This window comes from Pseudomonas sp. MPR-R2A5, assembly GCF_058793055.1.
Genome location: NZ_JBXAFK010000039.1, coordinates 1 through 57,671 on the forward strand (window position 1 = coordinate 1; position 57,671 = coordinate 57,671).

Annotated in this window: 48 protein-coding genes (1 of these 48 running past the window's edge); 20 read left to right on the forward strand and 28 right to left on the reverse strand. The window is 60.9% G+C overall.

Annotated elements, in window-relative coordinates; all coding sequences use genetic code 11:
- Positions 1-91 precede the first annotated feature (91 nt).
- Both queF and copI read right to left on the reverse strand, forming a co-directional pair.
- The gene (gene queF, locus AC1Q6I_RS24335; protein WP_024074102.1) at positions 92-922 is read right to left on the reverse strand and encodes an NADPH-dependent 7-cyano-7-deazaguanine reductase QueF; all 831 of its coding nucleotides are present in this window, start codon (positions 920-922) and stop codon (positions 92-94) included.
- A 65-nt stretch (positions 923-987) separates the two neighbouring features.
- Positions 988-1,527 carry a copper-resistant cuproprotein CopI gene (gene copI / locus AC1Q6I_RS24340; protein WP_102624771.1) on the reverse strand — a complete coding sequence of 180 codons (540 nt, stop codon included), beginning with the start codon at positions 1,525-1,527 and terminating at the stop codon, positions 988-990.
- A gap of 156 nt (positions 1,528-1,683) precedes the next feature.
- Between copI and AC1Q6I_RS24345 the strand changes: the two genes are divergently transcribed.
- Both AC1Q6I_RS24345 and AC1Q6I_RS24350 read left to right on the forward strand, forming a co-directional pair.
- Positions 1,684-2,364 (forward strand): heavy metal response regulator transcription factor, encoded by a 681-nt coding sequence (locus tag AC1Q6I_RS24345; RefSeq protein WP_024074100.1) that lies wholly within the window; start codon positions 1,684-1,686, stop codon positions 2,362-2,364.
- Positions 2,361-3,716 carry a heavy metal sensor histidine kinase gene (locus AC1Q6I_RS24350; protein ID WP_041161121.1) on the forward strand — a complete coding sequence of 452 codons (1,356 nt, stop codon included), beginning with the start codon at positions 2,361-2,363 and terminating at the stop codon, positions 3,714-3,716. Before AC1Q6I_RS24345 ends, AC1Q6I_RS24350 begins: the two co-directional genes overlap by 4 nt.
- A 106-nt stretch (positions 3,717-3,822) precedes the next feature.
- On the opposite strand, the gene AC1Q6I_RS24355 is transcribed toward AC1Q6I_RS24350, so the two are convergent.
- From AC1Q6I_RS24355 to AC1Q6I_RS24365, 3 genes are read right to left on the reverse strand one after another with little or no spacing between them, the layout of a single operon-like run.
- Entirely contained in the window at positions 3,823-5,067 is a 1,245-nt protein-coding gene (locus AC1Q6I_RS24355; RefSeq protein ID WP_024074098.1) for a lipoprotein-releasing ABC transporter permease subunit, read from the reverse strand.
- Between the two features lie 60 nt (positions 5,068-5,127).
- On the reverse strand, positions 5,128-5,811 hold the full coding sequence (gene lolD / locus AC1Q6I_RS24360) for a lipoprotein-releasing ABC transporter ATP-binding protein LolD (RefSeq protein ID WP_024074097.1): 684 nt from the start codon (positions 5,809-5,811) through the stop codon (positions 5,128-5,130).
- 7 nt (positions 5,812-5,818) lie between these two features.
- Positions 5,819-7,069: a lipoprotein-releasing ABC transporter permease subunit gene (locus AC1Q6I_RS24365; RefSeq protein ID WP_024074096.1), complete on the reverse strand. Its 1,251-nt coding sequence runs from the start codon at positions 7,067-7,069 to the stop codon at positions 5,819-5,821.
- Positions 7,070-7,163: 94 nt separating this feature from the next.
- Here AC1Q6I_RS24365 and AC1Q6I_RS24370 point away from each other — a divergent pair, with 94 nt between their 5' ends.
- Both AC1Q6I_RS24370 and AC1Q6I_RS24375 read left to right on the forward strand, forming a co-directional pair.
- Entirely contained in the window at positions 7,164-7,748 is a 585-nt protein-coding gene (locus AC1Q6I_RS24370) for a PilZ domain-containing protein (protein WP_024074095.1), read from the forward strand.
- A gap of 43 nt (positions 7,749-7,791) precedes the next feature.
- On the forward strand, positions 7,792-8,514 hold the full coding sequence (locus AC1Q6I_RS24375) for a glycerophosphodiester phosphodiesterase (RefSeq protein ID WP_024074094.1): 723 nt from the start codon (positions 7,792-7,794) through the stop codon (positions 8,512-8,514).
- A gap of 42 nt (positions 8,515-8,556) precedes the next feature.
- On the opposite strand, the gene sthA is transcribed toward AC1Q6I_RS24375, so the two are convergent.
- Both sthA and AC1Q6I_RS24385 read right to left on the reverse strand, forming a co-directional pair.
- Positions 8,557-9,951 (reverse strand): Si-specific NAD(P)(+) transhydrogenase, encoded by a 1,395-nt coding sequence (sthA, locus tag AC1Q6I_RS24380; protein ID WP_024074093.1) that lies wholly within the window; start codon positions 9,949-9,951, stop codon positions 8,557-8,559.
- Between the two features lie 188 nt (positions 9,952-10,139).
- Complete coding sequence (locus AC1Q6I_RS24385; RefSeq protein ID WP_102624772.1) at positions 10,140-11,150, reverse strand: FAD:protein FMN transferase; 1,011 nt, start codon at positions 11,148-11,150, stop codon at positions 10,140-10,142.
- Positions 11,151-11,214: 64 nt separating this feature from the next.
- Here AC1Q6I_RS24385 and AC1Q6I_RS24390 point away from each other — a divergent pair, with 64 nt between their 5' ends.
- Entirely contained in the window at positions 11,215-11,757 is a 543-nt protein-coding gene (locus AC1Q6I_RS24390; RefSeq protein ID WP_024074091.1) for a chalcone isomerase family protein, read from the forward strand.
- 172 nt (positions 11,758-11,929) lie between these two features.
- On the forward strand, positions 11,930-13,228 hold the full coding sequence (locus tag AC1Q6I_RS24395) for an MFS transporter (protein WP_041161119.1): 1,299 nt from the start codon (positions 11,930-11,932) through the stop codon (positions 13,226-13,228).
- Between the two features lie 85 nt (positions 13,229-13,313).
- Here AC1Q6I_RS24395 and AC1Q6I_RS24400 read toward each other — a convergent pair whose 3' ends face one another.
- Positions 13,314-14,777 carry a glyceraldehyde-3-phosphate dehydrogenase gene (locus tag AC1Q6I_RS24400; RefSeq protein WP_102624773.1) on the reverse strand — a complete coding sequence of 488 codons (1,464 nt, stop codon included), beginning with the start codon at positions 14,775-14,777 and terminating at the stop codon, positions 13,314-13,316.
- 340 nt (positions 14,778-15,117) lie between these two features.
- Between AC1Q6I_RS24400 and mfd the strand changes: the two genes are divergently transcribed.
- Genes mfd through AC1Q6I_RS24415 form a run of 3 tightly spaced genes read left to right on the forward strand, consistent with a single transcriptional unit; the run spans position 15,118 to position 21,848 of the window.
- Entirely contained in the window at positions 15,118-18,567 is a 3,450-nt protein-coding gene (gene mfd, locus AC1Q6I_RS24405; protein ID WP_102624774.1) for a transcription-repair coupling factor, read from the forward strand.
- An 11-nt stretch (positions 18,568-18,578) separates the two neighbouring features.
- A complete protein-coding gene (locus tag AC1Q6I_RS24410; RefSeq protein WP_024074087.1) occupies positions 18,579-19,145 on the forward strand; it encodes a CsiV family protein in 567 nt (188 codons plus the stop codon).
- A 9-nt stretch (positions 19,146-19,154) separates the two neighbouring features.
- Positions 19,155-21,848, forward strand: coding sequence for a DEAD/DEAH box helicase (locus tag AC1Q6I_RS24415; RefSeq protein ID WP_024074086.1), 2,694 nt, complete (start codon positions 19,155-19,157; stop codon positions 21,846-21,848).
- A gap of 44 nt (positions 21,849-21,892) precedes the next feature.
- On the opposite strand, the gene nagZ is transcribed toward AC1Q6I_RS24415, so the two are convergent.
- Positions 21,893-22,903: a beta-N-acetylhexosaminidase gene (nagZ, locus tag AC1Q6I_RS24420; RefSeq protein ID WP_102624775.1), complete on the reverse strand. Its 1,011-nt coding sequence runs from the start codon at positions 22,901-22,903 to the stop codon at positions 21,893-21,895.
- 145 nt (positions 22,904-23,048) lie between these two features.
- Positions 23,049-23,756, reverse strand: coding sequence for a TetR/AcrR family transcriptional regulator (locus AC1Q6I_RS24425; protein ID WP_024074084.1), 708 nt, complete (start codon positions 23,754-23,756; stop codon positions 23,049-23,051).
- A 263-nt stretch (positions 23,757-24,019) separates the two neighbouring features.
- Here AC1Q6I_RS24425 and lexA point away from each other — a divergent pair, with 263 nt between their 5' ends.
- Positions 24,020-24,628: a transcriptional repressor LexA gene (lexA, locus tag AC1Q6I_RS24430; RefSeq protein ID WP_003172575.1), complete on the forward strand. Its 609-nt coding sequence runs from the start codon at positions 24,020-24,022 to the stop codon at positions 24,626-24,628.
- A gap of 10 nt (positions 24,629-24,638) precedes the next feature.
- Positions 24,639-25,112 carry an SOS-induced cell division inhibitor SulA gene (sulA, locus tag AC1Q6I_RS24435; protein ID WP_024074083.1) on the forward strand — a complete coding sequence of 158 codons (474 nt, stop codon included), beginning with the start codon at positions 24,639-24,641 and terminating at the stop codon, positions 25,110-25,112.
- A 290-nt stretch (positions 25,113-25,402) separates the two neighbouring features.
- Here the strand turns inward: sulA and AC1Q6I_RS24440 are convergent, their stop codons facing one another.
- The 7 genes from AC1Q6I_RS24440 to AC1Q6I_RS24470 form a co-directional block, all read right to left on the reverse strand.
- Positions 25,403-25,636, reverse strand: a complete 234-nt coding sequence (locus tag AC1Q6I_RS24440; RefSeq protein ID WP_010212068.1) for a hypothetical protein — start codon at positions 25,634-25,636, stop codon at positions 25,403-25,405.
- A gap of 118 nt (positions 25,637-25,754) precedes the next feature.
- The gene (locus AC1Q6I_RS24445; RefSeq protein WP_024074082.1) at positions 25,755-26,276 is read right to left on the reverse strand and encodes a DUF6586 family protein; all 522 of its coding nucleotides are present in this window, start codon (positions 26,274-26,276) and stop codon (positions 25,755-25,757) included.
- 205 nt (positions 26,277-26,481) lie between these two features.
- On the reverse strand, positions 26,482-29,103 hold the full coding sequence (gene topA, locus AC1Q6I_RS24450) for a type I DNA topoisomerase (RefSeq protein WP_024074081.1): 2,622 nt from the start codon (positions 29,101-29,103) through the stop codon (positions 26,482-26,484).
- A gap of 114 nt (positions 29,104-29,217) precedes the next feature.
- On the reverse strand, positions 29,218-29,454 hold the full coding sequence (locus AC1Q6I_RS24455) for a DUF1653 domain-containing protein (protein ID WP_010212074.1): 237 nt from the start codon (positions 29,452-29,454) through the stop codon (positions 29,218-29,220).
- Positions 29,455-29,551: 97 nt separating this feature from the next.
- Positions 29,552-30,727, reverse strand: coding sequence for an acetyl-CoA C-acyltransferase FadA (gene fadA, locus AC1Q6I_RS24460; RefSeq protein WP_024074080.1), 1,176 nt, complete (start codon positions 30,725-30,727; stop codon positions 29,552-29,554).
- Positions 30,728-30,756: 29 nt separating this feature from the next.
- The gene (gene fadB, locus AC1Q6I_RS24465; RefSeq protein WP_024074079.1) at positions 30,757-32,904 is read right to left on the reverse strand and encodes a fatty acid oxidation complex subunit alpha FadB; all 2,148 of its coding nucleotides are present in this window, start codon (positions 32,902-32,904) and stop codon (positions 30,757-30,759) included.
- Positions 32,905-33,398: 494 nt separating this feature from the next.
- Positions 33,399-33,836: a hypothetical protein gene (locus AC1Q6I_RS24470; RefSeq protein WP_024074078.1), complete on the reverse strand. Its 438-nt coding sequence runs from the start codon at positions 33,834-33,836 to the stop codon at positions 33,399-33,401.
- A 106-nt stretch (positions 33,837-33,942) separates the two neighbouring features.
- On the opposite strand from AC1Q6I_RS24470, the gene AC1Q6I_RS24475 reads away from it, so the two are divergent.
- Positions 33,943-34,383 carry a universal stress protein gene (locus AC1Q6I_RS24475; RefSeq protein ID WP_024074077.1) on the forward strand — a complete coding sequence of 147 codons (441 nt, stop codon included), beginning with the start codon at positions 33,943-33,945 and terminating at the stop codon, positions 34,381-34,383.
- A gap of 89 nt (positions 34,384-34,472) precedes the next feature.
- Here the strand turns inward: AC1Q6I_RS24475 and AC1Q6I_RS24480 are convergent, their stop codons facing one another.
- Positions 34,473-36,389 carry an ATP-binding cassette domain-containing protein gene (locus tag AC1Q6I_RS24480; RefSeq protein ID WP_024074076.1) on the reverse strand — a complete coding sequence of 639 codons (1,917 nt, stop codon included), beginning with the start codon at positions 36,387-36,389 and terminating at the stop codon, positions 34,473-34,475.
- Between the two features lie 213 nt (positions 36,390-36,602).
- On the opposite strand from AC1Q6I_RS24480, the gene AC1Q6I_RS24485 reads away from it, so the two are divergent.
- Positions 36,603-38,531 (forward strand): transglycosylase SLT domain-containing protein, encoded by a 1,929-nt coding sequence (locus AC1Q6I_RS24485; RefSeq protein WP_069075501.1) that lies wholly within the window; start codon positions 36,603-36,605, stop codon positions 38,529-38,531.
- A 280-nt stretch (positions 38,532-38,811) separates the two neighbouring features.
- On the opposite strand, the gene AC1Q6I_RS24490 is transcribed toward AC1Q6I_RS24485, so the two are convergent.
- A complete protein-coding gene (locus tag AC1Q6I_RS24490) occupies positions 38,812-40,599 on the reverse strand; it encodes an ABC transporter transmembrane domain-containing protein (RefSeq protein WP_173903814.1) in 1,788 nt (595 codons plus the stop codon).
- Positions 40,600-40,849: 250 nt separating this feature from the next.
- Here AC1Q6I_RS24490 and AC1Q6I_RS24495 point away from each other — a divergent pair, with 250 nt between their 5' ends.
- Entirely contained in the window at positions 40,850-41,023 is a 174-nt protein-coding gene (locus AC1Q6I_RS24495; RefSeq protein WP_041160865.1) for a PA1571 family protein, read from the forward strand.
- A 150-nt stretch (positions 41,024-41,173) separates the two neighbouring features.
- Here the strand turns inward: AC1Q6I_RS24495 and pdxB are convergent, their stop codons facing one another.
- Positions 41,174-42,316, reverse strand: coding sequence for a 4-phosphoerythronate dehydrogenase PdxB (gene pdxB, locus AC1Q6I_RS24500; protein ID WP_024074072.1), 1,143 nt, complete (start codon positions 42,314-42,316; stop codon positions 41,174-41,176).
- Between the two features lie 178 nt (positions 42,317-42,494).
- Here pdxB and AC1Q6I_RS24505 point away from each other — a divergent pair, with 178 nt between their 5' ends.
- Positions 42,495-43,892 (forward strand): MATE family efflux transporter, encoded by a 1,398-nt coding sequence (locus tag AC1Q6I_RS24505; RefSeq protein WP_024074071.1) that lies wholly within the window; start codon positions 42,495-42,497, stop codon positions 43,890-43,892.
- On the opposite strand, the gene tusA is transcribed toward AC1Q6I_RS24505, so the two are convergent.
- Together tusA and rlmM are read right to left on the reverse strand one after the other, a co-directional pair.
- Entirely contained in the window at positions 43,889-44,140 is a 252-nt protein-coding gene (tusA, locus tag AC1Q6I_RS24510) for a sulfurtransferase TusA (protein WP_024074070.1), read from the reverse strand. The genes AC1Q6I_RS24505 and tusA overlap by 4 nt on opposite strands.
- Positions 44,141-44,167: 27 nt before the next feature.
- Positions 44,168-45,244 (reverse strand): 23S rRNA (cytidine(2498)-2'-O)-methyltransferase RlmM, encoded by a 1,077-nt coding sequence (rlmM, locus tag AC1Q6I_RS24515; protein ID WP_102625651.1) that lies wholly within the window; start codon positions 45,242-45,244, stop codon positions 44,168-44,170.
- Between the two features lie 195 nt (positions 45,245-45,439).
- Between rlmM and acnA the strand changes: the two genes are divergently transcribed.
- Complete coding sequence (gene acnA, locus AC1Q6I_RS24520; protein ID WP_024074068.1) at positions 45,440-48,181, forward strand: aconitate hydratase AcnA; 2,742 nt, start codon at positions 45,440-45,442, stop codon at positions 48,179-48,181.
- A gap of 118 nt (positions 48,182-48,299) precedes the next feature.
- On the opposite strand, the gene AC1Q6I_RS24525 is transcribed toward acnA, so the two are convergent.
- Both AC1Q6I_RS24525 and cysK read right to left on the reverse strand, forming a co-directional pair.
- Positions 48,300-49,238 (reverse strand): aspartyl/asparaginyl beta-hydroxylase domain-containing protein, encoded by a 939-nt coding sequence (locus AC1Q6I_RS24525; protein WP_024074067.1) that lies wholly within the window; start codon positions 49,236-49,238, stop codon positions 48,300-48,302.
- Positions 49,239-49,701: 463 nt separating this feature from the next.
- Positions 49,702-50,676, reverse strand: coding sequence for a cysteine synthase A (gene cysK / locus AC1Q6I_RS24530; RefSeq protein WP_024074066.1), 975 nt, complete (start codon positions 50,674-50,676; stop codon positions 49,702-49,704).
- A gap of 126 nt (positions 50,677-50,802) precedes the next feature.
- Between cysK and AC1Q6I_RS24535 the strand changes: the two genes are divergently transcribed.
- The 3 genes from AC1Q6I_RS24535 to AC1Q6I_RS24545 all read left to right on the forward strand — a co-directional run bounded on the left by AC1Q6I_RS24535 (position 50,803) and on the right by AC1Q6I_RS24545 (position 54,020).
- Positions 50,803-51,879 carry a DUF748 domain-containing protein gene (locus AC1Q6I_RS24535; protein ID WP_024074065.1) on the forward strand — a complete coding sequence of 359 codons (1,077 nt, stop codon included), beginning with the start codon at positions 50,803-50,805 and terminating at the stop codon, positions 51,877-51,879.
- A gap of 117 nt (positions 51,880-51,996) precedes the next feature.
- Positions 51,997-52,842 carry an AAA family ATPase gene (locus AC1Q6I_RS24540; protein WP_003210690.1) on the forward strand — a complete coding sequence of 282 codons (846 nt, stop codon included), beginning with the start codon at positions 51,997-51,999 and terminating at the stop codon, positions 52,840-52,842.
- Positions 52,842-54,020: a vWA domain-containing protein gene (locus AC1Q6I_RS24545; RefSeq protein WP_024074064.1), complete on the forward strand. Its 1,179-nt coding sequence runs from the start codon at positions 52,842-52,844 to the stop codon at positions 54,018-54,020. Before AC1Q6I_RS24540 ends, AC1Q6I_RS24545 begins: the two co-directional genes overlap by 1 nt.
- A gap of 36 nt (positions 54,021-54,056) precedes the next feature.
- Here AC1Q6I_RS24545 and AC1Q6I_RS24550 read toward each other — a convergent pair whose 3' ends face one another.
- From AC1Q6I_RS24550 to AC1Q6I_RS24565, 4 genes are all read right to left on the reverse strand, one after another.
- Positions 54,057-54,596 carry a hypothetical protein gene (locus AC1Q6I_RS24550; protein ID WP_069075437.1) on the reverse strand — a complete coding sequence of 180 codons (540 nt, stop codon included), beginning with the start codon at positions 54,594-54,596 and terminating at the stop codon, positions 54,057-54,059.
- A 120-nt stretch (positions 54,597-54,716) separates the two neighbouring features.
- Positions 54,717-55,625, reverse strand: coding sequence for a 5-oxoprolinase subunit C family protein (locus AC1Q6I_RS24555; RefSeq protein ID WP_024074062.1), 909 nt, complete (start codon positions 55,623-55,625; stop codon positions 54,717-54,719).
- Complete coding sequence (locus tag AC1Q6I_RS24560) at positions 55,622-56,326, reverse strand: 5-oxoprolinase subunit B family protein (protein ID WP_024074061.1); 705 nt, start codon at positions 56,324-56,326, stop codon at positions 55,622-55,624. Before AC1Q6I_RS24560 ends, AC1Q6I_RS24555 begins: the two co-directional genes overlap by 4 nt.
- The gene (locus AC1Q6I_RS24565) at positions 56,323-57,063 is read right to left on the reverse strand and encodes a 5-oxoprolinase subunit PxpA (RefSeq protein ID WP_024074060.1); all 741 of its coding nucleotides are present in this window, start codon (positions 57,061-57,063) and stop codon (positions 56,323-56,325) included. Before AC1Q6I_RS24565 ends, AC1Q6I_RS24560 begins: the two co-directional genes overlap by 4 nt.
- A 174-nt stretch (positions 57,064-57,237) precedes the next feature.
- Here AC1Q6I_RS24565 and AC1Q6I_RS24570 point away from each other — a divergent pair, with 174 nt between their 5' ends.
- A protein-coding gene (locus tag AC1Q6I_RS24570) for a LysR family transcriptional regulator (RefSeq protein WP_024074059.1) crosses the window boundary here: on the forward strand, positions 57,238-57,671 show its beginning. It continues 481 nt past the right edge of the window; only the first 434 of its 915 coding nucleotides appear in the window; its start codon is at positions 57,238-57,240; the stop codon falls past the right edge of the window.

Here is a 57,671-nt window from a genome sequence, read left to right on the forward strand (position 1 = left end):
AACCAATTACATAGCCAGGTGCTTGCTGAAGTCAGGAGGGTTTAGAAATCAGCTACACCCTTAAATGCGAAGAGCCTGTTTACTGTGAAGGTTACTGGCGCGCCAGGCGCACGTTCTGGAACGCCACATCCTCAGTACTGCGGTACGGATTGATATCCAACCCACCCCGCCGCACATAGCGCGCATACACCGTCAGCTTCTCTGGCTTGAGCAAACGCTGCAGGTCGAGAAAGATCCGCTCCACGCACTGCTCATGGAAATCTGAGTGTTGGCGAAAGCTCACCAGGTATTCCAACAGGCTGGCGTGATCCAGCGCCGCCCCCCGATATTCCACCGCCACGCTGCCCCAATCGGGCTGGCTGGTGACCGGGCAGTTGGATTTGAGCAAGTGGCTGTGCACACTTTCCTCCACCACACGCGAATCGTCGCAACGCAGCAGTTCCGGGCGCGGGTGCTCGTAGTTGCTGACGCTGATATCCAGATCATCGATGCAAGTGCCCGGCAGGGCCACCACGCCTTCGGCTTCCACCTCGCCCAGGCTGCGGATGCGCACGCCCACCGGCTTGCCGGCTGCGGCGCTGAGATCGGTGCGCAACGTGGCTTCCAGGCTCTGCGTGTCGGCAAACGCGGTCTGGTTCAGCGAGTTGAGGTACAGCTTGAAGGACTTGGACTCGATGATATTCGGCGAGTCAGCCGGAATACTGAATTCACCGATGGCCACCACCGGCTTGCCCGAGGGCAGCAGCCAGGACAATTCGAAGCAGTTCCAGAAGTCCACGCCTTTGTACGGCAGGGTCTCGGCGCTCAGGCCCAGTTCGGCCCACTTGGCGGCGCGCGGAATCGGGAACAGCAACGAAGGGGTGTAGGTGGAGATGTATTCACTGGACTTGCCCAGCGGCGAATGTTCGGCAGCGGGATGCATGGCGGAAACCTGGCTAAATAAACCGCGCCAGTCTACCAGCCTTTGCCCCCGCCCTTAACAAGCGCTCATTCGACGTTGAGCTTGCCGACCATGCCCGCCTGGTAATGCCCGGGTATGTTGCAGGCGAACTCCAGGCCAGTGGCCTTGGTGAACGTCCAGGTCAGCTCGGCGGTTTTGCCGGGCTCGACCAGCACGCTGTTAGGGTCATCGTGCTTCATGCCCCCCATACCACTCATGCCGCCCATATCACCGTGCCCCATGGCGCCGTGATCCATCTTGCCCATACCGGTGGCATTCAGCATGCCGCTGGCCTGCATCTGTAGCATTTCCTTCTGGTGCTCGGCATGCATCGCGGCATCACCCAGGTTGAATTCGTGGAGCAACTGGCCCTTGTTGACCAGCACAAAGCGCACGGTCTCACCGGCCTTTACGTCCAACGACTTGGGCGAAAAGGAAATATCCTGCAATGTAACTTCCACGGTGCGCGTGGCCTTGTCGGCAGTCGCTGGCTGGCCAAATGCATAGGTGTGAGCCGTTTCAGCCGCCGCCCCGAAACTCAAGGCCAACAGGCAGCCCGCTAACAACAGGGGGTTACGCAATACCATCTCAATTCTCCAAAGGTGTGGGATCAGCCTGGATAGCACTCTAAGATGACCTCGCTGCCAGCCAGCTGACTGCTAGATTACAACTTTGTCAGGTTGCGCCCCTGCCCTGCCGAGCGCGGTATAAAGCCCGTCGTGACCCGCTGCCAAGAGCTGCCCATGAAACTGCTGATCGTCGAAGACCAACCCAAGACCGGCCAATACCTGCGCCAAGGCCTGGCCGAGGCCGGTTTTACCACCGAGTTGGTGGCCGACGGCACCAGCGGCCAGCACCTGGCACTGACGGGCGACTACGACCTGTTGATCCTCGATGTGATGCTGCCCGGTCGCGATGGCTGGCAGATCCTGCAGGCGGTACGCAGCGCCGGCCTGGATATCCCGGTGCTGTTCCTCACCGCCCGCGACACGGTGGAAGACCGGGTACACGGCCTGGAACTGGGCGCTGACGACTACCTGGTCAAGCCGTTCGCCTTCTCCGAACTGCTGGCGCGGGTGCGCAGCCTGTTACGCCGTGGCAGCAGCGCCCCCCAGGACACCGCACTGCAACTGGCCGACCTGCGCCTGGACCTGATCCGCCGCCGGGTTGAGCGAAGCGGCCAGCGCATCGACCTCACCGCCAAGGAATTCGCCCTGCTCGAACTGCTGCTGCGCCGTCAGGGCGAAGTGCTGCCCAAGTCGCTGATCGCTTCCCAGGTGTGGGACATGAACTTCGACAGCGACACCAACATCATCGAAGTCGCGATCCGCCGCCTGCGCCTGAAAATCGACGACAACTTCCCCACCAAGCTGATCCACACCGTGCGCGGCATGGGTTATGTACTGGAAGAACGATGCAGTTGATCAAGCGCCTGTCCCTGGCCAGTCGGCTGGCCCTGCTGTTTGCCGCCTGCACCGCCGTGGTGTCGTTGATTGCCGGGGTGCTGTTCAACCAGGCCAGCGAAGCGCACTTCGTCGAGCTGGACCAGCAACTGCTCGACAGCAAGTTGGTCGCGCTGCGCAGCACCTTGCAGGGCGTCGACTCCGTGCAGTCATTCGTACAACGCGAAGCGCAACTGCGCGCCGAACTCAACCGCCAACCCGACCTCGCCTTGCGTATCAGTGCCGCTGGCCAGCGCTGGTTTGACGGCGCGCCGAACATCCCCCTGCCCGAGAAGCCTGGCCTGTACAGCCTGCAAAACGCCGGAACCGACTACCGTGTGTACAACGCGCCACTGAGCCCAGGCCAACCCGACTCACCGCAACTGAGCCTGATGCTCGACATCACCCACCACCAGCACTTCCTGCAACGCATGCAACATTTGATCTGGCTCACCGTCAGCCTCTCGGCCCTGGCCACCGCACTGCTCGGCGCCTGGGCCGCGCGCAGTGGCTTGCGCCCCTTGCGGCGCATGAGTGAAGTGGCCGCCGGCGTGTCGGCCCACTCCCTGACCCAACGCCTGCCCCAGCAGCAGATGCCGGTGGAACTGGCGGAACTGGCCCAAGCCTTCAACGCCATGCTCGGCCGCCTGGACGATGCATTCCAACGCCTCTCGGCCTTCTCCGCCGACATTGCCCATGAACTGCGCACGCCCCTGTCGAACCTGTTGACCCAGACCCAAGTCATCCTGACCCAGCCGCGCCCGCTGGAGGACTACCGCGAAGCGCTGCACAGTAATCTGGAAGAGCTGCAATGGATGGCGCAGCTGGTGAATGACATGCTGTACCTGGCCAAGGCTGATCATGGGTTGCTGACGCCCAAGCGCGAGCCGTTGAGGTTGGCGGACGAAGTGGATGCGCTGCTGGAATTCTTCGTCTTGCTGGCGGAAGACGCGCAGGTCAGCCTGGTGCGCGAGGGAACGGCCCACACCACCGGCGATCGCGGCATGCTGCGCCGGGCATTGTCGAATCTGTTGGATAACGCGCTGCGCTTTACGCCAGCGGGCGGCGAGGTGCGGGTGCATCTGGAGGAAGGTGCACAAGGCGTGACGCTGACAGTGGAGAACAGCGGCGAAGGCATACCGGCGGACGTATTACCGCGGTTGTTCGACCGGTTCTACCGAGCGGACCCGGCGCGGCATGAAGGCAGCAGCGAACATGCGGGGCTGGGACTGGCGCTTACCCAGTCGATTGTGCGGGCGCATGGGGGGAGGATTTATTGTGAGTCTGAGGCGGGGTGGACAAGGTTTGTGATTGAGTTGCCTGCCGGAGATTGATGCACGCTGTACCGGCGCTATCGGGGGCAAGCCCCCTCCCACATTTTGATTTGTGAATACATTCAACCTGTGGGAGGGGGCTTGCCCCCGATAGCAGTCTTGAATATTACGAATACCTCAGGGCATGCGCCGGCTCAATCTTCGCCGCCCGATACGCCGGGTAAATCGTCGCCAAAAAGCTCAACACAAACCCTGCCGAGCAAATCAACAACACATCCCCACCTTGCAGTTCCGAAGGCAGGTTACTGACGAAATACACGTCTGAACTGAAGATATGCTGCCCGGTTACCCGCTCCAGCCAGCCCACCAGCTCACTGACGTTCAGTGCCGCAATCACCCCCAGCACGCCGCCGATCAAGGTACCCACGATCCCGATCACGGTACCCTGCACCATGAAGATCGCCATGATCTGCCCTGGCGTGGCGCCGATGGTGCGCAGGATCGCGATGTCCGCGCCCTTATCGTTCACCACCATGATCAGCGTGGCGATGATATTGAACGCGGCCACGGCAACGATCATCAGCAACAGCAGGCCGATCATGGTCTTTTCCATTTTCATCGCACTGAACAGGCTGCCCTGGGTGTGGGTCCAGTCGTCAGCCTTGTAGGCCGCGCCCAGGCTGCTGGCAATGTCCGCCGACACCTTGGGCGCTGCGTACAAGTCCTTCACCGCCAGGCGCACGCTCTGCACCTGGTTCGGCTGCCAATGCTGGATTTCCGCGGCGTCGGCCATATGGATCAAGGCCATGGAGCCATCCAGCTCGGCGCCGACCTTGAAGATGCCGACCACATTCAAACGCTGCATGCGCGGCGTGATGCCACCCGGCGCGCTGCTGATTTCCGGAACGATCAGGGTCAGCTTGTCACCCACGTTCAGGCGAAAACGCCGCGCGGTGATCTCCCCCACCACCACGCCAAACTCGCCGGGCTTCAGGTCTTCCAGTTTGCCCTTGACGATATGCTGGGCCACGATCGACACCTTGCCTTCCTGGGCCGGGTCGACGCCACTGATCTCGATCGGCTGCATCGCCCCCTTGTAGGAAAACATACCATCCATCTGTGTGAACGGTACGGCGGCAGTCACTTCGGGATTCTTCATCGCGGCGGCGGCCACCGGCTGCCAATCGTCGATCGGGTTCACGCCGACGATAGTCGCGTGGGGCACCATGCCGAGGATGCGCGAGCTCATTTCACGCTGGAAGCCATTCATCACCGACAACACCACGATCATCGCCAGCACGCCCAAGGCGAGGCCGATCATCGAGGTCATCGAGATAAACGAAACAAAACGGTTGCGGCGCTTGGCGCGGGTATAGCGCGTGCCGATGAAAATCGATAACGGTCTGAACATTCGCTTGCACCGCCTGAAAAAATGAAAAAGCCCGGCGCCCGGCGCCAGGCTTGAAACAGGTCAGATGGCGACCAGATGACCTTCCTGCAGGTGCAATACGCGGTCCATCTGCCGGGCCATGCTCATGTCATGGGTCACCACCAGGAACGCGGTGCGCATCTGGGTGCTCAGCTCCAGCATCAAGTCCTTGATGCCCTGGGCGGTGTGGGAGTCGAGGTTGCCGGTGGGCTCGTCGAGCATCACCAGGCCTGGGTTGTTCACCAGGGCACGGGCAATCGCCACACGCTGACGCTCGCCACCGGACAATTCGGCCGGTTTGTGCTCCAGGCGGTGGCCGAGGCCGACGCGCTCCAACAGGGCCTTGGCCCGCTGGCGTGCTTCCGGGATCGCGGTCTTGCCGATCAACAACGGCATGCACACGTTTTCCAGGGCGGTGAATTCCGGCAGCAGGTGGTGGAACTGGTACACAAAGCCCAGGGAGCGGTTGCGCAGTTGGCCACGGGCCTTTTCATTCAAGGCAGACAACTCTTCGCCGGCCAGCCATACGCTGCCCTGGGACGGCGTATCGAGGCCGCCCAACAGGTTAAGCAAGGTACTTTTGCCGGAACCGGAACTGCCGACGATTGCCACGCGCTCGCCGGGGTGCAGTTCAAGTTGCAGGTTGGACAGCACCACAACCGATTCCGGGCCTTCCTCGTAGGATTTGCCCAGGTTGCGGCAGCTCAGGATTGCTTTTTCACTCATGCCCGATTCACTCATAACGTAAGGCCTGTGCTGGCTGGGTACGTGCCGCGCGCCAGGCTGGATACAGGGTGGCAAGGAAACTCAGGACCAACGCGGCGCCGCCGACCATCAGCACGTCCGGGGCCTGAACCTGGGACGGCAAGTAGTCGATGAAGTAGACGTCAGCGTTGAGAAACTTGTGGCCGATCAGGGTTTCCAGACCGGCGATGGCGGCGCTGACATTCAGCGCGGCCAAGATCCCGACGACGGTACCGATCAAGGTGCCGACCACGCCGATCACCGTGCCCTGCACCATGAAGATCGCCATGATCTGCCCCGGCGTGGCGCCCAGCGTCCGCAAGATAGCGATATCGCCCTTCTTGTCGTTCACCACCATCACCAGGGTGGAGATGATGTTGAAGGCCGCAACGGCGACGATCAGCAGCAGCAACAGGCCGATCATGGCTTTTTCCATGCGGATGGCCTGGTACAGGTTGCCGTGGGTACGGGTCCAGTCGCGGGCGTAGTACTGGCTTTCGCCCAGGTGCTGGGCGATTTCCCAGGCGCCGCGCGGTGCGTCGAACAGGTCGTTGAACTTCAGGCGCAGGCCCTGCACCTGGTCTGGCTGCCAACGTTGCAGGCGAGCCAGGTCGGTGAGGTTGGTCAGGCCGAGATAACCGTCAATCTCGCCGGCGCCGACGTGGAAGGTACCCACCACGGTAAAGCGCTTCATGCGCGGGAACATGCCGGCGGGAGTCACGGTGACTTCCGGGGCGACGAAGGTCAGCTTGTCGCCAATGCCCACGCCCAGCTTGGCCGCGGCCTTGTCACCGATCACGATGCCAAAGCTGCCGGGCGACAAGTCGTCCAGTTTGCCCTGCAACATGAACTTGTCGATGATCGAGACCTTGCGTTCCTGGACCGGATCGATGCCATTGAGCAGGATCTTCTGCACCTTGCCGTCGTTGGTCAGCAGCCCCTGCATCTGGGTGAACGGCGCAACCGCCAGCACCTCGGGGTTCTGCTTGACCTTGTCGGCCAGGCTTTGCCAGTCGCTGATCGGTTCACCCGACTCGATGGTGGCGTGGGGCACCATGCCCAGCACGCGGGTACGCATCTCATGATCGAAGCCGTTCATCACCGACAGCACCACGATCATCACGACCACGCCGAGGGCGAGACCGATCATCGAGGTCAAGGAAATAAACGACACAAAATGATTGCGACGCTTTGCACGGGTATAACGCGTGCCGATAAATACGAAGAGAGGTCTGAACATGTCGGGGCTTGTTCGGAGGAAAAGAAGACGTCCCGGTGGCGGGGTCTGGTAAGCAGCTTTACACTCAGACCATTACCGTTACCTGGGGTTCGCCATGTCGACATTAGATGAAGAAGAGCGCCGCGAATACTACCGTATCGACGACATGATCGCACTTCAAATCAAAAGCCTGTCTGCCCCGGAAGCGGCGAGCAAGGAAGTGTTGCTGGATGCTTCCCCACTATTCAATCTGCTCAGTGAACTGCACCTGAGCGAATTCGAAGCCCAGCACCTGTTACGTCAGCTCAGTGATAAAGATCGTACCCTCGCGGCCTTCCTCAAAGTCCAGAACAAACGCCTGGACCTGCTTAGCCAAATCATGGCGCAAAGCTTGCGCGATGAAGTCGGCGCCCCACAGCCGGTGATCATTTCCGAAGGCGGGATCGACTTCCAGCACCCCACGCCCCTCGCCATCGGCGCTCACCTGGCAGTCAAGCTGGTGCTGATGCCCCAGGCACTCGGCCTGCTGCTGCGCGCGCGCGTTACCCATTGCGACCCCAAGGGCGACGGTTTTGACGTGGGCACGGAATTCGAGTCCATGACCGATGCCCAACGCCAATTGCTGGCGCGCTATATCCTGCAGAAACAGGCACAGGAACGCCGCCTGGCGCGGGAACAAAGCGACGCCAAAGACACCTGAATTCGTATGACCCTGCCAGAAAACCTGGCGTAAAGGAGCAACTGTGACCCTGATCTACGGCCACCGCGGAGCCAAAGGCGAAGCACCGGAAAATACCCTGACCAGCTTCCAGCAGTGCCTCAAGCACGGTGTACGCCGCTGCGAACTGGATTTGCACCTGTCCATGGACGGTGAGCTGATGGTCATCCACGACCCAACCCTCAAGCGCACCACCGACCGGCGTGGCAAAGTCGTCGAGTATTCGGCGGCAGACCTTACGAAGATGGACGCGCGCAAAGGCGGCCCCGGCTGGGTCAACCCGTGCCCGATCCCGCGCCTGGAGGAGCTATTTGAAAAGTGCGACTTCGATCACTGGCAACTGGAAGTCAAAAGTGCCTCGCGCACCCGCGCCGCGACCACCGTGCTGGCGATTCGAGAAATGGCCGTGCGTTTCGGCATCATGGACAAGGTCACCGTGACCTCAAGCTCGCGGGAAGTATTAAAAGCGGCGGTTGAACTCACCCCAGACCTGTCACGCGGGCTGGTGGCGGAGTACGCCTGGCTCGATCCTTTGAAGGTCGCGCAAAACTACGGCTGTGAGTTTCTGGCATTGAACTGGACGTTGTGCACCCCCGAGCGCCTGGAAAAAGCCCAGCGCCAGGGTTTGCACGTGTCCGTGTGGACAGTCAACGAACCTGCGCTGATGCGCAGGCTCGCCGACTTCGGCGTAGATAGCCTGATTACAGACTTTCCCGGTTTGGCCACTGCCACCCTCGAGAATTACTGAAATCGGTCTCCCCGGCCGGCTCAGGCCACCGGCCGGAGCCGCTCAAAAAAGCCGGTTGAGGCCATCGTAGGCCGCTACCCGATAGGCTTCGGCCATGGTCGGGTAGTTGAAGGTGGTGTTGACGAAATACTTGAGGGTATTTTGCTCGCCCGGCTGGTTCATGATGGCCTGGCCGATGTGCACGATCTCCGAAGCCTGGTAGCCGAAGCAATGCACGCCGAGGACTTCCAGGGTCTCGCGGTGAAACAGGATCTTCAGCATGCCTTGCGGCTCACCGGCGATCTGCGCACGCGCCATGCTCTTGAAGAACGCCTTGCCCACTTCGTAAGGCACCTTGGCCTTGGTCAGTTCGTGTTCGTTCTTGCCGATCGAGCTGATCTCCGGAATCGTGTAGATCCCGGTCGGTACGTCGTTCACATAGCGCCAGCTGCCGTTGTCGACGATGCTGCCAGCGGCCGAACGACCCTGGTCATGGGCGGCACTGGCCAGGCTCGGCCAGCCGATCACGTCACCGGCGCCATAGATGTTGGTCACACAGGTGCGGTAGTTTTCGTCCACCTCGATCTGGCCACGGCTGTTGACCTTGACCCCGATGTTTTCCATGCCCAGCTTGTCGGTGTTGCCGGTACGGCCGTTGCACCACAGCAAGGCGTCGGCCTTGATCTTCTTGCCGGACTTGAGGTGCAGGATCACCCCGTTGTCCAGGCCTTCGACCCGATCGTACTCTTCGTTATGGCGCACAGTGATGTTGTTGTTGCTGAAGTGGTAGCTCAACGCCTGGGAGATTTCCGAGTCGAGGAAGCTCAGCAACTGGTCACGGTTGTCGACCAGCTCGACCAGCACACCCAGGCCGCTGAAGATCGAGGCGTATTCACAGCCAATGACGCCGGCGCCATAGATGATCAGTTTGCGTGGGGTGTGGCCCAGGCTGAGGATGGTGTCGCTATCGTAGATACGTGGGTGGTGGAAATCGATATCCGCCGGGCGATACGGGCGCGAGCCGGTGGCAATGATGATGTGCTTGGCCACCAGTTTCTCGACCACGCCATTGGCGCAGACCACTTCGACGGTTTGCTCGTCGGCGAAGCTGCCGGTACCGAAGAACAGGTCGACGCGGTTACGGGCGTAGTAGCCGGTACGCGAGGCGACTTGCTTGGAGATGACTTTTTCAGCGCTTTTCAACACATCCGGGAACGAGAACCAGCGCGGCTCGCCAATGGCCCGGAACATCGGGTTGGTGTTGAACTGCATGATCTGGCGAACGGAGTGACGCAATGCCTTGGACGGGATGGTACCCAGGTGGGTGCAGTTACCGCCGACCTGGCGACGGCTATCGACCATCGCCACCTTGCGCCCTGCCTTCGCGGCGTTCATCGCCGCACCTTCTCCAGCCGGGCCGGAACCCAGTACCACCACGTCGTAGTTGTAGACAGCCATGCGTACTCCTCAGAACAGGCCAGGCGTACGGTTGGACGCCTGGCTAAATCATGCCGCGGCCAGCGGTCATGAAGGACAATTTGGCTCAAGTGTGTGAACCGGGGCACAGTCTATATAAGGCTCAACGCCGCGCACATTAACCCTTGGTCGCGTCGTAGGCCAGTTTTGCCTTTACTACACAGCACTCGTTACGGTTTCACCGCCGTCAACTGCTCGAATGCGTTGTTACTGCGTGTGACGAAGCCCTCCCCCTCGCGCATCACAAAAAATGCCGCCACCTGGTGCTGCTCAGCGTAGTCCCAGCCTTGCTGCGGCCCGAGGATCAGCAGCAGCGTGGACAGCCCGTCGGCCATCAGCGCCGATGGGTGCAACACGGTCACCGACGCCAGTTGATGAGTGATCGGTGCGCCGGTGCGCGCATCGAGGGTGTGGGAATAACGCCGACCATCCTGCTGGAAATAATTACGATAGTCACCCGATGTGGACACACCGAAGCCGTCAACGTTGATGATTTTTTCCGCGACCTGCAGGTCATCCCGTGGCTCTTCAAGCGCAATACGCCACGCCGAACCATCAGGTTTTCGCCCGGCCGCCTTGAGTTCGCCGGTGGCCTCGGCCAGGTAGCTGCGGATGCCCAGGGCAGCCAGACGCTCGGCAATGCGGTCCACCGCGTAGCCGGCGGCGATACTGTTGAAGTCAATTTCGACGGCGGCGTCCTTGCACAACTGCTGGCCATCGATACGCAGGTGTTGGTAGCCGACCTGCTCGCGGGCCTGGGCCAGGGTCGCGGCGTCGGGGACTTTGACCTGGCGAGCCTGGGGGCCGAAGCCCCACAGGTTGATCAGCGGCTCGACGGTCAGGTCAAAGGCACCGTCACTGGCCTGGGACAATTGCTCGCCGGTGCGCACCAGTTGCAGGATCGATGCGGGCATGGGCTGGCAACTGTGGGCCGGCAATTGATTGAAACGCTCGATATCGGAGTCACTGCGGTAGGTCGACATCTGCCGGTCGACGGTTTGCAGGATGCTTTCCACCTCGCGCTGGACCGCCTCCGGCCCCGGGGTAGCGGATGTCCTGACGTACTGGATTGAATACGTACTGCCCATGGTCGGGCCGCCAAAGTGCTCCAGCGTGTCGCCGCCACACCCTGCCAGCAGCACACACCCCCAAAAAATCGCCAGTTGCCTCAGGTTGTCCATAAAGCGCTTCGCCGTCCAAAATTGAATTAACCTGCAGGCAGTCACCCCTTCAGGACGGGCCATTATGCGGCATGTATTGATCTGTTTATTGTTGATGCTCACGGTCCCGGCCCAGGCCAATGAGGCAGATCGTCTCACCCTGGCAAACTTCCCCGCGCACTCCCCGACGCTGGTGCTGAAAAACCAGACGGTGCTGACGTATCTCTGGGCGGATGTCTACGCGGCCGCGCTGTATGCCCCGGCCAATGCAAGCGCCAAGCAGGCCTGGGACCAGCAACAGGACCTGCGCCTGGCGCTGTACTACTTCCGCGATATCGACCGCAACGATGTAATCAAGGCCGCCACGACCACCCTGACGCGCCAGCAGCCCCCAGACGCCCTCGCCCGCCTGAAGCCTGAGGTGGACAAGCTGCACGGCACCTTCCGCGATATCCGCAACGGTGACCGTTACGCGCTGGAGCTGCATCGAGGGCGTGGCTTGAGCCTGGAGATCAACGGCCAGGTGGTGTTCAGCAGTCGCAATGACGAGTTGGCCAAGGCCTACCTGGGCATATGGCTCGCACCAAACGGCCTGTCCGACAGTGTGCGCAACACCCTTCTCAATTGAACCCACACTGATCTCTTTCCAGCGCGACGCCTGCGGCAATTAGCCCGCTTGCCAACGGTTTCTGTTGCCTGTAGGGGCCGATACACATATTGTTACAAAACTGCTCAATATTACAGCCAGGACGAGTAGCGACCCAGGACTACCCATAAGAAAGCCAGATGAGTGAATGACCATGGCCACGACCACGGGCAAAGGCAAAGCGATCTTTCGCGTTGTCAGCGGTAACTTCCTTGAAATGTTCGACTTCATGGTCTACGGCTTCTACGCCACGGCCATCGCCAAGACCTTCTTCCCCACCGACAGCGCCTTCGCCTCGCTGATGCTGTCCCTGGCCACCTTCGGCGCCGGCTTCCTGATGCGCCCGTTGGGCGCCATCTTCCTCGGCGCCTACATCGACCGCCACGGCCGCAAGAAAGGCCTGGTGATCACCCTGGCGCTGATGGCCGCCGGTACCATCCTGATTGCCTGCGTCCCCGGGTATGCCACCCTGGGCGTCGCCGCACCCTTGGTGGTGTTGCTGGGCCGACTGCTGCAAGGTTTCTCGGCGGGTGTCGAGCTCGGCGGTGTGTCGGTGTACCTGGCGGAAATCGCCACGCCCGGCCGCAAGGGCTTTTTCGTCAGTTGGCAGTCCGCGAGCCAACAAGCGGCGGTGGTCTTCGCCGGCCTGTTGGGCGTCGGCCTGAACCACTGGCTCAGCCCGGAACAAATGGGTGACTGGGGCTGGCGCGTACCGTTCCTGATCGGCTGCCTGATTGTGCCGGTGATCTTTGTGATCCGCCGCTCGCTGGAAGAAACCCCTGAATTCCAGGCGCGTAAACACCGCCCCACCCTGCAGGAAATTGTGCGTTCGATTGGTCAGAACTTCGGCATCGTCATCGCCGGCATGGCGCTGGTGGTAATGACCACCGTGTCGTTTTACCTGATCACCGCCTACACCCCGACCTTCGGCAAGGCCGAACTGCACCTGTCAGACTTCGATGCATTGCTGGTGACGGTGTGCGTGGGCATCTCCAACTTTATCTGGCTGCCGGTGATGGGCGCGGTGTCCGACAAGATCGGGCGCAAACCGCTGCTGCTGGCGGCGACCATCCTGGCCATCCTCACGGCTTATCCAGCGCTGTCATGGCTGGTGGCCAACCCGAGCTTCAGCCATCTGCTGATTGTGCTGCTGTGGTTGTCGTTCCTGTATGGCTCGTACAACGGCGCCATGGTGGTGGCGCTGACCGAGATCATGCCGATCGAGGTGCGCACCACCGGATTCTCCCTGGCCTACAGCCTGGCAACGGCCACCTTTGGTGGGTTTACGCCGGCAGCCTGCACTTACTTGATCCACGTGCTGGATAACAAAGCGGCGCCGGGGATCTGGCTGAGTGGCGCGGCAGTGCTGGGGTTGATTGCGACCCTGGTGCTGTTCAAGGGCAATCGGCATGAACTGCGCACGGCGCAGGCTTCGGTGGCTGGCGGCGCCTGATCAAGAGGCCCAACCGGCTACCACAGAACCTGCAGACATGAAAAAGCCCCGAACCAGTCGGGGCTTTTTCATATTCTGCTGATGCTTAGCGCGGGAATGCCGGCGGGTTGACCCCAGCCATGTCTTCCATCACGCGAACCACCTGGCAGCTGTAGCCGAACTCGTTGTCGTACCACACGTACAGCACAACGCGGTTGTCCTGGCTGATGGTCGCTTCGGCGTCGACTACACCCGCGTGACGCGAGCCAACGAAGTCGGTCGATACCACTTCCTGCGAATTAACAAAGTCGATTTGCTTATGCAGATCGGAGTGCAGCGCCATGTAGCGCAGGTACTCGTTCATTTCTTCACGGGTAGCGGCCTTCTCAAGGTTCAGGTTGAGAATGGCCATCGACACGTTCGGCGTCGGCACACGGATCGCGTTACCGGTCAGCTTGCCAGCCAGCTCAGGCAGGGCCTTGGCAGCAGCGGTGGCAGCACCGGTCTCGGTGATCACCATGTTCAACGCGGCGCTACGACCACGGCGATTGCCCTTGTGGAAGTTGTCGATCAGGTTCTGGTCGTTGGTGTACGAGTGAACGGTTTCGACGTGGCCGTTAACGATGCCGAACTTGTCATTCACTGCCTTCAGCACCGGCACGATGGCGTTGGTGGTGCAGGAAGCGGCGGACACGATCTTGTCGTCAGCGGTGATTTCAGTGTGGTTGATGCCGTGAACGATGTTCTTGAGCTTGCCTTTGCCAGGCGCGGTCAACACGACACGGGCGATACCCGGGCAGGTCAGGTGCTGGCCCAGGCCCTCGGCATCACGCCAAACACCGGTGTTGTCCACCAGCAGGGCGTCCTTGATGCCGTACTGGGTGTAGTCCACCTCAGTCGGGTTCTTCGCGTAGATCACCTGGATCAGGTTACCGTTGGCGGTGATGGTGTTGTTTTCTTCGTCGATGACGATGGTGCCGTTGAACGGGCCGTGTACCGAATCGCGACGCAGCAGGCTGGCGCGCTTGGTCAGGTCGTTCTCGGCGCCTTTGCGCACCACGATGGCCCGCAGGCGCAGGCCGTCGCCGCCACCGGTTTTTTCGATCAGGATGCGCGCCAGCAGGCGGCCGATACGACCGAAGCCGTACAGCACCACGTCGGTGCCTTTGCGAGCCGAGGCGTTTTGCTGGCCAACCACGTCGGCCAATTCTTCGCGGACGAACTGCTCGGCGGTACGGCCATTGCCTTCGTTGCGGAATTTATAGGCCAGCTTGCCCAGATCCACCGAAGCCGCGCCGAGCTTGAGCTCGCTCATGGCCTTGAGCAGGGGGAATGTTTCGTGGACGGAGAGTTCGCTGTCGTCGGCAGAACGATGGCGAGCAAAGCGATGCGCCTTGAGAATCGCGATGACTGACTGGTTGATCAGGCTGCGGCCATAGATCGAGCTCACCACATTGTTATTGCGGTACAGCTGACCGATAAGCGGGATCATCGCTTCTGCGAGTGCTTCACGGTCGATCCATTCACCAAGACACTGGTCGGGCTTCTGAGTCACGGGAACCTTCCACATGTAGGGGCTGAAAAAAGGGGCTACATTATGCCGCCCGACCGCCCCCGGAGCAATGCGCCTCCTACAACAAAAAGCCCCATCCTGAAAAAGCCACCCCGCTGCAGCCCAGTAAATACGCGGGTTTCAGAAGGCCACCAGTGGAGCGAGTCAGGCGACTTGTCCGTAACCCTCCGAAAACCACGTACATTTTGGCACTACATATTGAGTCAAAACCCGGCATTGTTTGTCTTAGCCACCACATTTCCTACAAACCGTAATAGGCACAGTCAGCAACTGACAGGCGGCACCTTGGACCGTTACAATTACCGACTTTGTCGCAACGCTTGGAGCTCAACCTTCCGTGCCCGTTCTGCGTCTACCGCTACTCCCTGCCGCGGCAGGTAAACAGCACTGGGGCAACCTGCCCGGTGCCGCCCTGAGCCTGGCCATTGCCGAGGCTGCCAGCGCAGCCAAGCGCTTTACCCTGCTGCTCACCGCCGACAGCCAAAGCGCCGAACGGTTGGAGCAGGAGCTGAGCTTCTTCGCCCCCGATTTGCCGGTGCTGCATTTTCCTGACTGGGAAACCCTGCCCTACGATCTGTTCTCGCCGCACCAGGACATCATCTCCCAGCGCATCGCCAGCCTGTACCGCCTGCCGGAACTGGCCCACGGCGTGCTGGTGGTGCCGATCACCACCGCCCTGCACCGCCTGGCGCCGACCAAGTTCCTGCTGGGCAGCAGCCTGGTGCTGGATATCGGCCAGAAGCTCGATGTGGAACAGATGCGCACGCGCCTGGAAGCCAGCGGCTACCGCTGCGTCGACACGGTGTACGAACACGGTGAGTTCGCGGTACGCGGTGCGCTGATCGACCTGTTCCCGATGGGCAGCAAGTTGCCGTACCGCATCGACCTGTTCGATGACGAAATCGAGACCCTGCGCACCTTCGACCCAGAGAACCAGCGCTCCATTGATAAAGTCGAGTCGATCAAGCTGCTGCCGGCACGGGAATTCCCGCTGCAAAAGGACGCGGTGACCCGCTTCAAGGCGCGCTTTCGTGAACGCTTCGACGTCGACTTCCGTCGCTGCCCGATCTTCCAGGACCTGAGCAGCGGGATTACCCCGGCCGGTATCGAGTACTACCTGCCGCTGTTCTTCGACGAAACATCCACCCTCTTCGATTACCTGCCTCAGGACACTCAGGTGTTCTCGCTGCCAGGCATCGAGCAAGCGGCGGAAAACTTCTGGAACGATGTGCGCAACCGCTATGAAGAACGCCGCGTCGATCCATCCCGTCCTTTATTACCGCCCGCCGAGCTGTTCCTGCCGGTGGAAGACTGCTTCGCCCGCCTGAAAAACTGGCCGCGCGTGGTCGCCAGCCAACAGGACGTGGAGCCCGGCGTCGGCCGCGAGCGCTTCCCCGCGCACGTGCTGCCGGACCTGGCGATCCAGGCCAAGGCCAACCAGCCCCTGGAAGCACTGTCCAACTTCCTTGGCGACTTCTCTGGCCGCGTGCTGTTTACCGCCGAATCCGCCGGCCGTCGCGAAGTCCTGCTTGAACTGCTCGAACGCCTGAAGCTGCGTCCGAAAACCGTCGACAGCTGGCCGGACTTCGTCGCCAGCAAGGACCGCCTGGCGATCACTATCGCGCCACTGGATGAAGGTTTGCTGCTGGACGATCCGGCCCTGGCGCTGATCGCCGAAAGCCCCCTGTTCGGCCAGCGCGTGATGCAACGTCGCCGTCGCGAAAAACGCGCCGACGCCAACAACGACGCGGTAATCAAGAACCTCACCGAGCTGCGCGAAGGCGCGCCGGTGGTGCATATCGACCACGGTGTCGGTCGCTACCTGGGCCTGCAGACCCTGGAAATCGACAACCAGGCCGCCGAATTCCTCACCATGGAGTACGCCGAAGGCGCCAAGCTCTATGTACCGGTGGCCAACCTGCACCTGATCGCGCGCTACACCGGCAGCGACGACGCCCTGGCGCCATTGCACCGCCTGGGCTCCGAAACCTGGCAGAAAGCCAAGCGCAAGGCCGCCGAACAGGTGCGCGACGTCGCCGCTGAGTTGCTCGACATCTATGCGCGGCGTGCGGCGCGCGAAGGCTACGCGTTCGCCGACCCGAAAGCCGACTACGCCACCTTCAGCGCCGGCTTCGCTTTTGAAGAAACCCCAGACCAGCAAACCACCATCGAAGCTGTGCGCGCCGACATGCTCGCGCCCAAGCCGATGGACCGCCTGGTGTGCGGCGACGTGGGCTTTGGCAAGACCGAAGTGGCCATGCGCGCAGCCTTCATCGCGGTGCACGGCGGCAAACAAGTGGCGATCCTGGTGCCCACCACCCTGCTCGCCCAGCAGCACTACAACAGCTTCCGCGACCGCTTTGCCGACTGGCCGGTGACCGTGGAAGTGATGAGCCGCTTCAAGTCGACCAAGGAAGTGAATGCCGCCGTCGCCGACCTGGCGGAAGGCAAGATCGACATCGTGATCGGTACGCACAAGCTGTTGTCGGACGATGTGAAGATCAAGAACCTGGGCCTGGTGATCATCGACGAAGAACACCGCTTCGGGGTGCGCCAGAAAGAACAGCTCAAGGCCCTGCGCAGCGAGGTGGACATTCTCACCCTCACCGCCACACCGATTCCGCGCACGCTGAACATGGCGGTGTCGGGCATGCGCGACCTGTCGATCATCGCCACGCCGCCGGCACGCCGACTGTCGGTGCGCACCTTCGTGATGGAGCAGAACAAAAGCACGGTCAAGGAAGCCCTCCTGCGCGAATTGCTGCGCGGCGGCCAGGTGTACTACCTGCACAACGACGTGAAGACCATCGAGAAATGCGCGGCCGAACTCGCCGAACTGGTGCCGGAAGCACGCATTGCCATCGGCCATGGGCAGATGCGCGAACGCGATCTCGAACAGGTGATGAGCGACTTTTATCACAAGCGCTTCAACGTGCTGATCGCATCGACCATCATCGAGACCGGCATCGACGTGCCGAGCGCCAACACCATCATCATCGAACGCGCGGACAAGTTCGGCCTGGCACAACTTCATCAGTTGCGCGGCCGGGTCGGGCGCAGTCACCACCAGGCGTATGCCTACCTGCTGACACCACCGCGCCAACAAATTACCGGCGACGCCGAAAAGCGCCTGGAAGCCATCGCCAACACCCAGGACCTCGGTGCCGGTTTTGTGCTGGCCACCAACGACCTGGAAATCCGCGGCGCCGGCGAACTGCTCGGCGACGGCCAGAGCGGGCAGATCCAGGCCGTGGGTTTCACCCTGTACATGGAGATGCTCGAACGCGCGGTGAAAGCCATCCGCAAGGGCGAGCAACCGAACCTCGACCAACCCCTGGGCGGCGGCCCGGAGATCAACCTGCGCCTGCCGGCGTTGATTCCCGAGGACTACCTGCCGGACGTGCATGCGCGGTTGATCCTGTACAAGCGCATCGCCTCGGCCACCGACGAAGAAGGCCTCAAGGACCTGCAGGTGGAAATGATCGACCGCTTCGGCCTGTTGCCCGAGCCGACCAAGAACCTGGTGCGCCTGACCTTGCTCAAATTGCAGGCCGAGCAACTGGGGATCAAGAAGGTCGACGCGGGGCCGCAAGGCGGGCGCATCGAGTTCGAAGCGCAGACGCCGGTGGACCCGTTGGTACTGATCAAGTTGATCCAGGGCCAGCCCAACCGCTACAAGTTCGAAGGGGCTACGCTGTTCAAGTTCATGGTGCCGATGGAGCGCGCCGAAGAACGCTTCAATACCCTGGAGGCGCTGTTCGAGCGCCTCATCCCGAAATCTGTTTGAAGGACGCCCCAATGCGCGTGTTCCGCATTCTGAGCCTGTTGTTAGTGGTACTTGCACCCTCGGCATTTGCCGACAGCCTGTACCAGGTTGAAATGATCCTGATACGCCAGAACGCGGAGCCAGAGATGAGCAACCGCGCCGCACCGGAAGATTGGGATGCCGGCGCGGTGCGCCTGGGCGACAGAATGAGCCCGCCGCGCCTGGCCAACATCGCCGACAAACTGCGCGCCGACGCCAACTACACCGTGCTCGCCCATAAAGCCTGGGAACAGAACCTGGGTGAGCAGCCGGTAAAAATCGCGATCGCCGAGGGGGCGGAACAGTTTGGCCAATTCCCCATCGAAGGGGTATTGAGCCTGCAACTGGGGCGCTTTACCGATATCGATGCCGACTTCTGGGTCAACCAGTTCGACAGCAACGGCAGCGTGATCGCCAGCGAACACCTGAGCCAGAAGGACGTGCGCACCAAGAACAACCAGCTCAACTACCTGGACGGCGGCCGCCTGGCGCTGCTGATCAAGATCACCTCGTTGACCGTCAAACAACCCAGCGCACCACCGCCCGATATTCAGGACTGATCCAGCGCCATGCCCCTGACGTCGTCGCTGACCAAACCCCTGGCCCCTTCGTGGGCCAATCGCTTCAAAGAGCAAAGCCTGGAGCGTGGGCGGCGCTACGCCCTGGAGAACCGCGTACGTATCGTCGAATCCGGTGACAGCACGATCATCGCCAGTTGCGAAGGCTCGGGCAGCAACGTCTACCGGCAGACCATTTCACTGCGCGAGTCCGCCAAGGGCATGCTGATCCTGGTGGACAGCCGCTGCACCTGCCCGGTCCATACCAACTGCAAACATATCGCGGCGGTGTTGCTCAAGGTCCAGGAAACCCTGGCCTACCCCGCCGCCGCCCAGGATGCCGAACTGCTGGGAAAACTCCAGGCGGTGCTGGATAACCGCGTGGTACTGCCGCAGGTGGTGATGGAGGACGTGCTGCCAGTGCCACGGCTGTGGCTGGCCAGCGTCGAATTCAGCGCGTTCGAGCCGCGCAACGGCAAGATGCAGCGCTATATCCAGCACCGTGCGGCACTGTCGTTCAACTATCTGGGCAACTATGTCAGCGGGCAAAAGAACGCCGACATCATCGTGCGCCAGGAAACCCAAAGCCTGCGTATCAAGCGTCATCCCGAGCTGGAACAGCCCTATCGCGAGCAACTGCGCCTGCTCGGTTTCAAGATCGCCACGCGCCAGAGCAAGGCCCTGCCGGAAAGCGCCGGCGAACTGTTCGAGATGGTCAATGACAGCGCCTGGCTGAACTTCACGCTCAACTCGTCGCCGACGCTGCGCGCCGAAGGCTGGGAGTTGCAGATCGACGAGGACTTCGGCTTCGACCTCAGCCCGGTGGACGACTGGTACGCCACCGTCGATGAAGCGCCGGAACGTGACTGGTTCGACCTGGAACTGGGGATCATCGTCAATGGCGAGCGGCTGAGCCTGCTGCCGATCCTGCTCAACCTGATGCGCTCGCACACCGAGCTTCTCAACCCGGAGAAACTCGCACGGCGCCGCGACGAAGAGTTGATCCTGGTGAATATCCCCGGCCTGCCCAATGGCGGCCATGGCCCGCTGCAAGTGGCATTGCCCTATGGCCGCTTGAAACCCGTGCTGGCCACCCTTGGCGAGTTCTACCTGCAGGACCCCGGCACCACCACCCTGCGTCTGGCCAAGGCCGATGCGATTCGCCTGAACCCGCTGGAAGACCTGCCCCTGCAATGGGAAGGCGGCGAAAAAATCCGCAACTTCGCCCAGCGTCTGCGGGATATCAAGGACTTCACCTGTGTCGCGCCCGAAGGCTTGAACGCGACGTTGCGCCCCTATCAGCTGGAAGGCTTGAGCTGGATGCAGTCACTGCGCCAACTGGACGTCGGTGGGATTCTTGCCGATGACATGGGCCTGGGCAAAACCCTGCAAACCCTGGCGCATATTCTCAGCGAGAAAATCGCCGGGCGCCTGGACCGGCCTTGCATGGTGGTGATGCCCACCAGCCTGATACCCAATTGGCTCGATGAAGCCGCGCACTTCACCCCGCAACTCAAGGTGCTGGCGCTGTACGGTGCCGCGCGCAAAAAGCACTTCGCCACATTGCAGGACTATGACCTGCTGCTGACCACCTATGCGCTGTTGCCCAAGGACATCGAGCACCTCGCCACCCAGCCCCTGCATGTGCTGATCCTCGATGAAGCCCAGTACATCAAGAACCCTTCGAGCAAAGCGGCCCAGGCAGCACGTCAGCTCAATGCACGGCAGCGCCTGTGCCTGAGCGGCACGCCGTTGGAAAACCACCTGGGTGAGTTGTGGTCGCTGTTCCACTTCCTGCTGCCGGGCTGGCTGGGTGACGTTAAAAGCTTCAACCGCGATTACCGCGCGCCCATCGAAAAGCGCGGCAGCGATGTGCGACTGCAACACCTCAACGGCCGGATCAAACCCTTCCTGTTGCGCCGCACCAAGGAGCAGGTGGCGACGGAGTTGCCGCCCAAGACCGAGATCATCCACTGGGTCGACCTCAACGAAGCCCAGCGCGACGTGTACGAAACCATGCGCCTGGCCATGGATAAAAAGGTCCGCGACGAAATTACCCGCAAGGGTGTGGCACGCAGCCAGATCATCATTCTCGAAGCCCTGCTCAAGTTACGCCAAGTGTGCTGCGACCTGCGCCTGATCAACGACGCCAGCCTGCCCGCCCGTGGCAGCAGTTCGGGCAAGCTCGATAGCTTGATGGAGATGCTCGAAGAGTTGTTTGCCGAGGGGCGCCGGATCCTGCTGTTTTCCCAGTTCACCTCGATGCTGGGCCTGATCGAAGCCGAACTGAAAAAGCGCGGTGTCGCCTATGCGCTGCTCACCGGCCAGACCCGTGATCGGCGCACTCCGGTGAAGGACTTCCAGAGCGGCAAGCTGCAGATTTTCCTGATCAGCCTGAAAGCCGGTGGTGTGGGCCTGAACCTGACAGAAGCGGACACGGTGATTCACTACGACCCGTGGTGGAACCCCGCCACGGAAAACCAGGCCACCGACCGGGCGTATCGCATCGGTCAGGAAAAGCCGGTGTTTGTGTACAAGATGATTGCCCGCGGCACGGTGGAAGAGAAAATTCAGCATCTGCAGAAGGAAAAGTCCGACCTGGCGGCGGGCGTGCTGGACGGTCGGACGACCGGGGATTGGCAGTTGGGCAATGACGACATCGAGGCGCTCTTTGCACCGCTGCCTAATAAGCAAGAGAAGCGCTGACGGCAAGAGCGCCATCGCGAGCACGCCCGCGATGGACGCGACACTTAATCGATCAACTGCGCATCCCGCAGCGCACCGAGCGCCACCAGCCAACGCGGGTCCTGCTTATACTCCGTCGAAGCCATCGCCTGCCCGCGCATCCGTGCAATCCGCGGCGATGGCGTGACTTTCATCCGCTGGGCCGCACTCAGCGCCAGTTCAGCCGCCGCACGATCGTTACACACCAGGCCCATATCGCAGCCCGCCGTCAGCGCGGCCTCGATACGGCTGGCAGCGTCTCCCACCACATGGGCACCGGCCATAGACAAGTCATCGCTGAAAATCACCCCGTCAAACTGCAACTCACCGCGCAGGATGTCCTGCAACCAGCGACGCGAGAAGCCAGCGGGCTGCGCGTCAACCTGCGGGTAGATAACATGGGCGGGCATCACGGCCGCCAACTGCTGGCTCAGGCGTGCGAAGGGCACCAGGTCATGGCTGCGAATCTGCTCCAGGCTGCGCTCGTCAGTAGGAATGGCGACATGGGAATCGGCTTCAGCCCAGCCGTGACCGGGGAAGTGCTTGCCGGTGGCGGCCATGCCGGCGCTGTTCATACCGCGGATAAAAGCACCGGCAAGCACCGCGGCATGCGCTGGGTCACCCTCGAAGGCGCGCGTGCCGACCACGGCACTGCGCTGGTAGTCCAGGTCCAGCACAGGGGCGAAGCTGAGATCAAGACCGACAGCCAGTACTTCAGTGGCCATGATCCAGCCACATTGTTCGGCCAGGTACTCGGCGTTGGGGTTATCCGCCAGGGCACGCATGGCCGGCAGGCGCACGAAGCCTTGGCGCAGGCGCTGCACGCGCCCCCCTTCCTGGTCGACCGCCAGCAGCAGGTCCGGGCGCACGGCACGGATCGCCGCGCTCAGCTCTCGCACCTGGCGTGGATGCTCGATATTGCGCGCGAAAATGATCAACCCGCCCACCTCCGGCTGGCGCAGCAGGTGGCGATCCTCGGCCGTCAGCCAGGTGCCGGCTACGTCGACCATCAAAGAACCTTGCAGGGCAGCAGTCATAAACCTTCCTTAAATAACGCACACAACCCGCTACCCTCACGCGGCGCGATCAACGCGGCGGGAGTAACGGGTTGTGTGTAAATAGCTGAATTCGGCATGGGCGGCTAGCTTAGCGGATGCTAGCGGCCACGCACACCCAGGGCGGTCAAACCTTGGCGGGGATGGGAATGGATTTGCTGCGCGGGCGCAATTGAGCGGCGACCATGGCAGGATCGGTGACACCGCTTTCGGCGCGCATGCCCGCGGCGAGAAAAGGCACCATCAGGCGCATCACCTGCTCGATCGAGGTGTTCACGCCAAAGTCGGTCTCGGCAATCGCACGCAACGCCTTGATCCCGGACATGCTGAACGCCGCCGCACCGAGCATGAAATGTACGCGCCAGAACAGCTCGATCGGCGGGATGCGCGGTGCCGCCTCGTTGACCAGCAACATATAGCGACGAAACACCTTGCCGTACATGTCTTCAAGGTAGCGGCGCAGGTGGCCCTGGCTCTGACTGAACGCCAGGCCCAACAGGCGCATGAAGATCGACAAGTCGTTGCCACTGCGTGGTTGAACCACCAAGGCTTGTTCGACGAGGATTTCCAGCAGGTCTTCCAGGCTTGGCTTAGGATCGGCCTTGGCCTGGCGTCGTTCGAGCTCACGGTCCAGGCTGGCGCAGAACGGCCCGAGGAAACGCGAGAACACCGCCTGGATCAGGGCCTTTTTCGAGCCGAAATGGTAGTTCACTGCGGCGAGGTTGACCCCGGCCTTGCTGGTGATCAGCCGCAATGAAGTTTCAGCAAATCCTTTTTCCGCGAACAACTGCTCGGCAGCATCGAGAATGCGTTCAACGGTTTCCGACTGGGCCATGGCTACTCCGCCTGACAAACACTTGTTTGAAACATACGTTTCAAGTTGTGTCTTGTCAAGCCTGCAGGTTCGCTTTCCGGCCGGGCAGTCATCTGTTTCGGCGCTATTTAATCACATCCTTCCAGGTCTGTAGGCAGCGCTACCCATGCCTTGTAGGACGGCTGACGAATGACCGTCCGGCGCCATGGCAGAAAAGGATGATTGCCAAGCGCAGTTCACTGTATATAATCCCAGTCACTGTATAAAAAGACAGAGCGATCAACATGCTAAAACTGACGCCACGCCAAGCTGAGATTCTGGCTTTTATCAAGCGCTGCCTCGATGACAACGGCTACCCGCCGACGCGAGCGGAGATTGCGCTGGAACTGGGATTCAAATCCCCCAACGCCGCCGAAGAGCATCTCAAGGCCCTTGCTCGCAAGGGCGCGATCGAGATGACCCCAGGCGCTTCGCGCGGCATTCGCATCCCTGGCTTCGAAGCCAAGGCCGACGAATCGACACTGCCGATCATCGGTCGCGTCGCCGCCGGTGCGCCGATCCTGGCGCAGCAGCACGTCGAGGAATCCTGCAACATCAACCCGACCTTCTTCCATCCTCGCGCCGACTACCTGTTGCGGGTCCATGGCATGAGCATGAAGGACGTGGGCATTTTCGACGGTGACCTGCTGGCCGTCCATACCACCCGCGAAGCGCGTAACGGCCAGATCGTGGTGGCCCGCATCGGCGATGAAGTCACCGTCAAACGCTTCAAGCGCGAAGGCAGCAAGGTCTGGCTGTTAGCCGAGAACCCTGAGTTCGCCCCGATTGAAGTGAACCTGAAAGACCAGGACCTGGTGATCGAAGGCCTGAGCGTCGGCGTCATTCGCCGCTAAAGGAGGCATCATGCAGCTCGTGCACACCCCACAACACACACAACTGTCGCTGTTCGAGGCCTTCATGGCCCAACCCCTTGCGCCCCTCCTCAAGGAAACGGTCGAGGCGCCCTGGAGCGCCGAGCCTGAGGCGTTCAGTGAATTGTCGTTGCGCGGTGCTGCCGGGAGCTGCCTGAGCCTGCTGGCGCCAATCCTGCGCGAACTGAGCGAGGAACAGGACGCGCGCTGGCTGACACTGATCGCCCCGCCTGCCAGCCTGACCCAGGCCTGGCTGCGGGACGCCGGCCTGAACCGCGAGCGCATCCTGCTGCTGCAACCGCGCGGCGCGCAAAGCGCCCAGCAGTTGACCTGCGAAGCCTTGCGCCTGGGTCGTAGCCATACAGTGGTGAGCTGGCTGAACCCATTGAATGCCAGCGCCAAGCAGCAGCTGATCAGTGCTGCGCGCACAGGTGATGCTCAGAGCTTGAATATTCGATTGGGATAATGCGATGAGCCTGCGGAGGGGCTCGTTGTGGCAGGCGGACTCGTTGTGGCAGGCGGGCTTGCTGTGGCAGGTGGGTTTGCTGTGGCGAGCGGGCTTGCCCCGCGTTGGGCTGCGAAGCGGCCCCAAAACCAGACACCGTGGAATACCTGATATACCGCATTGATCTATTTAGGACTGCTTCGCAGCCCAACGCGGGGCAAGCCCGCTCGCCACAGCAAACCCACCTGCCACAGCAAGTCCGCTCACCACGACAAACCCACCTGCACTAGCAAGCCCGACCCTCACAGGACTCAGTGAAGAACCCGTGGGCCGTCTTCCTTCTCAGGTTCGCCTTCTGCCAAGCGGCCTGCCATCTGAACACCGACGCTCAACATGGCTTTTGCCACTTCCACGTGCTGGCCTTGCAGGAACACCTTGGCATCCTCGGAAAAATCCAGAATAACCAGAGAACCCTCGTCCTCCGCCCGGCGCAGCTCGATTCGGCCGTCAGGCAATTCAACAATTTCCAGAAAGGACGTTGGCATAAAAGTCTGTTCTCCACGAAAGGCCGGGATTATATCAGTCATCCGCCCGGCTTCGTTGAGGTTCTGAAGAGGTTTCTTTACGGCTTGATGAACGGTGTCATACGAATCCGACCAACGTTCAGCACTCGTTCAAACCTTCACGAAAGCGCAACGCCATCTTTTTCAGCTCCTGACGCCAGCCTTCCAACTCTTCACGACTCAGAGGCTTGGGCTCTTCCTCCTCCAACGCAACCGCCACGATCAAGGGCTGGGTCACATCGCCCTTGGGCACATGGGGAACACGGGGCGGCTGAAACATATCCGCATGGGCCTTGAGCAGACGCGCGACCCAGCTGTCGGGGCTCTGGGCCATTTCCACCAACTCGGCCAGTTCAGGGATCGCCATGCTTTCCAGCACTTCACGATTCATGATCATTTCCGCACGGGGCGAACCGGCCTGGGGCAAGCGGTAGAACCCCGCGATCTCATGACACAAGCCCAGTAACGCACCATACAAGTGGAACAACGCGGCTTCACGCCCAGCCTGAACCAGCGCAATCGCGTTCATCTCCTTGCCTTGCTCGGCACGGCCAAGGGCTTCCAGGGACAAACCCGCAAAGTAAATTTTCTGGTTGGTACGGGTATAGAGTTCGTTGGCCATAACGGCAATCTCCACAACGAATAAGCGTGATGCTGGCTATGTAGGAGCGAGCTTGCTCGCGAAAAACTTCAGAGCGCCGTTCGGCATCAGGTTTTTCGCGTAATCATCAACAACCTTCGCGAGTAAGGACCAAGCACCCTCCTCGATCCCGCAGCAAGCAAAAGCCGTCTATACAGACGGCTTTTAGCGTTAGCAGAGTATAGGATCAAGCGCCCTGGCGCTTGTCCTCAACCTTCCACTTACCGCCGTCGTAGAACGCCTTCCAACCGGTCGGCTTACCGTCCACTTCGGACTGCACGTACTGCTCCTTGGTCTTGCGGCTGTAGCGGATCACGGCTGGGCGACCATCCGGGTCCTTCTTCGGCGCCTCACACAGGAAGTGGTACTTAGGATCGATCTCGTCCTTGTGCGGCACGATTTCCAGCACCAATGGTGCACGGGTCTCGCGGTTTTTCGGGAACTGGCTGGCGGCCAGGAACAGGCCCGAAGCACCATCACGCAGGATGTAGGTGTCGTTGACCTTCTCGCACTTGAGTTCGGGCATCTTCACCGGGTCCATCTTCGGCGGCGCCGCATCACCGCTTTTCAGCAGTTTGCGGGTGTTCTTGCACGTCGGGTTGGTGCAACCGAAGAACTTGCCGAAGCGGCCGGTCTTGAGCTGCATCTCACTGCCGCACTTGTCGCATTCCAGGCTCGGGCCTTCGTAGCCCTTGATGCGGTAGCTGCCCTCTTCGATCTCATAGCCGTCACAATCCGGGTTGTTACCGCAGATATGCAGCTTGTGCTTCTCATCGAGCAGATAGGCATCCATCGCCGTGTTGCAGATCGGGCAGCGGTGCTTGCCACGCAGTACCAGCGATTCGGACTCCCCCTCGTCGTCGGCGGCGATTTCATCTCCCGGCACCAGGTTGACGGTAGCCTTGCAGCGCTCTTTCGGTGGCAGGCTGTAACCCGAGCAACCGAGGAAAACGCCGGTGGAAGCGGTACGGATCTGCATCGGACGGCCGCAGGTCAGGCACGGGATGTCGGTCATCACCGGCTGGTTGGCGCGCATGCCGCTCTCGGGGCTTTCTGCCACTTCGAGTTTCTTCTTGAAGTCGCCGTAGAACTCGTCCAGCACGTTTTTCCAGTCGCGCTCGCCCTGGGCCACGTCATCGAGGTTCTCTTCCATGCCGGCGGTGAAGCCGTAGTCCATCAGGTTGGAGAAACTCTCGGACAGACGCTCGGTGACGATATCGCCCATCTTTTCCGAATAGAAACGACGGTTGTGCAGGGCAACGTAGCCACGGTCCTGGATCGTCGAGATGATCGCGGCGTAGGTCGAAGGACGACCGATACCGCGTTTTTCCATCTCTTTCACCAGGCTGGCTTCCGAATAACGCGCCGGCGGCTTGGTGAAGTGCTGGGACGGGTCGAGCTTGATCAGCTTGAGCGTATCGCCCTGGGCCATGTCCGGCAGTACATCGTCGTCGCCCGGCTTGGCGATCTGCGGCATCACGCGGGTATAGCCGTCGAACTTGAGGATACGGCCCTTGGCGCGCAGCTCGAAGTCGCCAGCGCCCACACTGACGGTGGTGGACAGGTATTGCGCCGGCAGCATCTGGCAGGCCAGGAACTGGCGCCAGATCAGCTCGTAGAGGCGCTCAGCGTCGCGTTCCATGCCGCTCAGCTTGCTTGGCTCGGTGTTGGCGTCGGAAGGACGAATCGCTTCGTGAGCCTCCTGGGCGCCCTCTTTGCTGCTGTAGACGTTCGGCTTCTCCGGCAGGTACTTCTTGCCGAACTCACTTTCAATATAAGTGCGCGCCATGGCCACCGCGTCTTGCGACAGGTTGGTGGAGTCGGTACGCATATAGGTGATGTAGCCAGCTTCGTACAGACGCTGGGCCATCATCATGGTCTTCTTCACCCCGAAGCCCAGGCGGTTGCTCGCGGCCTGTTGCAAGGTAGAGGTAATGAACGGTGCCGACGGCTTGCTGCTGGTCGGTTTGTCTTCGCGCTTGACGATGCTGTAGCTGGAAGCCTTGAGCTTTTCCAGCGCGGCCATGGCCTGGGCTTCGTTCAGCGGCTTGAACGCCTCGCCTTTCTCACGGGCCACTTCGAAGCGCACGTTGGCGCCCTTGGCAGTGCCCAGGTCGGCGTGGACTTCCCAGTATTCTTCGGGGTTGAACGCACGGATCTCACGCTCACGCTCCACCACCAGCTTGACCGCTACCGATTGCACACGGCCGGCGGACAGGCCGCGGGCGATCTTGGCCCACAGCAGTGGCGAGACCATGTAGCCCACGACGCGGTCGAGGAAACGACGGGCCTGCTGGGCGTTGACGCGGTCAATGTCCAGCTCGCCCGGCTTGGAGAAGGCTTCCTGGATGGCTTTCTTGGTGATTTCGTTGAACACCACACGCTTGTAGCGGCTGTCATCACCGCCGATGGCTTCCCGCAGGTGCCAGGCAATGGCTTCCCCTTCGCGGTCCAAGTCCGTTGCGAGATAGATGGTGTCAGCATCCTTGGCGAGCCGACGCAGCTCTTCGATGACCTTTTCCTTGCCCGGAAGGATTTCGTACTTGGCCTTCCAGCCATGTTCCGGATCCACCCCCATGCGCGAGACCAGCTGCTTGCGCGCTTTCTCTTTAGGGCTGAGCACCGGACCTTCGCCCGCGGCCGCCTTGCCGCGCTTGGCGGCAGGCTCCTTGCTGGCGCTAGCCGAACCGCTGGTGGGCAGGTCTCGGATATGGCCGATACTCGACTTCACCACGTACTCGTTGCCCAAGTACTTGTTGATGGTCTTGGCCTTAGCCGGGGATTCCACAATGACCAGCGATTTGCCCATGGATCGGAAAATTCCTGAATTCGAGAAGTGAAAGGCAGTTGGCGCCTGACGCGGCAACGCTATATATAGTGGCAACAAGGTGAGGTCAAGCGCAGCATTCTGCGCGGCCTGCCGTTATTGCCCTGAAAAAAGACTGGGTTCGGCCTGGACCAAAGCAAAGCGCGGGACCTGCTCGCCGTCAACTTCGACGGTCTCGAGGAACATGCTCAAGGGGCGCACCCAAAAGCCGTAATCGCCATACAGTGCTTGGTAGAACACCACTTCTTCTTCGGTCTCGGAATGCCGTGCCACGCTGAAAACGCGGTACTGCGGACCTTTATAATGTTGGTAGAGCCCTGGTTCGACTTTCATGCTCTGGCCCCCTTACAAAATTTGTTGAAAAAAAATATTAAAAATTCCAAAAAACAAAAACCGGGGCACTGGGCCCCGGCTTCCGTCAACTCAACGCTTAGACGCGTTCGAAGACGGTGGAAATGCCTTGGCCAAGACCAATGCACATGGTTGCAACCCCGAGGTTACCGCCATTTTGCTTCATCACGTTAAGCAAAGTGCCGGAAATACGCGCACCGGAGCAACCGAATGGGTGGCCCAGGGCAATCGCACCGCCGTGCAGGTTAACCTTCTCGTTCATCTTGTCGAGCACTTTCAAATCTTTCAGCACCGGCAGGGCCTGTGCAGCGAAAGCTTCGTTGAGTTCGAAGAAGTCGATATCGGAGATGGTCAGGCCCGCACGCTTCAAGGCTTTTTGTGTCGCCGGTACTGGACCATAGCCCATGATTGCGGGGTCCACACCCGCCACGGCCATCGAACGAATCACCGCCAGCGGCTGGATACCCAGGTCCTGGGCACGCTGCGCCGACATCACGATCATGCACGAGGCACCATCGGTGATTTGCGACGAAGTACCCGCCGTCACGGTGCCGCCCTTCGGATTGAAGGCAGGCTTGAGGGCCGCCAGGCTTTCCAGGGTGGTGTCCGGACGAATGGTTTCGTCGTAGTCGAACAGTTTCAGGAAACCGTTCTCGTCGTAGCCGTTCATCGGGATGATTTCATCCTTGAACTTGCCTTCCACCGTTGCCTTGTGGGCCAACTGGTGGGAGCGCAGGCCGAACGCGTCCTGGGCTTCACGGGTAATGCCGTGCATCTTGCCGAGCATTTCCGCGGTCAGGCCCATCATGCCCGAGGCTTTTGCCGCGTACAGCGACATGTGTGGGTTGGGATCGACGCCGTGCATCATGCTGACGTGGCCCATGTGCTCCACGCCACCGACCACGAACACATCCCCATTACCCGTCATGATCGCCTGGGCGGCCGTGTGCAGGGCGCTCATCGAGGAGCCACACAAACGGCTGACGGTCTGGCCGGCGGCCGTATGCGGGATCTGGGTCATCAGCGACGCCATGCGCGCGATGTTCCAGCCCTGCTCCAGGGTCTGGTTGACGCAGCCCCAGATCACGTCTTCGACTTCGTTCGGGTCGACCTTGACGTTGCGCTCCAGCAATTTGCTGATCAGGTGCGCCGACATATCTTCAGCGCGGGTGTTGCGGTGCATGCCGCCCTTGGAGCGGCCCATCGGTGTGCGACCGAAGTCGACAATCACGACGTCTCTTGGATTCAAGCTCATAAATATTCTCGCTCTAGTCGTCTGGGCACTTAACCGAAGAAGCTCTGGCCATTCCTGGCCATCTCACGCAGCTTCGCGGTCGGGTGGTACAGCGGGCCCAAATCAGCGTATTGATCAGCCAGGGCAACGAATTCGGCTACACCGATCGAGTCGATGTAACGCAGCGCACCACCACGGAATGGAGGGAAACCAATACCGTATACCAGGCCCATATCGGCTTCGGCAGCGGTCTCGACGATGCCGTCTTCCAGGCAACGCACGGTCTCCAGGCACAGGGCGATCATCATCCAGTTGACGATGTCCTCGTCGGACACCTCACGCTGTTCATAGATGACCGGCGCAAGCACCTCGTGGACCGACGGGTCAGCGACCTTCTTCTGCTTGCCCTTCTTGTCGGTCTCGTAGGCGTAGAAGCCCTTGCCGTTTTTCTGACCCAGGCGCTTGGCCTCGTAGAGCGCGTCGATCGCCGAGCGCCGGTCGTCTTTCATACGGTCCGGGAAGCCTTCAGCCATCACGTCGCGGCCGTGGTGGCCGGTGTCGATGCCGACGACGTCCATCAGGTACGCCGGGCCCATGGGCCAGCCGAATTTTTCCATGACCTTGTCGATGCGCACGAAGTCCACACCGGCGCTGACCAGCTTGGCGAAACCGCCGAAGTACGGGAACAGCACGCGGTTGACCAAGAAGCCCGGGCAATCATTGACCACGATCGGGTTCTTGCCCATTTTCTTGGCGTAGGCAACGGTGGTGGCGATGGCCAACTCGCTGGACTTCTCGCCACGGATCACTTCCACCAGCGGCATCATGTGCACCGGGTTAAAGAAGTGCATGCCGACGAAGTTTTCCGGACGCTTGAGCGCCTTGGCCAGCAGCGAGATGGAGATCGTCGAGGTGTTGGACGCCAGGATGGTGTCGTCTTTGACCTGCGCTTCCACTTCAGCCAGTACGGCTTGCTTGACCTTCGGGTTCTCGACAACCGCTTCGACCACCAGGTCGACATGGCCGAAATCGCCGTAGGACAGCGTAGGACGAATGCCGTTAAGCACTTCAGCCATTTTCGCAGCGGTCATGCGACCTTTATCAACGCGGCCCACCAGCAGCTTGGCGGCTTCCGCCAGGCCCTGCTCGATACCGTGTTCGTTGATGTCTTTCATCAGGATCGGCGTGCCTTTGGACGCCGACTGATAGGCGATACCGCCACCCATGATGCCGGCACCGAGTACGGCTGCCTGTTTCACGTCCTTGGCGATTTCGTCGTAGGCCTTGGCCTTTTTCTTCAGTTCCTGATCGTTCAGGAACAGGCCGATCAGGCTCTGGGCAGCAGAGGTCTTGGCCAGTTTGACGAAACCCGCCGCTTCCACTTCCAGGGCTTTGTCGCGACCGAAGTTCGCGGCCTTCTGGATGGTCTTGATCGCTTCAACCGGCGCCGGGTAGTTCGGACCGGCCTGGCCGGCCACGAAACCCTTGGCGGTTTCGAACGACATCATTTGTTCGATGGCGTTGAGCTTGAGTTTTTCCAGCTTTGGCTGACGCTTGGCCTTGTAGTCAAATTCGCCGCTGATGGCGCCTTTGATCAGGTTCAGTGCAGCTTCGGCCAGTTTGTCCGGGGCAACCACAGCGTCGACGGCACCGACTTTCAGCGCGTCTTCAGCTTTATTTTCCTTACCGGCGGCGATCCACTCGATGGCGTTGTCGGCACCGATCAGGCGCGGCAGACGCACGGTACCGCCGAAGCCTGGGTAGATGCCCAGCTTGACTTCAGGCAGACCGATCTTGGCAGTGGCCGACATGACGCGGAAGTCTGCGGCCAGGCACATTTCCAAGCCGCCGCCCAAGGCGATGCCATTGATGGCGGCAACGGTCGGCACGTTGAGGTCTTCGAAATCGCTGAAAATCTTGTTGGCTTCGAGGTTGCCAGCCACCAGCTCGGCATCGGGCAGCTTGAAGTTGTCGACGAATTCGGTGATGTCAGCGCCGACGATAAACACGTCCTTGCCGCTGGAGACGATCACGCCCTTGACCGAAGCATCTGCTTTGATGGTGTCTACGGCCTGACGCAGTTCGTTCAGGGTTAGACGGTTGAACTTGTTGACGGACTCACCCTTGAGGTCGAATTTCAATTCGACGATGCCACTTTCAAGAGCCTTAACCGTGATGGCTTTACCTTCGTAAATCATCAACTGATCTCCACGATATGGAAGCTGAACAGTACACACCGGACGCTGGCCTCTGGTTAGACATTGATCATTTCGTCAATGCTCACCCCAATGCGCCAGGCACACCCGCCAATGCGATAGTCGGGATTCTGTATGAGACGTCTGACAGACAAACGCTCAATTCATACGCCCGTTTGATTTGGGTACGTCACCTTCATCCAATTCCAGGCAATTGTCAATCGCTCGAAAGGCTAGGAAAAACGCGACTTTCCAGTCATTTCAGAACCCCCGCCCCAGGCCTGCGCCTCGTCAATATTTCAATATTCACGAAATCAATAATCAAAAAAGTGCGGGAAAACGCTGTACAGATCGGGATATGCCGCTAGGCTAGCGACAACCGTAACGCGCCTGGATGAACATCCGACGCATGAAACACAGATTTACCGGCCTGCCTGGCCAACTCCAGCCCGATGATGATGTCGGGCTTTTTATTGCCTATGGTTTACCCGAAGGCCTCATGCCAGGGCCTTGAGCACTTTATCAATGGCCTGCAAGTCACTCGCCTCGCCCTTCTCACCCCAGTACAAAGTGACCATCTGACGATCCGCCTCGACTTTATAGACGTTGGCCGGCAGCGTTGCGAAATGCGGCAACAGCTTCTCATCGACGCACACCTCCTGCCACTGATTGACCCACACACCCGGCTCCAGCTGCCAGTAACTCCAGGTGTCTGGCGTACGGCCACGTCGCGGCCGGTGGTACTGCGCGCAAGGGCTCGGCGGCTCCTGCTTGAGCCAGTGCGGCCACTCCTGAGGTGCCAGTTGCATGGCCAGGCCGATGCGTCGCGCCTCCATGCGCAGGGCCATGCGCCCGCTCTGGTGGCGCGACGGGCGCAGCCATGCCAGGGGGCTCAGAACCACCACAAGGATTGACACCACTATCCAGACCGTCATATGTGTACTCCCGAATTTCTAGATGAGCGGATTTGATCTCACGCAACCCTATCCGCTTGAAAGCAGCCATACTGAATCTATTGCAGTCCCCCTAGAGGAACGCCTCATGCCCTACCAACATATTCTGGTCGCTGTCGATCTGACCGAAGAGTGCGATCCAGTGATCAAGCGCGCGCAGGAATCCGCATTGGCCAATGGTGCCGTACTGTCGCTGGTGCATATCGTCGAGCCCATGGCCATGGCCTTTGGCGGTGACGTGCCGATGGACCTTTCCCAATTGCAGCAACAACAATTCGACCAGGCCAAGGAGCGTCTGGACCGTTTGATTCTCAAGTACCCGCACCTGAAAAAGGAAGACTGCCACCTGACCTACGGCCAACCTCGCCAGGAAATCCACCACCTGGCCAAAGAAAAGGGTTGTGACCTGATCGTGGTCGGTAGCCATGGCCGTCATGGTTTGGCGCTGTTGCTGGGCTCCACGGCCAATGACGTGCTGCATGGCGCGCCGTGCGACGTCCTGGCGGTAAGGCTGGTCAAAAGCTCGTAAGCCCCCTCCCACATTTTGAATCGCATTTCATATGAAAAACCCGGTGTTCATCCAAATGAACACCGGGTTTTTTAATGCATCTGGATCAGTCAGGCATCCAACTCAGCCCAACGCTCAACCAGCGCTTCCAGCTCCTGGTTCAACGTCTCCAGGGAAGCGATGACCTTGGCGGTTTCCGCCGCCGGGCGCAGGTAGAAACCCGCGTCGGCCATTTGCGCTTCCACAGCCGCGATCTGTTGCTCCTTGGCCTCGATATCACCCGGCAAGGCTTCCAGCTCACGCTGAAGCTTGTAGCTGAGCTTCTTCTTGGCCGCCGGGGCAGCTTCCTGGGCCGGGGCAGCGGCCACCGGGGCGACAACGGCGGAGGTCAGGTCGGCCTTGCCGGACTTGCTCTCGGTCACGCCCAGCAGGCGCGGTGAACCGCCCTGACGCAGCCAGTCCTGGTAACCACCGACGTACTCACGCACCTTGCCTTCCCCTTCGAAGACCAGGGTACTGGTGACCACGTTGTCGAGGAATGCCCGGTCGTGGCTGACCATCAGCACAGTGCCGTTGAAGGTCAGCAAGACCTCTTCCAGCAGTTCGAGGGTTTCCACATCGAGGTCGTTGGTCGGTTCGTCGAGTACCAGCAGGTTGGCCGGCTTGCTGAACAGCTTGGCCAGCAGCAGGCGCGCGCGCTCACCACCGGACAAGGCCTTGACGGGTGTGCGGGCACGCTGCGGGCTGAACAGGAAGTCGCCCAGGTAGCTCAGCACGTGGCGACTCTGGCCGTCGATGTCGATAAAGTCGCGACCTTCGGCAACGTTGTCGATCACGGTCTTTTCCAGGTCCAGCTGGTGACGCAACTGATCGAAGTAGGCCACGTCGATGCGGGTGCCCTCTTCCACGGTGCCGCTGGTCGGTTGCAGGCCGTTGAGCATCAGCTTGAGCAAGGTGGTCTTGCCGGTACCGTTGGCGCCCAGCAGGCCGATACGGTCGCCGCGTTGCAGGACCATGGAGAAGTCCTTGATCAGGAACGGACCGTCCGGGTGATGGAAGCTGACGTTTTCCAGCACCATCACTTGCTTGCCCGACTTGTCGGCGGTATCCAGCTGGATATTGGCCTTGCCGGTGCGCTCGCGGCGTTCGCTGCGCTCGACGCGCAGGGCTTTCAGGGCACGTACGCGGCCTTCGTTACGGGTACGGCGCGCCTTGATGCCCTGGCGGATCCAGACTTCTTCCTGGGCCAGTTTCTTGTCGAACAGGGCGTTGGCGGTTTCTTCGGCGGACAGTGCGGCTTCCTTGTGCACCAGGAAGCTGGCGTAGTCGCCGTTCCAGTCGATCAGGCCACCACGGTCCAGTTCGAGGATGCGCGTGGCGAGGTTTTGCAGGAAGGAACGGTCGTGCGTGATGAACAGCACGGCACCCTGGAAATCCTTGAGGGCTTCTTCCAGCCAGGCGATGGCGCCGATGTCCAGGTGGTTGGTCGGTTCGTCGAGCAGCAGCAGGTCCGGCTCGGACACCAGCGCCTGGGCCAGCAACACCCGGCGACGCCAGCCGCCGGACAATTCGGCGAGGGTCTTGTCGGCCGGCAGTTGCAGGCGGCTCAGGGTACTGTCCACCAGTTGCTGCAGGCGCCAGCCGTCGCGGGCTTCGAGGTCTTGCTGGACGTGCATCAGCTTGTCCAGGTCTTCTTCGGTGACGCAGTTCTGCGCCAGGTGGTGGTACTGCGCAAGCAACTCACCAACGCCGTCCAGGCCTTCGGCAACCACGTCGAACACGGTCCGTCCGTCGGCCACCGGCAATTCTTGCGGCAATTCGCCGATCTTGAGGCCCGGGGCACGCCACACAGAGCCGTCGTCGGGCTTCTGGTCGCCTTTTACCAGCTTCATCATGCTGGACTTGCCGGTGCCGTTGCGGCCGATGATGCACACCCGCTCACCACGGGCGATCTGCCAGGACACCTTGTCCAACAACGGCATAGCGCCGAAAGCAAGGGACACATCGCTGAATTTGAGCAGGGTCATACGCTTCTCCAAAAACTGGGCGCGCATTCTACCTGACTTGAGGGCTGGATGCGGTCGCCATTTTCTCTGCTGATACGTTCTGTAGGACATTTCCGGCGATCTTCAACCAACCGGCCGGCAAAGCTTTCACCGGCCGCTGGCAAAAGGCTAAGCTAGGGGCAATCAGTGTCGGCGGTGCCGGCGCTAGTCGTGATTTCTCTGCACGGACGTCTCATGCGCAGTCGCCTTTTCAACTTTTTATCTTGTCTGCTTCTTTCCGCCACTGCCGTTCAATCCGCGCAGGCCGTGGACCTCACCACTCAACGTCAATATTACGATGAAGCCAAGCGTGCACTGGCCAAGGGCGATACCGGCCCCTACATGCAATACAGCCAGGCCCTGGCCGACTACCCGCTGACGCCCTACCTGGCGTACGACGAGCTGACCGCCCGCCTGAAGACCGCCAGCAACGAGGAAATCGAACAGTTCCTTGCGAAAAACGGCGACCTGCCCCAGGCCAACTGGATGAAACTGCGCTGGTTGCGCTGGCTGGCCGATCGTGGTGATTGGCAGACCTTTGAAAAGTACTACGATGCCAAGCTCAATTTCGTTGAATTGGACTGCCTGCATGGCCAGTTCCAGCTCACCCACAATTTGAAAGCCGAAGGCTACAAGACCACCGAAAAACTGTGGATGACCGGCAAATCCCAGCCCGCCGCGTGCGATGCCACCTTTAGTCAATGGGCCGCCGACGGCCAGCTCACCGAGCAAAAAATCTGGGACCGCGCCAAGCTCGCTGCCGAAGCGCGCAACTACGCGCTGGCCAACAGCCTGGTGAAAACCCTGCCGACCCTCGGCGCCCAAGGCCGCCTGATGGTCGACGTGGCGCAAAAGCCCGACATGCTCAGTGATCCTTCGCGCTTCCTGCCGGCCACCGAAGCCATGTCTGACGCCGTGGGCCTGGGCCTGCGCCGCCTGGCTCGCCAGGACCCGGACAAGGCCATGGCCCTGCTCGACGGCTACGCCAGCAGCATGCACTTCTCCCGTGACGAAAAAGTGGCGATCGCTCGTGAAATCGGCCTGACCCTGGCCAAGCGCTTCGATCCCCGCGCCCTTGAGGTGATGACCAAGTACGACCCCGAACTGCGCGACAACACCGTGTCCGAATGGCGCCTGCGCCTGCTGCTGCGCCTGGCCCGCTGGGAAGATGCCTATCAGTTGACGCGAAAACTCCCACAAGACCTGGCCACCACCAATCGCTGGCGCTACTGGCAGGCCCGCAGCCTGGAACTGGCCGAGCCGAAAAACCCGCAAGCCCTGGTGCTGTACAAGAACCTGGCGAGGGAGCGGGATTTCTACGGTTTCCTCGCCGCTGACCGCTCCAAGGCGCCGTACCAGTTGATCAACAAGCCGCTGTTGATGAGCCAGGCGCTGATCAACAAGGTGCGCAACACCCCCGGCGTGCGCCGTGCCCTCGAGTTCTATGCCCGTGGCCAGGTGGTGGACGGTCGCCGCGAGTGGTACCACGTCAGCCGTCACTTTGACCGTGACGAAATGGTCGCCCAGGCCAAGCTGGCCTATGACATGAAGTGGTACTTCCCGGCGATTCGCACCATCAGCCAGGCTCAGTACTGGGACGACCTGGACATCCGCTTCCCGATGGCCCACCGCGACACCCTGGTGCGCGAAGCCAAGGTACGCGGCCTGCATTCGAGCTGGGTGTTCGCTATCACCCGCCAGGAAAGCGCCTTCATGGACGACGCCCGCTCCGGCGTCGGTGCCAGCGGCCTGATGCAACTGATGCCCGGCACCGCCAAGGACACCGCGCGCAAGTTCAGTATCCCCCTGGCCTCACCCGCCCAGGTACTGGACCCGGATAAAAACATCCAGCTCGGCGCGGCCTACCTCAGCCAGGTACACAGCCAGTTCAACGGCAACCGCGTGCTCGCCTCCGCCGCCTACAACGCCGGCCCCGGCCGCGTGCGTCAATGGCTGCGCGGCGCCGACCACCTGAGTTTCGACGTGTGGGTGGAAAGCATTCCGTTCGATGAAACCCGTCAATATGTACAGAACGTGCTGTCTTATTCGGTGATCTACGGACAGAAGCTCAACTCACCACAGCCGCTGGTGGATTGGCATGAGCGGTATTTTGATGATCAGTGACAATGGCTGACGAAAAGCCTGTGGCGAGCGGGCTTTGTAGTGGCTAGCACGGCGGGTTGTGGCCAGCAGGCTTGTTGTGGCGAGCGGGCTTGCCCCGCGTTGGGCTGCGAAGCAGCCCCAAAACCTGTCGATTTAAAATGCCTGGATAAACGCGGTGGCCTTATTGGGGCCGCTTCGCAGCCCAACGCGGGGCAAGCCCGCTCGCCACAACAAGCACGCTCGCTACAACAAGCCCGGTTGCCACAACAGGCCTGCCCCCCCCCTCTCCACAACAATCACGCTAGGCCTGGTTTTTTGCGACCTCTACGGCGTCACTGAACTGCAACGCCGCCAACCGCGCATACAGCGGATTGTTCGCAATCAACTGCTGATGCGTACCCACCGCTACCAGCTTGCCCTGGTCCATCACCGCAATCCGATCGGCGTTCTTCACCGTGGCCAGGCGATGCGCGATCACCAGCGTGGTACGGCCCTGCATCAATTGCGGCAACGCCTGCTGGATCAGGTGTTCACTCTGCGCATCGAGGGCGCTGGTGGCTTCGTCCAGCAGCAGGATCGGCGCGTCCACCAGCAATGCGCGGGCGATGGCCAGGCGTTGTCGTTGGCCGCCGGAAAGGCCCATGCCGCCGTCGCCGAGGTGGGTCTGGTAGCCGTCGGGCATTTGCAGGATGAAATCATGGGCGTGGGCAATACGGGCCGCGGCTTCGACCTGTTCACGGGTCGCCGCCGGGTTGCCGTAGCGGATGTTCTCCTCGACGCTGCCGAAGAACAGCGCCGGGCTTTGCGACACCAGGGCGAAGTGGCGGCGCAGGTCCAGCGGGTCCAGCTCGGTCAAGGGGCGGCCTTCGAGCAGGATGCGGCCTTGTTGGGGGTCGTAAAAGCGCAGCAACAGATCGAAAATCGTCGACTTGCCGGCACCGGACGGCCCCACCAGCGCCAGGGTTTCACCGGGGTTGATGGTCAGGCTCAACCCGTCGATGGCGTAGCTGTCCGGCCGCGAGGGGTAGGAAAAGCGCAGGTCTTGCAGTTCCATACGGCCGCTGACCCGCGCCGGCAAGTGCACCGTGCCGGTGGCGGGAGCCTGGATATCGTTGCTCGACTGCAACAACTCGCCGATTCGCTCCGCCGCACCGGCAGCGCGCTGCAGTTCGCCGAGCACTTCGCTGAGGGTGCCGACGGCGCTGCCCACAATCAGGCTGTAGAACACGAACGCCGCCAGCTCGCCGCCGGAAATGCGCCCACTGATCACGTCCATGCCGCCGACCCACAACATCACGCCCACGGCCCCCAGCACCAGCATGATCACCAGGGTGATCAACCAGGCGCGTTGGGCGATGCGTTTGCGTGCGGTGTTGAACGCTTCCTCGACGGTCACGGCAAAGCGTCGTTCGTCCTGCACCTGGTGGTTATAGGCCTGTACGGTCTTGATCTGGCCGAGGGTCTCGGACACATAACTGCCTACATCGGCGATGCGGTCCTGGCTCAGGCGCGAGAGGCTGCGTACGCGGCGGCCAAAGATCAGGATCGGCGCCAGCACCAACGGCAGTGCGACCACAACGATGCTGGTGAGCTTGGGGTTGGTGATGAACAACAACACGATGCCGCCGATGACCATCAACCCATTGCGCAGGAACAGTGACAGCGACGAGCCGATCACCGATTGCAGTAAGGTGGTGTCGGTGGTGAGTCGCGACTGTATTTCCGAACTGCGGTTGTTTTCATAGAAGCCGGGGTGCAGGTAGATCAAGTGATTGAACACCTGGCGACGAATATCGGCCACCACCCGCTCGCCGATCCACGACACCAGGTAGAAGCGTGCAAACGTACCCACCGCCAGGCCCAGCACCAGAATCATGAACAGCCCGATGGACTGGTTGAGCAGGTGTGGCGACTGGGTCATGAAGCCCTGATCCACCAGCAGGCGAATGCCCTGCCCCATGGACAAAGTGATGCCGGCGGTAACGATCAGCGCCAACAGGGCACCGAGGGCCTGCCAGCGGTAGGGCGCGATAAAGCGGCTGGCCAGGCGAATCGCGCGGCGCTGTCGGACTGAGAACATGGAGGGCATCACCGTTGAGGAACGTGTACACCACATGGGGGGAACTTGGGCAAATAACAACTTTCGTAACAGCAATGAGTCAGATTAATTATGCCCACCGATACTGATGCCTAGAGGCTATCGGTCTAACGTCCCGCTGGAAATCCGCGGAGGTTTCTGCTGGACTGGGGGCTCGAACCGGTGATTGTGCAAGGAGTTGTAATAGCGCGGTCACGCGGGGGTTTTACAGTAGGTACACAACCTGATGAGGAGACAGGCTATGACCTTGCAAAATAGCAGCGATGCCAAGATTGAAGTGATCCGCCAACCGCAGCAGTTGCCTTGCTCGTACATCGACGCCAAGGGCCACGAAGTGCAGATTACCGAAGAGATGATCCAGCAAGCGTGCCGCGAGTTGGAACAACGCCTGGTCAAGCCTGCGCAGCAAGGCTGAAGCGCCTGAACTCTTTCAAAACCGGTCCTGGTGGCCGGTTTTTTTTGTGGCCAGGCTGCTGGCTCCCATTGAGCCGCGAAGTGGCCCCAAACAATGGGACGGCTGCGCAGTTCAACGGGAGCAAGCGCCCTCGCCACAGTAATAGCGTTCCTACAGGGCGCTTGCGCCCAATGCCTGGACGATATTCGCCAACACCGCCGACTCCCCGTTGATGCGCACCTTCAAGCCGTCAATCTCGCGACGCTCAGGGTAGTGCTTGCGCAACAGGTCGAATGCCTTGCGCTGCTCCTCGACGGTTCCTACGAGGCTACGCCGGAAATCTGCGTCGTCCCGACGCGGGTCATACACGCTGCGGCATAACGTCGCCAAAGCCCAGGCGGGATCGGTCGATGCATTCAAGTGCACCTCGGCCAGCCAGGGCGGCGGCAGCAAATCGCTGAGTTGAATGCTCGCTTCCTGGCCCAGATGCGCACAGAACGCCTGGTAGATCTGCGCCGTGCCACGCTGCTTGCCATCCAGGCTGTAGCCGGCGATATGCGGCGTAGCCAGCACGCAGAGGTCAGCCAGGTCGACGTCCACTTCCGGCTCGCCCTCCCATACATCCAGCACCGCTTGCAGGTCCTCGCGTTCAAGCAGCACGTCGCGCAGGGCTGCGTTGTCGACCACCGGGCCACGGCTGGCATTGATCAGCCAGGTGCCAGGCTTGAGGCGGTTGAGCCGCTGGCGGTCCAGCAGGTGCCAGGTGGAACCGTTGCCGGACTTGGTCAGTGGCGTGTGCAGGCTGATCACGTCGCACTGTTCGATGATCTGTTCCAGGCTGACGTAGTCACCGTCCTCGGCGATCTGCCGCGGCGGATCGCACACCAGCACGTTCCAGCCCAGGCCCTTGAGCACCTTGACCAGGCGACCGCCGACTTCACCGGCACCCACCACACCGTAGGTGCGTTGATTGAGGTCGGCGCCTTCGATCTCGGCCAGGGTTTGCAGGCTGCCAAGGACGTAGTCCACCACGCCGCGAGCATTGCAGCCGGGGGCGCTGGACCACTGGATCGCGGCCTGCTTGAAGTAATCGAGGTCCAGGTGGTCGGTGCCGATGGTGCAGGTGCCGACAAAACGCACCGCCGAACCTTCGAGCAAGGCGCGGTTGACGTTGGTGACCGAACGTACCAGCAGCACATCGGCCTGCTCGACCGTGGCACGGTCAATGGAGCGCCCGGGTACCCGGCGAATTTCGCCAAACCCTTCGAAGAAGGCATCGAGCAGCGGGATATTTTCGTCGGCAACAATCAGCATGGCAGGCTCCTTTCGCGGATCAGCAGTGTACAGGGATGCGCTCGGTGTCACACCGTGGATCCCAGGAGTGAAGAGTGCCTGGAGGATCGTTTACAAATCCCTAACACAGGTTTTTTCCTGACTATCGCGTCAAGGCGTAGAATCCGCCGTCCTGTGCTCTTTCCTGGACACCCCGTACGTGAACGCTGCCATCACCGCCCCCCTCACACGCCCCGCCCGCATCAACCGCGAGGTGCGCAGCCTGCTGACTCTGGCCCTGCCGATCATGATCGGCCAACTGGCAACCACTGCCATGGGCTTTGTCGATGCGGTAATGGCCGGGCGTGTCAGCCCGATGGACCTGGCGGCCGTGGCCCTGGGTAACTCGATCTGGATTCCGGTGTTCCTGCTGATGACCGGCACCCTGCTGGCCACCACGCCCAAAGTCGCCCAGCGCTTCGGCGCGGGCACGTTCCGGGAAATCGGCCCGCTGGTGCGCCAATCATTGTGGCTGGGGCTGATAGTCGGCTTGACCGCGTTGCTGATGCTGATCAGCGCCGAACCGATCCTGCACGCGATGAACGTCGACCCCGCGCTGATCAAGCCGTGCATGGGGTACCTGCATGGCATCGCCTCGGGCATGCCAGCGGTCGCGCTGTACTACGTGCTGCGCTGCTTCAGCGATGGCCTGGGCCGAACGCGCCCCAGCATGGTCATGGGCCTGTGCGGGCTGGCGCTGAATATTCCGCTGAACTACGTGTTCATCTACGGCCATTTCGGCGTGCCGGCCATGGGTGGCGTCGGCTGTGGCTGGGCCACGGCAATCGTGATGTGGGTAATGATGCTCGGCATGGCGGCCTGGACCCGTTGGGCGCCGGCCTATCAGAGCAGCGAGTTGTTCAAGCGTTTCGACTGGCCGCAGTGGGCGGTGATCAAGCGCGTACTGGCCATCGGCCTGCCGATCGGTATTGCGATCTTTGCCGAATCGAGCATCTTCGCGGTGATCGCCCTGTTGATCGGTAGCCTCGGCGCCACCGTGGTGGCCGGGCACCAGATCGCGCTGAACTTCAGTTCGCTGGTGTTCATGATCCCCTACTCCCTGAGCATGGCGGTCACCGTGCGCGTCGGCCAGGCCCTGGGGCGCGGGGAACCGCGAGAGGCACGCTTCGCGGCCGGGGTCGGCATGGGCACTGCGCTGGCCTATGCCTGCCTGTCGTGCAGCCTGATGCTGCTGTTTCGCGAGCAGATCGCCACGATCTATACAGCGGACCCACGGGTGGTACAGGTGGCATCGATGCTGATCGTGTTTGCCGCGCTGTTCCAGTTTTCCGATGCGATCCAGGTCACCGCCGCCGGTGCCCTGCGTGGGTATCAGGACACGCGGGTGACCATGGTGCTGACGTTGTTTGCCTATTGGGGCGTGGGCCTGCCGGTCGGCTATGCCCTCGGGCTGACCGAATGGCTGGGCGCGCCCAACGGCCCCAGCGGCTTGTGGCAGGGGCTGATCGTCGGCCTCAGCTGCGCGGCGGGGATGCTGGTGGTGCGCCTGGCCCGCAGCGCGCGGCGGCGCATTCGCCTGGACAAGGCACGGGCTTAATCAACCTTTTTGCGAATCCAGTACAGGTAGGTCCCGGCCCGTTCCTGCTGCTCCACCAGTTCATGGTCGAGAAATACGCAGAACTTGGGAATATCGCGGCGGGTCGACGGGTCGGTGGCGATCACCTTGAGCAAGCCGCCAGGCGGCAGGTCGCGGATGTGCTGGTGCAGCATCATCACCGGCTCCGGGCAGTTGAGGCCCGTTGCGTCGAGGGTGCCATCAACGGCGGTGTCGAAAATATCGCTCATTGTCTACTCCTGAAACCGGCGCTCAGTTTAGCGGGCCTTGGTTTTCTTCACATCCACCAACCGACGCAGGTGGCAGGTCACTTCTTCACGGTCGTGGTACAGCTGCTTGCAGCCGATCTCCACCCGAATACCACGCGCCTTGAAGCCCTCTTCGATGCGTTCGAGCAGGCGCTTCACCTCGGCGTAACGCTGCTTCATCGGCAACTTCAGGTTCACCACGGCCTCACGGCAATAGCCTTCGCCGATCCAGGTTTCCAGCAGCGCGGCGTTACGCGCCGGCTTCTCGACGATGTCGCACACCATCCAATCCACGGGCTGCTTGGGCACGAAAGTGAAGCCGTCAGCCATCAGGTGTTGCACCAGGCCGGTGTCCATCAGGCTTTCGGCCATGGGGCCGTTGTCGATGGCGGTCACCAGCATGCCACGGTTCACCAGTTGCCAGGTCCAGCCACCGGGGGCGGCACCGAGGTCGACACCGGTCATGTCGCCATGCAGGCGCTCATCCCACTGGTCGCGGGGGATAAAGTGGTGCCAGGCCTCTTCCAGCTTCAGGGTCGAGCGGCTGGGCGCGTCACGCGGGAATTTCAGGCGCGGGATGCCCATCGGCCACATTGCCGAGTTGTTCGACTCGGCCAGGCCCATGAACACTTCGCGGCCGCTCTTGAAGGTCAGCAGCAGGCGCGGCTTGCTCGGGTCGTCCACCAGCTTGCCGGCCCCCAACAGGGCTTTGCGCAGGTGCACTTCGAATTTCTTGCAGAAGTTCGAGAGTTCCTTGCCATCGTTGGTATCGACCATCTCCAGCCACACACTGCCGCACACCGGGAAATCGCGCAGGTGCGAGAGGATCACGCTGATGCGATCGGTTTCCGGCAAATCGATAAATACCCCGCGCGCCCACTGCCTGGGGAAGATCAGCTCGGCAAAACGCTGGCCGTGCATCAGGCGCTGGGCGCCGTCTTCTTCGGTGCAGACAAATTCGGCGCAGGCGCTGCCGGTCTTGGCCTTGGCGTAGCCCGAAACATTCAGGCGTGCGGCGTGCTCCGCGATCTCGGAACAGACTTCGCCCTCAAACCCCGGACGGCAGTGCATAAAAAGGGTGTTCATCGACTCTCCTGGTGAATCAACTGACTTGCGCTATCGCAATGCCTGTCATGAAAACGCGCGCATGATAGCCGAGTTCGGAACCTTGGTTCTGTCCATAGAGTCCAGTAATTAGCCAGCTACTGAAAACAGGGCTAGTTTGATAGCTCTGTTAGTCCCGTCAGGTCCGTAGCCGTGCGGACCATAAGGAGTCATGTAATGTCATCCCTTGATAGCCTGAGAACCCTTAAAACCCTGCAAATCGACGATAAGACTTATCACTATTTCAGCCTGCCCGAAGCCGCCAAGAGCCTGGGCGACCTGGATAAGCTGCCGATGTCCCTCAAAGTGCTGCTGGAAAACCTGCTGCGCTGGGAAGACGACAAGACCGTCACCGGCACCGACCTCAAGGCCATCGCTGCCTGGCTCAAAGAGCGCCAGTCCGACCGAGAGATCCAGTACCGCCCGGCCCGGGTATTGATGCAAGACTTTACCGGCGTTCCCGCCGTGGTCGACCTCGCCGCCATGCGCGCTGCCGTGGCCAAGGCCGGTGGCGACCCGCAACGTATCAACCCGCTCTCCCCCGTGGACCTGGTCATCGACCACTCGGTGATGGTCGACAAGTTTGGCACTACCCGTGCCTTCGAACAGAACGTCGACATCGAAATGCAGCGCAACGGCGAACGCTATGCCTTCCTGCGCTGGGGCCAGAGCGCCTTCGACAACTTCAGCGTGGTGCCGCCGGGCACCGGCATCTGCCATCAGGTCAACCTCGAATACCTTGGCCGCACCGTGTGGACCAAGGACGAAGACGGCCGTACCTATGCGTTCCCCGACACCCTGGTCGGGACTGACTCCCACACCACCATGATCAACGGCCTTGGCGTATTGGGCTGGGGCGTGGGCGGTATCGAAGCGGAAGCCGCGATGCTCGGGCAGCCGGTATCGATGCTGATCCCGGAAGTGATCGGCTTCAAGCTCACTGGCAAGCTGAAAGAAGGCATTACCGCCACCGACCTGGTGCTGACCGTTACCCAGATGCTGCGTAAAAAAGGCGTGGTGGGCAAATTCGTCGAATTCTACGGCGACGGCCTGGCCGACCTGCCCCTGGCGGACCGCGCCACCATCGCCAATATGGCCCCGGAATACGGCGCCACCTGCGGCTTTTTCCCGGTGGACGACGTGACGTTGGACTACCTGCGTCTATCCGGTCGCCCGGCTGAAACCGTCAAATTGGTCGAGGCTTACACCAAGGCCCAGGGGCTGTGGCGCAACGCCGGCCAGGAGCCCGTGTTCACCGACAGCCTGGCCTTGGACATGGGCAGCGTCGAGGCCAGCCTGGCGGGGCCAAAACGCCCGCAGGACCGGGTATCGCTGCCCAATGTCGGCCAAGCCTTCAGTGACTTCCTCGACCTGCAATTCAAACCCACCAACAAGGAAGAAGGCCGCCTGGAAAGTGAAGGCGGCGGTGGTGTCGCCGTGGGCAATGCCGATCTGGTCGGCGAAACCGACTATGAAGACGATGGCCACACCTATCGCCTGAAAAACGGCGCCGTGGTGATCGCCGCCATCACCTCTTGCACCAACACCTCCAACCCCAGCGTGATGATGGCTGCCGGGCTGGTGGCAAAAAAGGCCGTGGAGAAAGGTCTCACCCGCAAACCCTGGGTAAAAACCTCGCTGGCGCCGGGTTCCAAGGTGGTCACCGACTACTACAAGGCCGCCGGCCTTACCCAATACCTCGACAAGCTCGGCTTCGACCTGGTGGGCTACGGTTGCACCACCTGTATCGGCAACTCCGGGCCGTTGCCCGAGCCGATTGAAAAAGCCATCCAGAAAGCCGACCTCGCCGTCGCTTCGGTGCTGTCCGGCAACCGTAACTTCGAAGGCCGCGTGCACCCGCTGGTGAAAACCAACTGGCTGGCCTCCCCGCCCCTGGTGGTGGCCTATGCCCTGGCCGGCACGGTACGCATCGATATCAGCAGCGAGCCGTTGGGTAACGACCAGGATGGCAATCCGGTGTACCTCAAGGACATCTGGCCGAGCAGCCAGGAAATCGCGGATGCCGTGGCCCAGGTCAGCACCGTCATGTTCCACAAGGAATACGCCGAAGTGTTTGCCGGTGATGAGCAGTGGCAAGCAATCGAAGTGCCGCAAGCCGCGACCTACGTGTGGCAGAAGGACTCCACCTACATCCAGCACCCACCGTTCTTCGATGACATTGGCGGGCCACTGCCGGTGATCAAAGACATCAAGGGCGCCAACGTGCTGGCGCTGCTGGGCGACTCGGTGACCACAGACCACATCTCCCCGGCCGGCAATATCAAGGCCGACAGCCCTGCCGGCCGCTACCTGCGTGAACAGGGTGTGGAACCGCGCGACTTCAACTCCTACGGCTCACGCCGGGGCAACCACGAAGTGATGATGCGCGGCACGTTCGCCAATATCCGTATCCGCAATGAAATGCTCGGTGGCGAAGAAGGCGGCAATACGCTGTATATCCCCACGGGCGAGAAAATGTCGATCTACGACGCCGCCATGCAGTACCAGGCCAGCGGCACGCCACTGGTGGTGATCGCCGGCCAGGAATACGGCACCGGGTCGAGCCGCGACTGGGCCGCCAAGGGCACCAACCTGCTGGGTGTCAAGGCGGTGATCGCCGAGAGTTTCGAACGGATTCACCGTTCCAACCTGGTGGGCATGGGCGTGCTGCCGCTGCAGTTCAAGCTGGATCAGAACCGCAAGGCGCTGAAGCTGACCGGCAAGGAGAAGATCGACATCCTGGGGCTCACAAACGTGGAGATCGTGCCGCGGATGAACCTGACGCTGGTGATTACCCGGGAGGATGGCAGCAGCGAGAAGGTCGAGGTGTTGTGCCGGATCGATACCCTCAATGAAGTGGAATACTTCAAGGCCGGGGGCATCCTGCACTATGTGCTGCGCCAGTTGATCGCGTCCTAAGAACTAAGAACACAGGAGATCAAATGTGGGAGGGGGCTTGCCCCCGATAGCGGTGGATCAGGCAAAAATATTTAGCCTGACACACCGCCATCGGGGGCAAGCCCCCTCCCACATCAGATCAGCCGAACAGCCATTTCCACAGCAGTACCAGGACGACCACCGCCAGCACCGGCCGCGCAATGCGGTAAGCCTTCGGGTGCTTGCGCTTCCACTGCTTGACCACACCGCTGAACTTGTCGCTGAAGGACTTGCTCCAGGCGTAGGCCTGGTTGATGCCGCCGACGCGTTCATCATCCAGGTTCTGCGGTGCCGTGGCGCGCCCCAGTTGCTGGCTGACCCAGCGGTTGATGCGGGTCATCAGGCGGTTGCTCAACGGCCGCTCGATATCGCAGAACAGGATCACGCGAGTCTTCTCGGTCTCGTTCTTGACCCAGTGCACGTAGGTTTCGTCGAACATCACGTCCTCACCGTCGCGCCAGGCATAGACCTGGCCGTCGACAAAGATGCGGCAGTCGTCGGAGTTCGGCGTGGACAGCCCCAAGTGATAACGCAGGGACCCGGCAAACGGATCGCGGTGCGGGTTCAAGTGGCTGCCGCCGGGCAACAGCGCAAACATTGCGCCCTTGACGTTGGGAATGCTGCTGACCAATGCCACGGTCTTCGGGCACAGCGCCTCGGCCGATGGCAGCGGTTTGTCGTACCACTTGAGGTAGAAACGCTTCCAGCCCTTCTTGAAGAACGAACCGAAACCGGCGTCATTGTTCTTTTCAGCGGCGCGAATGTAACCCTCGTCGAACAGGTGCATGGCCTCTTCGCGGATCACTTCCCAGTTGTCCTTGAGCACGTCCAGTTCCGGGAACTTGCTACGGTCCAGGTACGGCTTGGACGGCACCGCCGAGAACAGGTACATCAAGGCGTTATACGGGGCGAACAGCGCCGAATGGTTGACGAACTGACGCAACATCGGCAAACGGGCCTTGCCGCGCAGATGCACATACAGCGTGCTGCCGATAAACACCAGCAACACCGACAGTTTGGCGGCCAAAGAAAAGGTCATGCAGCAACTCCTGGAAATAAGCGCCTGGCCAGCAACCTCCCGTCAACGGGAAACCAGACGTAGCAGCCGGCCATGATAAACACTTGGGCCATTATGCAGAAGGCCCGGGCGGGCCGGCTGACACAAATCAAACATTGCAAGCGACGCTGCTGTGGCGAGCGGGCTTGGTATGGCAAGCCCACCTCTTGTGGCAAGCCCTAATGCCGTTCAGTTAAGCGTACATCGCCTTCTGTAGGAGCGAGCTTGCTCGCGAAAAACGTCAACGATAACGCGTGTTTCCTGAGTGAACGCGGCGCCTGTGAGTTCTTCGCGAGCAAGCTCGCTCCTACAAAAAAGCCTTAACTGAACGGCATTAGGGCAAGCCCGCTCGCCACAACAGCCCTGCTCGCCACAACAGGCCGGCTCGCCGCAACAAGCCTGCTCATTCCACAATAACCCCATCTACTTGCCACAGGCGATCACATCAAGCCTGGTTTTCCTGGTCGGTAAACAAATCGCTGAACAGCATGCTCGACAGGTAGCGCTCACCGGAGTCCGGCAGGATCACCACGATGGTCTTGCCCTGCATTTCCGGTTTTTCCGCCAGGCGCACGGCCACGGCCATGGCCGCGCCGCAGGAAATACCGCACAGGATGCCCTCTTCCTGCATCAGGCGCAGGGCCATCGCCTTGGATTCCTCATCGGTCACCAGTTCCACACGGTCAACCATCGACAGGTCGAGGTTTTTCGGCACGAACCCGGCGCCGATGCCCTGGATCTTGTGCGGGCTGGGCTTGATCTCTTCACCGGCCAGCGCCTGCGTGATCACCGGCGACACCATGGGTTCGACGGCCACCGACAGGATCGGCTTGCCCGCGATGTTCTTGATGTAACGCGACACACCGGTAATGGTGCCGCCCGTCCCCACCCCCGCCACCAATACATCCACGGCGCCATCGGTGTCGTTCCAGATTTCCGGGCCGGTGGTTTTCTCGTGGATCGCCGGGTTGGCCGGGTTGTCGAACTGGGCCGGCATAAAGTAGCTGGCCGGGTCGCTGGCGAGGATTTCGCCGGCTTTCTCAATCGCGCCCTTCATGCCCTTGGCCGGTTCGGTCAACACCAGTTCGGCACCGAGGGCCTTGAGCACTTTGCGCCGCTCGATGCTCATGGACGCTGGCATGGTCAACACCAACTTATAGCCACGGGCCGCGGCGACGAAGGCCAGGCCAATACCGGTATTGCCGGAAGTCGGTTCGACAATGGTCATGCCCGGCTTGAGTTTGCCGGTACTTTCGGCGTCCCAGATCATGTTTGCGCCAATGCGGCACTTCACCGAATAACCTGGGTTACGCCCTTCGATCTTGGCCAGGATGGTCACGCCACGCGGTGCGATACGGTTGATCTGAACCAGAGGCGTGTTACCGATGGAGTGCGCGTTGTCTGCAAAAATGCGGCTCATGGCGGGTCCTATTGGGCGATTTCAAGAAAGGTTCCAAGGGTATGCCTCGTGCCGCCAAGCGTCCAGTCAGAGGAACGTTGCGCGTGTCCCAACAGTCCATCTCCTACCCGCAAGGAGAACTGCCCCATGAAACGTCGCTACAGCTGGCCACTCTGGACCATTGCCGGATTACTGGTGGTCCTGGTCGCCGTGAGCATCGCGCTGCCCTATCTGGTGCGTAACTACCTGAATGACAAGCTCGCCGACATGGGCGATTACCGCGGCCAGGTTACCGACGTGGACCTCGCGCTGTGGCGTGGCGCGTACAGAATCAACGGCCTTGAGATCATCAAGGTCGACGGCAAGGTGCCCGTCCCGTTCGTCAAGGCGCCGCTGATCGACCTGGCAGTAAGCTGGCACTCTCTTTGGTACGACCACGCGGTGGTGGCCAAAGTGCTGTTTATCCAGCCCGAAGTGAACTTCGTCGACGGCGGCGCCAACAAGCAAGCCTCCCAGACCGGTAAAGGCACCGACTGGCGCGAGCAGCTGAGTAAGTTGGCCCCCATCACCCTCGATGAGGTGCGTATTGAGGACGGCAAGATCGCCTTCCACAACTTCAGTTCCAAACCCGTGGTGAAGATCGACGCGACCGACGTCAACGCCAGCTTCTACAACCTGACCAATGTGGTGAACGTCAAAGGCCGGCGCGACGCGCGGTTCGACGGCAAGGCCCTGCTGCAAGGCCAGGCCCCGCTGGAAGCCACCGCCACCTTCGACCCGCTGAGCAATTTCGAGAATTTCGAGTTTCGCTTTCGCGCCAGGGACTTGCAGCTCAAGCGCATGAATGACTTCGCCTCAGCCTATGGCAAGTTCGACTTCAAGGCCGGTACCGGGGATGTGGTGATCGAGGCCCAGGCGGAAAAAGGCCAATTGACCGGGTACATAAAGCCGCTGCTGCGTGATGTAGAGGTCTTCGACTGGCAGCAGGATGTGGAGAACAAGGACAAGAACATCTTTCGTTCGATCTGGGAGGCCGTGGTGGGCACCAGCGAGACCGTGCTGAAGAACCAGGCGAAGAACCAGTTCGCCACCCGCGTGGAACTCAGTGGCAGCGTGCATCAGCAAAATGTCAGCGCGTTCTCTGCATTTTTGGCGATTTTGCGTAACGGTTTTATCCAAGCATTCAATGCGCGCTATGAACAGCCCAAGCCCAGTGCTGACTGAACCACGCGCCTAATGGATGTGTGACCCGCCATTCAGAGACTGAATAACCCGTCTGCGTTCACAGTCGCCGGGGCCGCGCGGTATAGTCCGGGCATTGATGAATTCGAGGAATGACCGATGAAGTTCGAAGGCACCCAGGCCTACGTTGCCACCGATGACCTGAAACTGGCCGTCAACGCTGCCATCACCCTGGAGCGCCCGTTGCTGGTCAAGGGTGAGCCGGGCACCGGCAAGACCATGCTCGCCGAGCAACTGGCCGAATCCTTCGGTGCCAAGCTGATCACCTGGCACATCAAGTCCACCACCAAGGCCCACCAGGGCCTGTATGAGTACGACGCGGTCAGCCGGCTGCGCGACTCGCAATTGGGCGTGGACAAGGTGCACGACGTGCGCAACTACCTGAAGAAGGGCAAGCTCTGGGAAGCCTTCGAGTCCGAAGAGCGGGTGATCCTGCTGATCGATGAAATCGACAAGGCCGACATCGAATTCCCCAACGACCTGCTGCAAGAACTCGACAAGATGGAGTTCTACGTCTACGAAATCGACGAGACCATCAAGGCCAAGAAACGCCCGATCATCATCATTACCTCCAACAACGAAAAAGAGCTGCCGGACGCGTTCCTGCGCCGCTGCTTCTTCCACTACATCGCCTTCCCCGACCGCACCACCCTGCAAAAGATCGTCGACGTGCACTACCCCGACATCAAGAAAGACCTGGTCAGCGAAGCGCTGGACGTGTTCTTCGACGTGCGCAAAGTACCGGGCCTGAAGAAAAAGCCCTCCACCTCCGAACTGGTGGACTGGCTCAAGCTGCTGATGGCCGACAATATCGGCGAAGCGGTGCTGCGCGAGCGCGACCCCACCAAGGCCATCCCGCCCCTGGCTGGCGCTCTGGTGAAGAACGAGCAAGACGTGCAGTTGCTGGAACGTCTGGCGTTCATGAGCCGTCGCGGTAATCGCTAATGTTGCTCAACCTGTTCAACGAGATGCGTGCCGCCAAGGTGCCGGTGTCGGTGCGCGAGCTGCTCGACCTGATCAACGCGCTCAAGCAGCGCGTGACCTTCGCCGACATGGACGAGTTTTACTACTTGGCCCGGGCGATCCTGGTGAAGGACGAGCGGCACTTCGACAAGTTCGACCGCGCCTTCAGCGCCTATTTCAACGGCCTGGAAAAGCTCGACGACCACCTGCAGGCGCTGATCCCCGAAGACTGGCTGCGCAAGGAATTCGAGCGCTCGCTGAGCGATGAAGAGCGCGCGCAGATCCAATCCCTGGGCGGCCTGGACAAGCTGATCGAAGCGTTCAAGAAACGCCTGGAAGAACAGAAGGAACGTCACGCCGGCGGTAACAAGTGGATCGGCACCGGCGGTACCAGCCCGTTCGGCTCCGGCGGCTACAACCCGGAAGGCATTCGCGTCGGCGACGCTGGCAAGCGCCAGGGCAAGGCGGTAAAAGTCTGGGATCAGCGCGAGTACAAGAACCTCGACGATCAGGTCGAGTTGGGTACGCGCAATATCAAGATCGCCCTGCGCCGCCTGCGCAAGTTCGCGCGCCAGGGCGCTGCCGAAGAGCTGGATATCGACGGCACCATCGACCACACCGCCCGCGATGCCGGGCTGCTGAATATCCAGATGCGCCCGGAACGGCGTAACACCATCAAGCTATTGTTGCTGTTCGATATCGGCGGCTCGATGGATGCCCACGTAAAAATCTGCGAAGAACTGTTCTCGGCGTGCAAGACCGAGTTCAAGCACCTGGAGTATTTCTACTTCCACAACTTCGTGTACGAGTCGGTGTGGAAGAACAACCAGCGCCGTACGTCGGAACGCACCTCCACCCAGGATCTGCTGCACAAGTATGGCGCCGACTACAAAGTGATCTTTATCGGCGATGCGTCGATGGCACCGTATGAAATTACCCAGGCCGGCGGCAGCGTCGAACACTGGAATGAAGAGCCGGGGTATGTGTGGATGCAGCGCTTCATGGCCAAGTACAAGAAGCTGATCTGGATTAACCCGTATCCCAAGGATACGTGGGGTTATACGGCATCGACGGGGATTGTACGGGAGCTGGTCGAGGATCAGATGTATCCGCTCACCTTGCGCGGGCTGGAAGAAGGGATGCGGTTTTTGTCGAAGTAGCCGCAACCTGTAGCCGTCGAAGCTACAGGTTTGCTTTCAGCAGCGCTCGGCGTCGATCCAACCGAACTTCAGAAACAGCGCGGAAAACTGTTTGAGCAATTCAGCATCCTTGTGGGTGACCTTGCCGTCATTATTGACATCCTGATTGATCGAAACACTGCCTAGGCCATTGTCGTCCCCGTAAATCGCCGCGGTGTAGACAATGCTTTCATCCGTAGGTGCGCCCTCGCCCTGGTGAAAGTGCAGACGCACGGTGTCGGGTATGCCGTTGCCGCCAAAGTCACGGGCAAACACCTTTAAGTATTTGTCGAAAGGTGCGTCGAGGCTGAACCAATTGAACTCAACAAACAATTGGGCCAGTTCAATTGCCAGTGCCCGGTCGACGGCATCGATGACGCCATCCTGGTTCACATCATCGGCAATCACCCAATCCAGCTGCCCGTCATCGGTAATATCGAAGGCCGTGGCCTGCCGGACGAGAGTCGGGGTGTGGGTATCGTCATGAAACTCCAGACTGACCACATCGGGCACATCATTATCGAGGACATCCTGTGCATAGATTTTCAAGTAGCGCATGTTGGAACCCTAGTGAATGAAGCACTAAGACTTCCACATGCACCCACTCGAACCAAGACGGCAATGCCCATCAGGCATGTGAGACTAATCCTGACCGTCATTCGGGCGCCATAACAGCGCTCAAATGAACCGGCGTAAAAAATCCACCTGCTGCCGATGCGCCGTTTCCTGCACCACCGGCGCCAGCCTCACCTTCTCCCCCGGCAGGCACTGCGCCAGGCGCGCCAACGCCAGTGGCGTCAACGCGCCCAGGCGCGGATAGCCGCCGATCGTCTGCCGATCATTGAGCAACACAATCGGCTGCCCATCCGGCGGCACCTGGATCGCGCCCAACGGAATCCCTTCGGAAATCAGTGACGGCCCCTGGTACTGCAACGGCGTGCCCAGCAAGCGCATGCCCATGCGGTCGGCGCGACTGTCCAGAGTCCAGTCGGTATTGAAGGCATCAAACAGGCTCTGGCCGCTGAACTGACCGATTTGGGCGCCGACGATCACATCCAGCGGCGCCTTGGCTGGCAACGCCGGCGTGCTCAGCACTTTCATCGCTCCGCCGGTACCGGAATAGGCCAACCGCGCGCCTTCGGCCAACGCCTCGCCAAAGCCGTTCAAGCCACCCAGTTCCTCCCGTACCACGGTGGCGCAACTGCCCAGCACATCCGGCGCATCAAACCCACCCGGTGCAGCCAGGTAAGCCCGCGCGCCGCTGAACGGTTGGGTAAAGCGCAAACGCTGACCCTTTTGCAGGATAAAACTGCGCCCAGGGCTGATCGCACGCTCATCGATGTAGGCGCCCAGGTCCGCGCCGGCCAAGGCCAGCAAGCAATATTCCTCGGCCTGTACGGTAAAGCCGCCGAGGGTAATTTCCACCACCGGCGCATCCAGCACATTGTCCAGCAGCCAATTGGCCCAGGACATCGACACCCAATCCAGCGCACCGCCCTGGGTCACGCCCAGGTGGCGCACGCCAAAACGTCCGGCGTCCTGCAACAGGCACAGCGGGGTGCTGGCCTCGATGATCAAGCGGCTCATGCCTGCGCCTCCAACGGCGTGTCATCGCCACCCAGGTTGATAAACTCGGCGTGGCTGACGGCGGCAAAACGCACCGTGTCGCCCGGTTGCATCAGGCTGTAGCCGTCGCGCTCGCGGTCAAACAACTTGGCCGGGGTGCGGCCAATCAGGTTCCAACCACCAGGGGAGACCACCGGATAGGCGGCGGTTTGCCGTTCGGCAATGCCCACGCTGCCGGCCGCCACGCGTTTGCGCGGGGTGTTGAGACGCGCAGTGGCGAGGGCTTCGTCCACCAAGCCCATAAAGGCAAAACCGGGAGCGAAGCCGAGGGCAAATACCTGGTATTCGTGGGCACTGTGGCGGCGGATGACATCCTCCACCGAAAGGCCGCTGCGCCGGCTGAGCAAGCTCAGCTCAGGCCCGACGCTCAGGTCATACCACACCGGCAGCACATGGCACTGGCCACTGCCCTGGGCCTGGGGTTGCAGGTCGGTCAGCGCCTGGTCGATCAATCCCCGTGCTTGCGCCGGGCTCAACGCAGTGAGGTCGTAATGCACCATCAAGGTGGTGTAGGACGGCACCAGATCCACCAGCGCCGTGCCAAAACCGCTGCGCAAGCGCTGGGTGGCGGCGAGCATCCACGGCATGTTGGCTTCGGCAATCACCTCGAACAGACGCACCATCAGGCAGTCGATCGCCACCACTTCAATCCGTGGCTTCATGCTGACTTCAATGCCTCGCGGATGCGCTGCACGGCGGCGATCGAACTGGCGTTGTCACCGTGCACACATAGGGTGTTGGCCTGCAAGACCAACGGGCTGCCGTCGCTGGCGGTCAGGGGTTCGCCACGGGAGAGGGTCAAGGATTGCTGGACGATGACCTCCGGATCGTGGTGCACCGCACCCGGCAATTGACGCGAAACCAGATGGCCGTTGGGATCGTAGGCACGGTCAGCGAAGGCCTCGAACCACAGGATCACCCCGTATTCGTCACCCAGCGCCTGGGCCGCGCTGTTGTCGCGGGTGGCCAGCAGCATCAGCGGCAGGTCGCCGTAGGCAGCCACGGCCTGGATCACTGCACGCAACTGCGCCGGGTTGGCCATCATGTCGTTGTACATCGCGCCATGGGGTTTGACGTAACTGACACGCCCGCCCTGGGCGCGGCAGATGCCCTCCAGCGCGCCGATCTGGTAGTGCAACAGGTCCTGGATTTCCTGGGGGGTGTAGGCCATGGAGCGGCGGCCGAAACCTTGCAGGTCCTGGTACGCCGGGTGCGCGCCGACCTGTACGCCGTGTTTGAGGGCCAGGCTGACGGTCTTGCGCATGATGCTCGGGTCGCCGGCATGAAAACCGCAAGCCACGTTGGCGCAATCGATGAACGGCATGACCTCGGCATCCAGACCCAGGGTCCAGTTGCCAAAGCTTTCGCCGATGTCGCAGTTCAATAGCAGGCGGCTCACGGTGGTTGCTCCTGTAGGCTTTGTTTTTTGTAGTGTGGGATTTTTTACACAGAACTCGCAACTTGTCCTGATACCCCAACGACGCTTATCGTGGAATGGCTCGATTTTTGGCGTTTGCCCGGTGCGGCGTCCAACTAATAAAAACCGATCCATGCATAAGAAAAAGTTGATCCCATGAATTTGAAGTTCCTCGAAACCTTCGTCTGGGTGGCCAAGCTCAAGAGTTTTCGCCTGACCGCCGAGAAGCTGTTCACCACCCAGGCCTCGATTTCCAGCCGCATTGCGGTGCTGGAGAGCGAACTGGGGGTGAAGCTGTTTCTGCGTGATTCGCGGGGCGTGAGCCTGACCCCGGAAGGCTTGAAGGTGCTCGATTATGCCGAGCAGATGATGGTGACCATGCAGGGCCTGAAGCAGTCCCTGGAGACCACCAGCAGCAAGGTCGGGCGCATCCGTATCGGCGCGATGGACACGGTGATCCACACCTGGCTGAGCCCATTGGTCGCCGAATTGATGGACCAGTTCCCCCGGGTGGAAATCGAATTGATCGCCGATACCGCACTCAACCTCAGCGATCAGCTGCAAAAAGGCTTCCTCGACCTGATCCTGCA

Bases quoted from the DNA above. Each gene is read 5' to 3' on its own strand.
- AC1Q6I_RS24425 (WP_024074084.1), bottom strand. From the start codon at position 23,756: ATGGCCCAGTCGGAAACCGTTGAACGCATTCTCGATGCTGCCGAGCAG.
- AC1Q6I_RS24440 (WP_010212068.1), bottom strand. From the start codon at position 25,636: ATGCCAACGTCCTTTCTGGAAATTGTTGAATTGCCTGACGGCCGAATC.
- AC1Q6I_RS24545 (WP_024074064.1), top strand. From the start codon at position 52,842: ATGTTGCTCAACCTGTTCAACGAGATGCGTGCCGCCAAGGTGCCGGTG.
- AC1Q6I_RS24415 (WP_024074086.1), top strand. From the start codon at position 19,155: ATGCCCCTGACGTCGTCGCTGACCAAACCCCTGGCCCCTTCGTGGGCC.
- AC1Q6I_RS24385 (WP_102624772.1), bottom strand. From the start codon at position 11,150: ATGGACAACCTGAGGCAACTGGCGATTTTTTGGGGGTGTGTGCTGCTG.
- AC1Q6I_RS24355 (WP_024074098.1), bottom strand. From the start codon at position 5,067: ATGTTCAGACCGTTATCGATTTTCATCGGCACGCGCTATACCCGCGCC.
- AC1Q6I_RS24445 (WP_024074082.1), bottom strand. From the start codon at position 26,276: ATGGCCAACGAACTCTATACCCGTACCAACCAGAAAATTTACTTTGCG.
- cysK (WP_024074066.1), bottom strand. From the start codon at position 50,676: ATGAGCCGCATTTTTGCAGACAACGCGCACTCCATCGGTAACACGCCT.
- AC1Q6I_RS24535 (WP_024074065.1), top strand. From the start codon at position 50,803: ATGAAACGTCGCTACAGCTGGCCACTCTGGACCATTGCCGGATTACTG.
- nagZ (WP_102624775.1), bottom strand. From the start codon at position 22,903: ATGACTGCTGCCCTGCAAGGTTCTTTGATGGTCGACGTAGCCGGCACC.
- AC1Q6I_RS24490 (WP_173903814.1), bottom strand. From the start codon at position 40,599: ATGCCCTCCATGTTCTCAGTCCGACAGCGCCGCGCGATTCGCCTGGCC.
- AC1Q6I_RS24560 (WP_024074061.1), bottom strand. From the start codon at position 56,326: ATGAAGCCACGGATTGAAGTGGTGGCGATCGACTGCCTGATGGTGCGT.
- sthA (WP_024074093.1), bottom strand. From the start codon at position 9,951: ATGGCTGTCTACAACTACGACGTGGTGGTACTGGGTTCCGGCCCGGCT.
- fadB (WP_024074079.1), bottom strand. From the start codon at position 32,904: ATGATTTACGAAGGTAAAGCCATCACGGTTAAGGCTCTTGAAAGTGGC.
- AC1Q6I_RS24390 (WP_024074091.1), top strand. From the start codon at position 11,215: ATGCGGCATGTATTGATCTGTTTATTGTTGATGCTCACGGTCCCGGCC.
- AC1Q6I_RS24470 (WP_024074078.1), bottom strand. From the start codon at position 33,836: ATGACGGTCTGGATAGTGGTGTCAATCCTTGTGGTGGTTCTGAGCCCC.
- topA (WP_024074081.1), bottom strand. From the start codon at position 29,103: ATGGGCAAATCGCTGGTCATTGTGGAATCCCCGGCTAAGGCCAAGACC.
- AC1Q6I_RS24455 (WP_010212074.1), bottom strand. From the start codon at position 29,454: ATGAAAGTCGAACCAGGGCTCTACCAACATTATAAAGGTCCGCAGTAC.
- AC1Q6I_RS24365 (WP_024074096.1), bottom strand. From the start codon at position 7,069: ATGTTCAGACCTCTCTTCGTATTTATCGGCACGCGTTATACCCGTGCA.
- AC1Q6I_RS24370 (WP_024074095.1), top strand. From the start codon at position 7,164: ATGTCGACATTAGATGAAGAAGAGCGCCGCGAATACTACCGTATCGAC.
- sulA (WP_024074083.1), top strand. From the start codon at position 24,639: ATGCAGCTCGTGCACACCCCACAACACACACAACTGTCGCTGTTCGAG.
- AC1Q6I_RS24480 (WP_024074076.1), bottom strand. From the start codon at position 36,389: ATGACCCTGCTCAAATTCAGCGATGTGTCCCTTGCTTTCGGCGCTATG.
- lolD (WP_024074097.1), bottom strand. From the start codon at position 5,811: ATGAGTGAAAAAGCAATCCTGAGCTGCCGCAACCTGGGCAAATCCTAC.
- AC1Q6I_RS24525 (WP_024074067.1), bottom strand. From the start codon at position 49,238: ATGACCTTTTCTTTGGCCGCCAAACTGTCGGTGTTGCTGGTGTTTATC.
- acnA (WP_024074068.1), top strand. From the start codon at position 45,440: ATGTCATCCCTTGATAGCCTGAGAACCCTTAAAACCCTGCAAATCGAC.
- AC1Q6I_RS24345 (WP_024074100.1), top strand. From the start codon at position 1,684: ATGAAACTGCTGATCGTCGAAGACCAACCCAAGACCGGCCAATACCTG.
- AC1Q6I_RS24495 (WP_041160865.1), top strand. From the start codon at position 40,850: ATGACCTTGCAAAATAGCAGCGATGCCAAGATTGAAGTGATCCGCCAA.
- rlmM (WP_102625651.1), bottom strand. From the start codon at position 45,244: ATGAACACCCTTTTTATGCACTGCCGTCCGGGGTTTGAGGGCGAAGTC.
- AC1Q6I_RS24550 (WP_069075437.1), bottom strand. From the start codon at position 54,596: ATGCGCTACTTGAAAATCTATGCACAGGATGTCCTCGATAATGATGTG.
- fadA (WP_024074080.1), bottom strand. From the start codon at position 30,727: ATGAGCTTGAATCCAAGAGACGTCGTGATTGTCGACTTCGGTCGCACA.
- tusA (WP_024074070.1), bottom strand. From the start codon at position 44,140: ATGAGCGATATTTTCGACACCGCCGTTGATGGCACCCTCGACGCAACG.
- AC1Q6I_RS24485 (WP_069075501.1), top strand. From the start codon at position 36,603: ATGCGCAGTCGCCTTTTCAACTTTTTATCTTGTCTGCTTCTTTCCGCC.
- AC1Q6I_RS24400 (WP_102624773.1), bottom strand. From the start codon at position 14,777: ATGTGGAAGGTTCCCGTGACTCAGAAGCCCGACCAGTGTCTTGGTGAA.
- queF (WP_024074102.1), bottom strand. From the start codon at position 922: ATGCATCCCGCTGCCGAACATTCGCCGCTGGGCAAGTCCAGTGAATAC.
- pdxB (WP_024074072.1), bottom strand. From the start codon at position 42,316: ATGCTGATTGTTGCCGACGAAAATATCCCGCTGCTCGATGCCTTCTTC.
- AC1Q6I_RS24395 (WP_041161119.1), top strand. From the start codon at position 11,930: ATGGCCACGACCACGGGCAAAGGCAAAGCGATCTTTCGCGTTGTCAGC.
- copI (WP_102624771.1), bottom strand. From the start codon at position 1,527: ATGGTATTGCGTAACCCCCTGTTGTTAGCGGGCTGCCTGTTGGCCTTG.
- AC1Q6I_RS24540 (WP_003210690.1), top strand. From the start codon at position 51,997: ATGAAGTTCGAAGGCACCCAGGCCTACGTTGCCACCGATGACCTGAAA.
- lexA (WP_003172575.1), top strand. From the start codon at position 24,020: ATGCTAAAACTGACGCCACGCCAAGCTGAGATTCTGGCTTTTATCAAG.
- AC1Q6I_RS24475 (WP_024074077.1), top strand. From the start codon at position 33,943: ATGCCCTACCAACATATTCTGGTCGCTGTCGATCTGACCGAAGAGTGC.
- AC1Q6I_RS24410 (WP_024074087.1), top strand. From the start codon at position 18,579: ATGCGCGTGTTCCGCATTCTGAGCCTGTTGTTAGTGGTACTTGCACCC.
- AC1Q6I_RS24555 (WP_024074062.1), bottom strand. From the start codon at position 55,625: ATGAGCCGCTTGATCATCGAGGCCAGCACCCCGCTGTGCCTGTTGCAG.